General features: G+C 29.0%; 59 protein-coding genes, 1 riboswitch and 1 other annotated feature. Of the genes, 44 read left to right on the top strand and 15 right to left on the bottom strand.

Features of this window, described 5'->3' with window-relative positions:
• The 7 genes from EK368_RS12190 to EK368_RS12160 form a co-directional block, all read left to right on the top strand.
• Positions 1-537 (top strand): transporter substrate-binding domain-containing protein (locus EK368_RS12190; protein WP_129600089.1); only part of this gene is annotated, 537 nt, incomplete at its 5' end.
• 97 nt (positions 538-634) lie between these two features.
• Positions 635-1,297 carry an amino acid ABC transporter permease gene (locus EK368_RS12185; RefSeq protein ID WP_129600096.1) on the top strand — a complete coding sequence of 221 codons (663 nt, stop codon included), beginning with the start codon at positions 635-637 and terminating at the stop codon, positions 1,295-1,297.
• Positions 1,281-2,003: an amino acid ABC transporter ATP-binding protein gene (locus EK368_RS12180; RefSeq protein ID WP_129600087.1), complete on the top strand. Its 723-nt coding sequence runs from the start codon at positions 1,281-1,283 to the stop codon at positions 2,001-2,003. The genes EK368_RS12185 and EK368_RS12180 overlap by 17 nt, the downstream gene beginning before the upstream one ends.
• Before the next feature lie 12 nt (positions 2,004-2,015).
• The gene (locus EK368_RS12175) at positions 2,016-3,170 is read left to right on the top strand and encodes a pyridoxal phosphate-dependent aminotransferase (protein ID WP_129600086.1); all 1,155 of its coding nucleotides are present in this window, start codon (positions 2,016-2,018) and stop codon (positions 3,168-3,170) included.
• 433 nt (positions 3,171-3,603) lie between these two features.
• The gene (sleB, locus tag EK368_RS12170; RefSeq protein ID WP_243109418.1) at positions 3,604-4,491 is read left to right on the top strand and encodes a spore cortex-lytic enzyme; all 888 of its coding nucleotides are present in this window, start codon (positions 3,604-3,606) and stop codon (positions 4,489-4,491) included.
• Between the two features lie 15 nt (positions 4,492-4,506).
• The gene (ypeB, locus tag EK368_RS12165) at positions 4,507-5,856 is read left to right on the top strand and encodes a germination protein YpeB (RefSeq protein WP_165000443.1); all 1,350 of its coding nucleotides are present in this window, start codon (positions 4,507-4,509) and stop codon (positions 5,854-5,856) included.
• 107 nt (positions 5,857-5,963) lie between these two features.
• On the top strand, positions 5,964-6,245 hold the full coding sequence (locus EK368_RS12160; RefSeq protein WP_129600082.1) for a hypothetical protein: 282 nt from the start codon (positions 5,964-5,966) through the stop codon (positions 6,243-6,245).
• A gap of 41 nt (positions 6,246-6,286) precedes the next feature.
• Here the strand turns inward: EK368_RS12160 and EK368_RS12155 are convergent, their stop codons facing one another.
• The gene (locus EK368_RS12155) at positions 6,287-6,484 is read right to left on the bottom strand and encodes a DUF378 domain-containing protein (protein WP_129600080.1); all 198 of its coding nucleotides are present in this window, start codon (positions 6,482-6,484) and stop codon (positions 6,287-6,289) included.
• A gap of 201 nt (positions 6,485-6,685) precedes the next feature.
• On the opposite strand from EK368_RS12155, the gene EK368_RS12150 reads away from it, so the two are divergent.
• The 4 genes from EK368_RS12150 (at position 6,686) to EK368_RS12135 (ending at position 10,262) form a co-directional block, all read left to right on the top strand.
• On the top strand, positions 6,686-6,952 hold the full coding sequence (locus EK368_RS12150; RefSeq protein WP_129600078.1) for a hypothetical protein: 267 nt from the start codon (positions 6,686-6,688) through the stop codon (positions 6,950-6,952).
• A 161-nt stretch (positions 6,953-7,113) separates the two neighbouring features.
• A complete protein-coding gene (gene alr, locus EK368_RS12145) occupies positions 7,114-8,262 on the top strand; it encodes an alanine racemase (protein ID WP_129600076.1) in 1,149 nt (382 codons plus the stop codon).
• 10 nt (positions 8,263-8,272) lie between these two features.
• Complete coding sequence (locus EK368_RS12140) at positions 8,273-9,448, top strand: M20 metallopeptidase family protein (protein WP_129600075.1); 1,176 nt, start codon at positions 8,273-8,275, stop codon at positions 9,446-9,448.
• Between the two features lie 16 nt (positions 9,449-9,464).
• Positions 9,465-10,262 (top strand): M55 family metallopeptidase, encoded by a 798-nt coding sequence (locus EK368_RS12135; RefSeq protein WP_129600073.1) that lies wholly within the window; start codon positions 9,465-9,467, stop codon positions 10,260-10,262.
• A gap of 34 nt (positions 10,263-10,296) precedes the next feature.
• Here EK368_RS12135 and EK368_RS12130 read toward each other — a convergent pair whose 3' ends face one another.
• Positions 10,297-11,148 (bottom strand): serine hydrolase, encoded by an 852-nt coding sequence (locus EK368_RS12130; protein ID WP_129600072.1) that lies wholly within the window; start codon positions 11,146-11,148, stop codon positions 10,297-10,299.
• On the bottom strand, positions 11,145-12,059 hold the full coding sequence (locus EK368_RS12125; RefSeq protein WP_129600070.1) for a S66 peptidase family protein: 915 nt from the start codon (positions 12,057-12,059) through the stop codon (positions 11,145-11,147). Before EK368_RS12125 ends, EK368_RS12130 begins: the two co-directional genes overlap by 4 nt.
• A 213-nt stretch (positions 12,060-12,272) precedes the next feature.
• Here EK368_RS12125 and EK368_RS12120 point away from each other — a divergent pair, with 213 nt between their 5' ends.
• A complete protein-coding gene (locus EK368_RS12120) occupies positions 12,273-12,899 on the top strand; it encodes an MBL fold metallo-hydrolase (RefSeq protein WP_129600069.1) in 627 nt (208 codons plus the stop codon).
• Positions 12,900-12,964: 65 nt separating this feature from the next.
• Complete coding sequence (locus EK368_RS14960; protein ID WP_165000442.1) at positions 12,965-13,141, top strand: hypothetical protein; 177 nt, start codon at positions 12,965-12,967, stop codon at positions 13,139-13,141.
• A 55-nt stretch (positions 13,142-13,196) separates the two neighbouring features.
• Here EK368_RS14960 and EK368_RS12115 read toward each other — a convergent pair whose 3' ends face one another.
• Entirely contained in the window at positions 13,197-14,201 is a 1,005-nt protein-coding gene (locus EK368_RS12115; protein WP_479722769.1) for an ABC transporter substrate-binding protein, read from the bottom strand.
• Between the two features lie 160 nt (positions 14,202-14,361).
• Between EK368_RS12115 and EK368_RS14955 the strand changes: the two genes are divergently transcribed.
• Complete coding sequence (locus EK368_RS14955) at positions 14,362-14,511, top strand: hypothetical protein (RefSeq protein WP_165000441.1); 150 nt, start codon at positions 14,362-14,364, stop codon at positions 14,509-14,511.
• Here EK368_RS14955 and EK368_RS12110 read toward each other — a convergent pair.
• Positions 14,508-14,915: a hypothetical protein gene (locus EK368_RS12110; RefSeq protein WP_129600066.1), complete on the bottom strand. Its 408-nt coding sequence runs from the start codon at positions 14,913-14,915 to the stop codon at positions 14,508-14,510. The genes EK368_RS14955 and EK368_RS12110 overlap by 4 nt on opposite strands.
• 119 nt (positions 14,916-15,034) lie before the next feature.
• Here EK368_RS12110 and EK368_RS12105 point away from each other — a divergent pair, with 119 nt between their 5' ends.
• The 8 genes from EK368_RS12105 to EK368_RS12070 all read left to right on the top strand — a co-directional run bounded on the left by EK368_RS12105 (position 15,035) and on the right by EK368_RS12070 (position 24,670).
• Positions 15,035-15,379, top strand: coding sequence for a hypothetical protein (locus tag EK368_RS12105; RefSeq protein WP_129600064.1), 345 nt, complete (start codon positions 15,035-15,037; stop codon positions 15,377-15,379).
• A gap of 60 nt (positions 15,380-15,439) precedes the next feature.
• Positions 15,440-15,653, top strand: a binding site (T-box leader).
• 49 nt (positions 15,654-15,702) lie between these two features.
• Positions 15,703-18,363: a valine--tRNA ligase gene (locus EK368_RS12100; RefSeq protein ID WP_129600063.1), complete on the top strand. Its 2,661-nt coding sequence runs from the start codon at positions 15,703-15,705 to the stop codon at positions 18,361-18,363.
• A 59-nt stretch (positions 18,364-18,422) separates the two neighbouring features.
• A complete protein-coding gene (locus tag EK368_RS12095) occupies positions 18,423-19,712 on the top strand; it encodes a bifunctional folylpolyglutamate synthase/dihydrofolate synthase (RefSeq protein WP_129600061.1) in 1,290 nt (429 codons plus the stop codon).
• 5 nt (positions 19,713-19,717) lie between these two features.
• A complete protein-coding gene (locus tag EK368_RS12090) occupies positions 19,718-21,592 on the top strand; it encodes a sigma-54 interaction domain-containing protein (protein ID WP_129600060.1) in 1,875 nt (624 codons plus the stop codon).
• 167 nt (positions 21,593-21,759) lie between these two features.
• Positions 21,760-23,043 (top strand): diaminopimelate decarboxylase, encoded by a 1,284-nt coding sequence (gene lysA, locus EK368_RS12085; protein WP_129600058.1) that lies wholly within the window; start codon positions 21,760-21,762, stop codon positions 23,041-23,043.
• A 145-nt stretch (positions 23,044-23,188) separates the two neighbouring features.
• Entirely contained in the window at positions 23,189-23,809 is a 621-nt protein-coding gene (locus tag EK368_RS12080; RefSeq protein WP_129600057.1) for a nucleoside recognition domain-containing protein, read from the top strand.
• A 21-nt stretch (positions 23,810-23,830) separates the two neighbouring features.
• Positions 23,831-24,367, top strand: a complete 537-nt coding sequence (locus EK368_RS12075) for a spore maturation protein (RefSeq protein ID WP_129600055.1) — start codon at positions 23,831-23,833, stop codon at positions 24,365-24,367.
• 96 nt (positions 24,368-24,463) lie between these two features.
• Positions 24,464-24,670, top strand: a complete 207-nt coding sequence (locus EK368_RS12070; RefSeq protein ID WP_129600054.1) for a hypothetical protein — start codon at positions 24,464-24,466, stop codon at positions 24,668-24,670.
• 34 nt (positions 24,671-24,704) lie between these two features.
• Here the strand turns inward: EK368_RS12070 and EK368_RS12065 are convergent, their stop codons facing one another.
• Positions 24,705-24,956: a TIGR03905 family TSCPD domain-containing protein gene (locus EK368_RS12065; RefSeq protein ID WP_129600053.1), complete on the bottom strand. Its 252-nt coding sequence runs from the start codon at positions 24,954-24,956 to the stop codon at positions 24,705-24,707.
• 147 nt (positions 24,957-25,103) lie between these two features.
• Between EK368_RS12065 and EK368_RS12060 the strand changes: the two genes are divergently transcribed.
• A complete protein-coding gene (locus EK368_RS12060) occupies positions 25,104-26,045 on the top strand; it encodes a YncE family protein (RefSeq protein ID WP_129600092.1) in 942 nt (313 codons plus the stop codon).
• 31 nt (positions 26,046-26,076) lie between these two features.
• On the opposite strand, the gene EK368_RS12055 is transcribed toward EK368_RS12060, so the two are convergent.
• Both EK368_RS12055 and EK368_RS12050 read right to left on the bottom strand, forming a co-directional pair.
• Positions 26,077-26,607 (bottom strand): DUF4364 family protein, encoded by a 531-nt coding sequence (locus EK368_RS12055; protein WP_129600051.1) that lies wholly within the window; start codon positions 26,605-26,607, stop codon positions 26,077-26,079.
• A gap of 113 nt (positions 26,608-26,720) precedes the next feature.
• The gene (locus EK368_RS12050; protein ID WP_129600050.1) at positions 26,721-26,924 is read right to left on the bottom strand and encodes an alpha/beta-type small acid-soluble spore protein; all 204 of its coding nucleotides are present in this window, start codon (positions 26,922-26,924) and stop codon (positions 26,721-26,723) included.
• Positions 26,925-27,133: 209 nt separating this feature from the next.
• Here EK368_RS12050 and EK368_RS12045 point away from each other — a divergent pair, with 209 nt between their 5' ends.
• On the top strand, positions 27,134-27,823 hold the full coding sequence (locus EK368_RS12045; RefSeq protein ID WP_129600048.1) for a 4Fe-4S double cluster binding domain-containing protein: 690 nt from the start codon (positions 27,134-27,136) through the stop codon (positions 27,821-27,823).
• A 15-nt stretch (positions 27,824-27,838) separates the two neighbouring features.
• On the opposite strand, the gene EK368_RS12040 is transcribed toward EK368_RS12045, so the two are convergent.
• Positions 27,839-28,027: a hypothetical protein gene (locus EK368_RS12040; protein ID WP_129600047.1), complete on the bottom strand. Its 189-nt coding sequence runs from the start codon at positions 28,025-28,027 to the stop codon at positions 27,839-27,841.
• Positions 28,028-28,183: 156 nt separating this feature from the next.
• On the bottom strand, positions 28,184-29,110 hold the full coding sequence (locus EK368_RS12035) for a Na/Pi cotransporter family protein (protein WP_129600045.1): 927 nt from the start codon (positions 29,108-29,110) through the stop codon (positions 28,184-28,186).
• 151 nt (positions 29,111-29,261) lie between these two features.
• On the opposite strand from EK368_RS12035, the gene pdaB reads away from it, so the two are divergent.
• The 12 genes from pdaB (at position 29,262) to dapF (ending at position 40,755) form a co-directional block, all read left to right on the top strand.
• Complete coding sequence (gene pdaB, locus EK368_RS12030) at positions 29,262-30,035, top strand: polysaccharide deacetylase family sporulation protein PdaB (protein WP_129600044.1); 774 nt, start codon at positions 29,262-29,264, stop codon at positions 30,033-30,035.
• Positions 30,036-30,145: 110 nt separating this feature from the next.
• The gene (locus EK368_RS12025; protein ID WP_129600042.1) at positions 30,146-30,841 is read left to right on the top strand and encodes a Mur ligase family protein; all 696 of its coding nucleotides are present in this window, start codon (positions 30,146-30,148) and stop codon (positions 30,839-30,841) included.
• A gap of 110 nt (positions 30,842-30,951) precedes the next feature.
• Complete coding sequence (locus EK368_RS12020) at positions 30,952-31,602, top strand: single-stranded DNA-binding protein (RefSeq protein ID WP_129600040.1); 651 nt, start codon at positions 30,952-30,954, stop codon at positions 31,600-31,602.
• A gap of 273 nt (positions 31,603-31,875) precedes the next feature.
• A complete protein-coding gene (locus tag EK368_RS12015) occupies positions 31,876-32,346 on the top strand; it encodes a MarR family transcriptional regulator (RefSeq protein WP_129600038.1) in 471 nt (156 codons plus the stop codon).
• Positions 32,336-32,908, top strand: coding sequence for a cyclase family protein (locus EK368_RS12010; RefSeq protein ID WP_129600036.1), 573 nt, complete (start codon positions 32,336-32,338; stop codon positions 32,906-32,908). The genes EK368_RS12015 and EK368_RS12010 overlap by 11 nt, the downstream gene beginning before the upstream one ends.
• Positions 32,909-33,053: 145 nt before the next feature.
• Positions 33,054-33,197: a hypothetical protein gene (locus EK368_RS14950; protein ID WP_165000440.1), complete on the top strand. Its 144-nt coding sequence runs from the start codon at positions 33,054-33,056 to the stop codon at positions 33,195-33,197.
• A gap of 99 nt (positions 33,198-33,296) precedes the next feature.
• Positions 33,297-34,235: a 1-phosphofructokinase gene (gene pfkB, locus EK368_RS12005; RefSeq protein WP_129600034.1), complete on the top strand. Its 939-nt coding sequence runs from the start codon at positions 33,297-33,299 to the stop codon at positions 34,233-34,235.
• A gap of 55 nt (positions 34,236-34,290) precedes the next feature.
• Entirely contained in the window at positions 34,291-36,021 is a 1,731-nt protein-coding gene (locus EK368_RS12000; RefSeq protein ID WP_129600032.1) for an ABC transporter ATP-binding protein, read from the top strand.
• 30 nt (positions 36,022-36,051) lie between these two features.
• Positions 36,052-37,833, top strand: coding sequence for a sigma 54-interacting transcriptional regulator (locus tag EK368_RS11995; protein WP_129600030.1), 1,782 nt, complete (start codon positions 36,052-36,054; stop codon positions 37,831-37,833).
• A gap of 124 nt (positions 37,834-37,957) precedes the next feature.
• Entirely contained in the window at positions 37,958-39,250 is a 1,293-nt protein-coding gene (locus EK368_RS11990; protein ID WP_129600028.1) for an L-cysteine desulfidase family protein, read from the top strand.
• Positions 39,251-39,349: 99 nt separating this feature from the next.
• Positions 39,350-39,877, top strand: a complete 528-nt coding sequence (gene hpt, locus EK368_RS11985) for a hypoxanthine phosphoribosyltransferase (protein ID WP_341472797.1) — start codon at positions 39,350-39,352, stop codon at positions 39,875-39,877.
• 53 nt (positions 39,878-39,930) lie between these two features.
• A complete protein-coding gene (gene dapF / locus EK368_RS11980) occupies positions 39,931-40,755 on the top strand; it encodes a diaminopimelate epimerase (protein WP_129600024.1) in 825 nt (274 codons plus the stop codon).
• A 28-nt stretch (positions 40,756-40,783) separates the two neighbouring features.
• Here dapF and dapD read toward each other — a convergent pair whose 3' ends face one another.
• The 5 genes from dapD to EK368_RS11955 all read right to left on the bottom strand — a co-directional run bounded on the left by dapD (position 40,784) and on the right by EK368_RS11955 (position 45,082).
• On the bottom strand, positions 40,784-41,515 hold the full coding sequence (gene dapD / locus EK368_RS11975; protein WP_129600022.1) for a 2,3,4,5-tetrahydropyridine-2,6-dicarboxylate N-acetyltransferase: 732 nt from the start codon (positions 41,513-41,515) through the stop codon (positions 40,784-40,786).
• Between the two features lie 63 nt (positions 41,516-41,578).
• Positions 41,579-42,334: a 4-hydroxy-tetrahydrodipicolinate reductase gene (dapB, locus tag EK368_RS11970; RefSeq protein ID WP_129600021.1), complete on the bottom strand. Its 756-nt coding sequence runs from the start codon at positions 42,332-42,334 to the stop codon at positions 41,579-41,581.
• 10 nt (positions 42,335-42,344) lie between these two features.
• Positions 42,345-43,226, bottom strand: coding sequence for a 4-hydroxy-tetrahydrodipicolinate synthase (dapA, locus tag EK368_RS11965; RefSeq protein ID WP_129600019.1), 882 nt, complete (start codon positions 43,224-43,226; stop codon positions 42,345-42,347).
• Between the two features lie 52 nt (positions 43,227-43,278).
• Positions 43,279-44,274 carry an aspartate-semialdehyde dehydrogenase gene (locus EK368_RS11960; protein WP_129600016.1) on the bottom strand — a complete coding sequence of 332 codons (996 nt, stop codon included), beginning with the start codon at positions 44,272-44,274 and terminating at the stop codon, positions 43,279-43,281.
• Between the two features lie 52 nt (positions 44,275-44,326).
• A complete protein-coding gene (locus EK368_RS11955) occupies positions 44,327-45,082 on the bottom strand; it encodes a DeoR/GlpR family DNA-binding transcription regulator (RefSeq protein WP_129600014.1) in 756 nt (251 codons plus the stop codon).
• A 255-nt stretch (positions 45,083-45,337) separates the two neighbouring features.
• On the opposite strand from EK368_RS11955, the gene EK368_RS11950 reads away from it, so the two are divergent.
• From EK368_RS11950 to hslO, 8 genes are all read left to right on the top strand, one after another.
• Complete coding sequence (locus EK368_RS11950) at positions 45,338-46,495, top strand: M20 metallopeptidase family protein (RefSeq protein ID WP_129600012.1); 1,158 nt, start codon at positions 45,338-45,340, stop codon at positions 46,493-46,495.
• A gap of 26 nt (positions 46,496-46,521) precedes the next feature.
• Complete coding sequence (locus EK368_RS11945) at positions 46,522-47,463, top strand: type II CAAX endopeptidase family protein (protein ID WP_129600010.1); 942 nt, start codon at positions 46,522-46,524, stop codon at positions 47,461-47,463.
• A 20-nt stretch (positions 47,464-47,483) separates the two neighbouring features.
• Positions 47,484-48,326, top strand: a complete 843-nt coding sequence (locus EK368_RS11940; RefSeq protein WP_129600008.1) for a DegV family protein — start codon at positions 47,484-47,486, stop codon at positions 48,324-48,326.
• A gap of 32 nt (positions 48,327-48,358) precedes the next feature.
• Positions 48,359-48,465: riboswitch (TPP riboswitch) on the top strand.
• 62 nt (positions 48,466-48,527) lie between these two features.
• On the top strand, positions 48,528-49,055 hold the full coding sequence (gene thiT / locus EK368_RS11935) for an energy-coupled thiamine transporter ThiT (RefSeq protein ID WP_129600006.1): 528 nt from the start codon (positions 48,528-48,530) through the stop codon (positions 49,053-49,055).
• A 56-nt stretch (positions 49,056-49,111) separates the two neighbouring features.
• Positions 49,112-49,321: an alpha/beta-type small acid-soluble spore protein gene (locus EK368_RS11930; RefSeq protein ID WP_243109417.1), complete on the top strand. Its 210-nt coding sequence runs from the start codon at positions 49,112-49,114 to the stop codon at positions 49,319-49,321.
• A gap of 74 nt (positions 49,322-49,395) precedes the next feature.
• Positions 49,396-50,136: a class I SAM-dependent DNA methyltransferase gene (locus EK368_RS11925; RefSeq protein ID WP_129600004.1), complete on the top strand. Its 741-nt coding sequence runs from the start codon at positions 49,396-49,398 to the stop codon at positions 50,134-50,136.
• Between the two features lie 115 nt (positions 50,137-50,251).
• Positions 50,252-50,452, top strand: coding sequence for a cold-shock protein (locus EK368_RS11920; protein WP_129600002.1), 201 nt, complete (start codon positions 50,252-50,254; stop codon positions 50,450-50,452).
• A gap of 127 nt (positions 50,453-50,579) precedes the next feature.
• Positions 50,580-51,458: an Hsp33 family molecular chaperone HslO gene (gene hslO, locus EK368_RS11915; RefSeq protein ID WP_129600000.1), complete on the top strand. Its 879-nt coding sequence runs from the start codon at positions 50,580-50,582 to the stop codon at positions 51,456-51,458.
• Positions 51,459-51,602 lie beyond the last annotated feature (144 nt).

Genomic DNA, 51,602 nt, shown 5'->3' with positions numbered 1-51,602 from the left:
AAATTTGATGGGTTATTAGCAGCTTTAGTAGCAAATAAAATAGATTTTATTATAGCAGGTATGACACCAGATCCAGATAGAGCGGAAAGTGTTGATTTTACAAAAGAATATTATTCAGAAGAACAAAGTATACTAATCAATGTAAAAAATAAAGATCAAATAAAATCAAAAGATGATTTAAAAGGATTAAGAATAGGTGTACAAAAGTCAACAGTACAAGAAAAACTTGCAAGAGGTATTGAAGGAGCACAAGTAAAAGGACTAAGTAAAATTACAGATTTAGTATTAGAATTATCAAATGAAAAAATTGATGCAATTATTATTCCAAAGCCAGTAGCTCATTCTTATGTAAATAGTAATAAAAAACTTTTTGCGCCAGGAATTGTTCTACAAAAAGGAGATGGAGCTGCAATTGCAGTGAAAAAAGGAAATAAAGAATTAGTAGATGAATTCAATAAAATATTAGATAAATTGATTGAAGAAGGAAAAATAGATGAGTTTGTAGCACAAGCAGTAGAACTTACAGAAAGTAAATAAAGTATTAGAAAAAGGTTTTAAACCTTTTTCTAATACTTTAAAGAGCATTTAGGAGGTGGCAATATTAATGGCTAATATAATGATGTATTATATAACGATTTATATGGAATTTATTCAAAAATATTATAAATTTTTCATCAATGGAACAAAGATTACCTTATTTCTTTCTTTTTTTGGTGTTATTTTTGGTGTTGCTATAGGTATATTTTTAGCTCTTATGAAAATGTCTAAAAAATCTTTTATAAGAGTACCAGCATCAGCTTATATAGAGGTTGTAAGAGGAACCCCTTTGTTAGTACAATTATTTATGATTTATTATGGATTGCCTATGCTTACAGGAATAGAATTTCCTGATATATTACTTGGAATTATTGCAGTTTCTTTTAATAGTTCAGCTTATGTATCAGAAATCATTCGTGCAGGAATTCAATCTATTGATAAAGGACAGATGGAGGCTGCAAGATCTTTAGGAATGACTCATTCTATGGCTATGAGATATATTGTTATTCCGCAAGCATTTAAAAATATATTGCCTGCATTAGGAAATGAATTTATTGTACTGGTAAAAGAGTCAGCTATTGTATCTGTAGTAGGGATTTATGATTTAATGTATCAAACAGATACAGTAAGAGGAAATTCATATAAACCTTTTGCACCTTTAGTGGTTGCTGCAATTATTTATTTTATTATTACTTTTACTCTTTCTAAATTGGTTGGTAACCTTGAGAGGAGGTTGAGTGCTAGTGATTCACGTAACTAATTTAAATAAAAGCTTTGGCTCATTACATGTACTCAAAGGAATAGACGAACATATTAAAAAAGGAGAAGTAGTAGTCATCATAGGTCCTAGTGGGTCTGGAAAAAGTACCTTTTTAAGATGTTTAAATTTATTAGAGTATCCTACAAGTGGTGAAATTGTATTTGAAGGAGTCTCTATTACAGATTCTAAAAATGATGTAAATAAACAAAGAGAAAAGATGGGAATGGTTTTTCAACAATTTAATTTATTTCCACATATGACAGTTTCAGAAAATATTACACTTTCTCCTATAAAAGTAAAAAAGATGGAAAAAGAAGAAGCTCAAAAAATTGCTATGAATTTATTAAATAGAATTGGATTAGAGGATAAAGCACATGCTTATCCAAATCAATTATCAGGAGGACAAAAACAAAGGATTGCCATTGCTAGAGCACTAGCTATGTCTCCAGATGTAATGTTATTTGATGAACCTACTTCAGCCCTAGATCCAGAGATGGTAGGAGAGGTATTAGATGTAATGAAAGAATTAGCATCAGATGGAATGACTATGGTAGTCGTAACTCATGAAATGGGCTTTGCAAAGGAGGTAGCCTCAAGAGTCGTTTTTATGGATGGAGGACAAATCGTAGAAGAAGGATCTCCAAAAGAGATATTTGAAAATCCAAAGCATCCAAGAACAAAAGACTTTTTAGGAAAAGTGTTGTAGAGGAGGGTTTGCATGAAAAATCAATTTCTTGCTAAGAAATATCACGATAAAATGACTACTCCTATGGGAGTAGTATCGGAACTGGCTTATTTATACGACGATATGATTAATTTAAGTCTAGGCGATCCTGATTTTATTACAGATCGAAGAATTATAGATAAAACTTTTGAAGATATATGCACTGGGCATACAAAATATACAGATGCTTTAGGTGATTTAGAATTAAGAAAAGCTATTTCAAATTTTTATCAAAATACGTATAGTTATAAAGTAGATGAAAAAGAAATGATGATTGTAGTAGGTGCGTGTCATGGTATGCATCTTGTACTAGAAGCTATTCTAGATGAAGGAGATGAGATCATCGTACCAGAGCCTTATTTTACACCTTATAAAAATCAAATTGAATTGGCAAGAGGCAAAATGATTACTTTAGAAACTACGGAAGAAGATCATTTTCAAATCAATATAGAAAAATTAAAAGAAAAAATTACAAATAAAACAAAAGCAATTATTATTAATACTCCTAATAATCCAACTGGGGCTACACTAAATTTTAAAATTTTAAAGAAAATAGCACAAATTGTTCAGGAAAATAATTTGTTGATTATTACAGATGAAGTATATGGAGGCTTTAGCTTTGAAGAAGATTTTACTCCTTTTACTACGATAGAAGAAATGAAGAAGAGAACTATTACTTTGGGTAGTTTTTCAAAAGACTATGCTATGACAGGATGGAGAGTAGGATATGTTTTAGCTTCTGATTATATCATTGATTGTATAAAAGATATCAATGAAGGAATTTGCTATTGTGCTCCATCCATTTCTCAACGAGCAGCCATTTATGCTTTGAATATGAGAGAAGAAATTATTCTACCTATGAAGGAGGAATACAGAAAAAGAGTTTTTTATGCATATGAAAGAATCAATAAGATTCCTAAGTTATCAGTTATGAAACCTCAAGGAGCATTTTATTTATTTGTCAATATAAAAAAGACAGGTCTTACCTCTATGGAATGTAGTGAAAAGCTTTTAAAAGAAGCTCATATTCTGACTATTCCAGGAAATGCTTTTGGAAAAAGTGGAGAAAACTATATAAGAATTGCTACTACAGTAGGAATAGAAACATTAAAAGAAGCATTTGATCGAATAGAAAAAATAAAATGGTAAAAGTCATAGTTTATATGCTATGATTTTTTTATACATTTAAATTGTAGATAAAATAAAGAATTTGTAATGCAATTGTCATTGATTGTATGCGTGTATTTGTGGTATATATATAATGGGCTATAAGAGATATATTATTGGAAAAGGGAGGATGTATAAAAAATTTTAAAATTGCCGATACTTATAATAGCTTTTATACAATAATTGTAAATGTAAGGAGAATATAATATGAATAAAGTAAAAACTTTTATAGTAGCATCAATGTTTATAGTGCTCTTATCAAGTTTTACAATTGGAATTACCAATTTAAGTAAAATGATTACTCAGTAAAATAATGGTCTTTGGACCATTATTTTTTTGACCAATTTTAAATAAAAAGAATAATTTATCCATTTCTAACTCAAAATAAGAAGAGCATATTAGGAGGGAAATGGAAATGAAAACAAAAAAAAGAATATTATTTTTGCTAGTAGTTAGTGTTTTTATAAGTATTTTGTTGATCGATCTAACTTATGCAGCAAGTATCTCTTGGGGAGCTCGTGGAAGTGAAGTAAGACTGATACAAACGAAGTTGAAAAATTGGGGATATTATAAAGGAAATATAGATGGAATTTATGGAAAGCAAATGTATGGAGCTGTTATAAACTTTCAAAGAAAAAATGGACTTACACCAGATGGGAAAATAGGAAATAAAACAAGACAAGCTTTGGGAATCCATAAAAAATCATCTACTACAAAATATAGTAGTATAATACAAGAAGCACAAAAAAAACTAAAGCAATGGGGGTATTATACAGGAGCTGTAGATGGAATTTATGGATCTAGAACCTATAGTGCAGTTACAAAATTTCAAAGGAAAAATGGATTAAAAGTAGATGGAATAATAGGAGCAAATACAAAACGTGCTCTTGGAATACAACAAAAACAAGGAACGAGCACGTATACTGCCACAAGCAGAGGTGTGTCAAAAAATAATGATGTACAATTATTGGCAATGGCTATCCATGGAGAAGCAAGAGGTGAACCTTATGTAGGACAAGTGGCTGTAGCTTCTGTAATATTAAATCGTGTAAAAAATCCATCTTTTCCTAATTCTATTGCAGGTGTTATTTTTCAACCTAGAGCATTTACAGCTGTAGATGATGGTCAAATATATTTAAATCCAAATGAACAATCTTATAAAGCTGCAAGAGATGCTCTTAATGGATGGGATCCTACAGGAGGCGCCATTTATTACTGGAATCCTGCGAAGGCAACGAGTAAATGGATATGGACAAGAGAAGTAACTTTAAAAATAGGAAAACATTGGTTTGCACATCAATAGAAATGGGGGGTTATGATGAAAAAGAGATTTATTACTATGATGGCAATATTTACAGTATTTCTTGTAAGTGTAGGAGCCTGGGGATATGCTCAATATAAGGAAAATAAATCATACAGTATTACTCTTGAAAATCAATTTCAAAGAATGTTTCAAGATATGATAGTAGATATAGAAAATATACAAGTAAATTTATCAAAGATTATGGTTACAGGAGCTCCAAAGCAAAATGTACTTTTGCTTTCTGAAACTTCTTATCTTTGTTATGATGCACAAGAAAAACTTACACAATTACCATTAGATCATAAGAACGTAAGTAAAACTCAAAAATTTTTAAGTCAAGTAGGAGATTTGAGTATTTCTTTAGCAAGAAAAAACTTAGAAGGAAAGCCTCTTAGTATAGATGAAAAAGAGACTTTAGAAGAGTTGCACAATTATTCAAATTATTTATCTCAAGAATTTATTTCATTGCAAGATAATATGTTTAAAAATGGAATGAGAATAGGAGAATTAAGAAAAAAGGCAAATCAAGATCTAAAAAAAGTCAATTCTAATTTAATTAATACAAGTCTTGTAAATATTGAAGAGAGAATGCAAAAATATCCTGAACTTATTTATGATGGACCTTTTTCTGAGCATATAAAAAATAAGAAATTACATAAAAAAGGAAGAACTATAGGAAAAGATGAAGTGATAAAGATAGCAAAAGATTTTTGTAAAGAGTCTATAAAATATGATGCAAAGATCATTAGTGAATCTAATGATACCAAAATTCCAGTTTATGTAGTAGAATTAAAACCTCAAAAAGGACAATATACAATTACTATGGCTATTACTAAAATAGAAGGAAATATTTTATGGATGATAGATACAAGAGAAGTAAAAGCAATAAAAATTTCAGAAAAACAAGCAATAAAAATTGCACAGGATTGTCTCAACAAAATAGGTTATATCAATATGAGCCCTACTTATTTTGAAAAATATGATGGTCAATTGACAATTAACTTTGCATATGAAAAAGATGATATTATATTTTACACTGATTTAATAAAAGTAAAAGTAGGTCTAGATCAAGGTGAAATTTTAGGATTAGAAACAGAAGGATATCTTTTAAATAATCATGAACGTACATTTTCAAAACCAAAGATTTCTATAAATGAAGCAATGGAGAAAATTAGTAGTTATGCACAAGCATCTACACCAAGATTGGTGATTATCCCTACGGAAGGTGGGAAAGAGGTTTTATGCTATGAAATCAAAGCGAAATATAAACAAGATACATTTTTAGTTTATATTAATGCAGACACGGGAGAAGAACAAAAAATTTTACAAGTGATTGTCAAAAAAGATGGAGTATTAATGATGTAAAGGCCTTCTAAATAAGAAGGCTTTTTTCTTATTGCGAATTTTTGGAACGAATTTATAAAATATACATACTATAATATTGCCCAAAGTAGAAAAAGGAGGACAAGTAAATGAGAAGAATGAGAGGAATGAATCAAAGATTAATGGATTTTGCAAAAACTACGAATGCCAGTGAAGAACAATTACAACAACTTTCTCGTTTAGCTAATCAATATGGAAACAAATCTCAATCTGAAATTGAACAAGAGATGAATAAATTAATTGAAGGGTTTTCAAATAAAGAAAAGAAAGAATTGATTTATAAACTTCAAATGCTTAAAGAAATGACAAATCTTTTGGATTCAGATCAAAGAAGAAAAGTAGATATGTTTATTCAAATGTTATCTAAATAAAGGTAATAAAAATAGAGAGTATTTTTTACTCTCTATTTTTATTACCTTGTTCTTTCTCTTTCTTTGAAAAAGAAACTAATTGCATAGATTCCAGCTAATCCAACTAAAGAATATACAATTCTACTTAAAATAGATGCTGATCCTCCAAATAAAGCTGCAACTAAATCAAATCGAAACAAGCCGATTAAACCCCAATTAAGGGCACCAATTATTACTAACAAAAGAGCTAATGTATCCATAAATTCAACTCCTTATTTTATAGTTTCATCTATTAGTATTCCAAGAAGAAAAAGAAAAATACAAAATAAAAAGTAAAGTTTTGAGAAGATATTATGAAAGATGGTTGTAAGTTTTTACAAGTTATATTTATTAAAATAATGTACACAATATTTAATGTAAGCTTAATGCTTATAAAATAAAAAAGTGGAGGAATGCCGATTATGTATAATTCTATGGGAAACGTTCCTAACTTAAAGAACTCAAATGCTATTGATCAGAGTGAAATACAAAAGGTAAAGAACAATATGTCTAACTATAGTCAAGGGTCAAATATGATGTCTAGTGGAATGAATATGACATCAAGCACAATGGGAATGGCATATGGTAATACAACAAGCCTAAGTAATTCAAATAATATCGATCAGCTAGAAGTTCAACAAGCTAGAGAAAAAGTTCAAAATAGCGGCATGCAAAATACCACTTATTAATTTAAATGCCTAGGACATTATGTCCTAGGTATTTGAATTTTTGTATATATTTTAAAATGATGTATACTTAAATTGGTATATTTTATGCATCTAATATAATTTGAAAATATATATAATATCCTACAACAAGAGTTCATGAAAGAAAATGTGGAGGTATAAAAATGGAAGCTATATTAAGAGATACATTTGTTGAGGTGAATTTAGATCATATTATTTTTAATATGAAAAGTATAAAAAAAATGGTTGGAGAAAAGGTAGCTATTGCAGCAGTAGTCAAAGCTAATGGATATGGACATGGAGCTGTGGGGATAGCTAAAGCATTGATTGAAAATGGAGCTAACTATCTAGCAGTTGCTTCTTTAAATGAAGCTTTAGAGCTTAGAAAAAATTTTAAAGATTATAAGATATTTATTATGGGAGCTACAAAAGATTCACATTTAGAATATGTAGTAAAAAATAATATTACACAAACTATATTTTCATATAAACAAGCTAAAATTTTAAATGAGTTAGGTATAAAATATAATAAAAAACCTGTAGTACATATAAAATATGATACAGGGTTTAATCGATTAGGTTTTAAAGATTGTGATTATAGTATTGAAGAAATAGGAAAAATTTGTATGATAGACAATATTTATGTAGAAGGAATTTTTTCTCATTTAGCTCTTGCAGGAAAAGAGGAAGATAATAAGCAATATAATAAATTTATAAATGCAATAGAGAAGTTTCAAGACATGGGAATTAATTTTAAATATAAACATATTGAAGATAGTATATCAGCAGTAGATTACAAAGAGTATAGGCTCAATATGATTCGACCAGGAGCAATTATATACGGTATAAAAGGATTTCATTATGGAAGCTTAGATTTAAAACAAGCACTAACATTTAAAAGTAAAATATCTTATATTAAAAAAATTTCTAAGGGGGAGGGGGTAAGCTATGATTACCTATGGAAAGCAAAAGAAGATAGTATTATAGGAACAGTTCCTTTTGGGTATGCAGATGGTTATCCTAGAAATTTAAGGGGTAAAGGTTATGTAACGGTTTGTGGGAAAAAAGCCCCAATTATTGGAGTGATTTGTATGGATCAATGTATGATTGATCTAACAGGTATACCAGATGTTTGTGAAGGAGATGAAGTCATCATATATGGAGATGGTACAAATAATACATTAGATATTGATACTGCATCTAAGCTTTCAGGAACTAATAAAAATGAAATTCTAAGTAGAATTTCTATACGACCACCACGTATTTATACAAAAAATAATAAAATTGTAAATGTAATCAATTATATTGGGTGAGGAGATTGTTATGAATATAAAAAAAAGAGTAGATGAATTATTTGAAAGTCTTGTAAAAATAAGAAGAGATTTTCATATGTACCCAGAGCTTAGCGAAAAAGAATACAAAACAAGTGATAAAATCTGTGCTTATTTAGATGAATGGGGAATAGAATATGAAAAAGGAATTGCCCAAATAGGAGTAGTAGCAATTATTAGAGGGAAAGAAGGCGGTAAGACAGTAGGTGCTAGAGCAGACATAGATGCACTACCTATTAAAGAACAAAATGATCTTGCGTTTAAATCTGTTTATAATGGAGTCATGCATGCTTGTGGACATGATGTTCATATTACTATACATCTTGGAGTAGCAAAATTATTTAAAGAAATGGAAAATGAATTATTAGGAAATGTAAAAATATTTTTTCAACCAGCAGAAGAAACAATAGGTGGAGCGAACAGAATGATTCAACAAGGGTGTCTTAAAAATCCCAATGTAGACTATGTTACATCTCTACATGTAATGCCATCTATAGATGCAGGTTATGTAGAGATGAAATATGGAAAGTTAAATGCGGCTACCAATGAGTTTTATATAAAAATTATAGGTCAATCAAGTCATGCGGCTTATCCAGAACAATCTATAGATACTATAGTAACAGCAGGATATATTATTACAGCACTTCAAAGCTTTATAAGTAGAAATATTTCACCACTTAACTCAGCAGTAGTAACATTAGGACAAATTCATGGAGGAACAAAAAACAATGTAATTTCAGGGGAAGTAGTCATGTCAGGAACTTTAAGAACCCTTGATCAAGACACGAGAAAATATGCAAAAGAAAAAATAAAAAATATAGTAGAAAATACAGCAAAAGCACATGGAGCAAAAGCAGAAATTAAATTTGAGGAAGGTTACCCAGCACTTATCAATAATGATGAAGTAGTAGATGTTTTAAAGGAAACATCAGAGAGGCTTTTAGGTACAGACAAAGTTTTATTTAAGGAGTTTCCAAGCATGGGAGCCGATGATTTTTCATTTTTTTGTCAAAAAACTAAGGGAGCATATTATAATTTAGGGTGTGGAAATCATGCTAAAGGATGGAATGCACCTATCCATAGTGAGTATTTTATGGTGGATGAGGAATGTATAAAAACAGGTGTAGCTTTACAAGTAGAAGTATTGCTTCAATTATTAAAAAAATAAATGGGAGGTTATAAAAATGAAAATATACATAAGTGTAGATATAGAAGGTATTACAGGTGTAACGCATTGGAATGAAACTATATTAGGAAATAGTGAACATAGATGGGCAGCTGATCAGATGACAAAAGAAACCATAGCAGCATGTGAGGGAGCAATACAAATGGGAGCAAAAGAGATTGCAGTAAAAGATGCTCATGATTCAGGAAGAAATATAGATATTGCAAAATTGCCAAGACAAGCAAATGTAATAAGAGGATGGACAGGATCTCCAGAATCTATGATGGCAGGAGTTGATTCAAGATATGATGCTTGTATCTTTATAGGATATCATTCACCATCATCATGTAATGGAAATCCATTATCTCATACTATGGATGCACAAAAACCAGTATATGTAAAAATTAATGGAGAAATTGCATCAGAATTTACTATGAATACATATATAGCAGCCTATTATGGTGTTCCGGTAGTATTTTTAAGTGGAGATGAAATGCTTTGTAGAAATTCAAAGGATTTGGTGTCAAATATAGAGACAGTAGCAGTAAAAAAAGGTGAGGGAAATGCTACTTTTAATATACATCCAGAATATGCATGTGAATGTATAAAGGAGGGTGTAAAAGAAGGGATTAAAAAAATTCAACAATGCAAAATACAATCTCCAAAAGAATTTGAACTAGAAATAAGATTTCAAAAACATCAAGATGCCAACAAAGCATCTTATTATCCAGGGGTAATTCGTATAGATGATTGTACAGTAAAGTACAAAGCAAAAGATATACAAGAGATGATGACAGCTAGAATGTTTATATTATAACTTAAATAAAGCAAAGTATTATAAATACTTTGCTTTATTTATTAAAGTAATCAAAAATTACTTTTCCTATTTTTTGCTGCATTAAAATACCAAGTTCGTGATCAGTAAGTTTATCTGTAAGACATACGATGATGATTTTTTTATTTTTTATATTTAATATACCTCCATCGTGAATGACTCCATTAATTTCTCCAGTTTTGTGAGCAAAAGGAACAAAAAAAGGATCAAAATTTGACGTATGTTCATTACATTTTAAGCAAGTAGTCTTATGACCTAAGTATTTATGACAATTGCCACATAAAATCAAATCATGAGATATTCTATCGTTATATTGTTGATTGAAAAGTATATCAAGTCCTATATTTGCCATATCTTTATTTAGATTTTTGCATACTAAAAATTCTTCTAATAATAATCCTAAATCTTTAGCAGTCGTATAGCTATGACTATTAGAATCACATATCATAAGCTTTCGTGCAAAAAAAGTATTTTTAAGATTAAGATTTTGAATGGATTTATTAATATGGTCTTTACCTAAAAGATCATGAAGAATATTTGTGGCTACATTATCACTTACATCAATCATAAGAGTTATTAAATCTTTTAATGTAACCTCAAGTCCAATATGCATAAGTTTTAATATACCAGAACCATCAACTTTGTCTGATGCTTTGAGATGATAGGTATCATCTAATGTTAGATTTTTATTTTGTACTTGAAGTAAAGCATCATATAAAATGGGAAGTTTTATGGTACTGGCTGCATGGAATATTCTATTTTCGTTTATACAGATTACTTTATTAGTGGAACAATCCTTAATATATATTCCTTTATGGCCATCTATAGAGTTGATAATATTTTCTATTTTATTTTTTAAAGTTTTCATGCTTCATTCCTTCTTATGATTACTTTTTTATTTGTTGCATCTAATTCACAAATCGTTCCAAGAGGAAGGGTTATCATAGGTTCACAATGGCCAGATTTGAAATTGTATATAGTAGGTTTATTGAGTGGCTTAATAATCATTTTAAGTACCTCTAGTAAAGTAAATCCATTGTTATCTTCACAATCATTAAAATCACCTAATATAATGCCTCTGCATTCTTGTAATTTATTTGCCAAAGAAAGTTGAGTTAACATTCTATCTATTTTAAAAGGTTGCTCCCCTATATCTTCTAGAAAAAGAATTTTCCCTTTTGTTTGAATTTCATAAGGAGTTCCTAGAGTAGATGTTATTAAACATAAATTTCCACCTACTAAAGGACCTTTTACAACTCCATTTACCATTGTCTTGATTTCTTCATTGAGTGGATTTTGTAAATGTATATCATCATCACTATTTATGACTTCAAAAAATGATTTTTTAGTAAATTTATTTAAATCAATCATATTGGAAAAAACCATAGGACCATGATAAGTAACTAAATTTGCTATTTGATTAAATAGAATATGTAAGGCAGTTATATCAGAATATCCAACAAATATTTTAGGATTTTTTTTGATATAGTCTATATTAATTTTATCCATTATACGCATACAACCATATCCACCTCTAATGCATATGATAGCATCTACATCTTGATCCATAAACATATCGTTGATATCTTTTGCTCGAATATGATCTTCTCCTGCTAAATATCTTCCAAAGGATAAAAAACAGCTTTCTCCCATTTTTACTTTAAACCCCATTTCTTCTAAAACACATCTTGCTTGGAGAGCTTTTTCTTTGGGTACTGGCCCTGCTGGAGCGACAACCCCTATAGTATCTCCAATTTTTAATTTCTTTGGAATAATCATAAAAAATCCTCCTAAATTTTTATTTAAAATCAAAATGATTGATTTTTTAAAATTATAACAAACTTATATTATCTATCATACTTAATATAAATGCAAAAGTCATGCCTAATTATAAAAATATGATAAATGTAGTTTAAAAATATATAGCATATATATTGACATGTATTTTGGGTAAAAATATAATAAAATTTAAAAGAAGAAAAGGAGATTTTTATGCAAATAGAAAGGTTAGTAGTAGGAAATTTAGAAACAAATGGATATATTATTTATGATGAAAAGATAAAGGAAGCTTTTATTATTGATCCAGGAGATGAAGCACAAAAATTTTTAAATTATATAGAGGATCATCAATTACATCCAATAGGAATTATTTTAACACATTATCATCATGATCATATAGGTGCTGTGAAGTTTATTAAAAAAAAGTATAATGTACCTATTTTTATACATCAAGATGACGTAGAAGGACTTAAAAATCCATATTTGAATTATTCAAAAGACATGTCTATTACTCCTGATAAAATAGTAAAAGATAAAGATGAAATAAATGGAGGGAATATTACTTTAGAAGTAATTCATACACCTGGCCATACACCAGGAGGTATGTGTTTGAAAGTAAAGAATGAAAAAATTATCTTTACAGGAGACACTCTTTTTAATATAGAAATTGGTAGAACAGATTTAGCAGGATCAGATCCTTATGCTATGCTAGATTCTATGAAAAATACAATATCTAAATGGGAAGATGATATAATTATTTACCCAGGACATGGAGAGAAAGCCAACATGAATTTTGTAAGGAAAAATAATATGGAATATATTTATGCAATAACTAAATAAAAAATTTTATCAGGGTATTTAATTTTATATAAAATTAGGAATACTAAAAAAGAGGAGGGATAGTCATGGACAAAAAATATGTAATTAAAACACATCAATCTATATCTGAGCCCATGAGTAGACAAGAAGCCATAAAAAAAGTAAAAGAATATGATAAAGAAGGAACAACAGCTTATATAGTTTCACAAGAAGAAGGGGAAAGAATTAAAGATTCAAATTTTAATACACCAAAATGGAGTTAAATATAAAAAGGTTCTTTCATATGAAAGAACCTTTTTAAGGAGGATTTAATTTTACTTATTTTAAATTTGTCATAGCTTTTTGTGCAAATTTTGTATTTACAATTTCATCATAAGGAGCTCTTTGATCTAATTCACCAGCTAATTCAATAATATCCATCATATGACTTAAACCTTCTTCAGTTAAAATTAAGTCAGGTTTCCAAGTATCTTGATCTTTATATCTTTTTACGACTTTTGTAAGTATTTCTAAATCTGCATCAGGAAATTGAGAAGCAATAGAATTTGCAATTTCTTCTGGAGAATGATTTTCTACCCACTTCATACCTTTATAGGTAGCGTTTGTAAATTTTTGAATGGTTTCTGGATTTTTTTCTAGAAAGCTTTTTTTTGCACTATAGCAAGTATAAGGAAGGTATCCGGCAGCTTCACCTATAGAAGCTACAATATATCCAATGTTTTGTTCTTCTAAGGAAGATGCAACAGGTTCAAATAAAGTAACAAAATCTCCTTCTCCTCCAGTGAAAGCTCCAGCCATAACGGCGAATTGAATATCTGTTCTTACATTGACATTTTCTTGAGGATACACATTATTTTTTTTGAGAACATATTCTAGTGTCATTTCAGGCATTCCGCCTTTTCTTCCTCCGATGATGGTTTTATCTTTTACATCTTCAAATTTAAAATTAGGCATAGGTTCTCTTGCTACTAAAAAAGAACCATCTCGTTGTGTAAGTTGTGCAAAGTTTACAGCATAATCTTCTTTTCCTTGATTGTACACATAAACAGATGCTTCAGGGCCCATAAATCCTATATCTACTTGATCAGATAATAAAGCAGTCATAGTTTTGTCAGCACCTTGCCCATTAATAAGCACTATTTCAAGTCCTTCTTCTTTGAAGAATCCTTCTGCAATCGATACATATTGAGGTGCATAAAAAACAGAATGAGTTACTTCGGCTACTCTAACTTTTGTTAAAGTTTTGTCACTACAACCAGTAAATACTATTGAAATGAGTAGGATTAGAACAAGAACAAATGCTGTTATTTTAAAAACTTTCATCATAATCCCTCCATGATTCATGATTTTACATAATTTTATTATATGCAGGATAAAAATAATGGTTCATTATTTTTAAAATTACAAAATAAAATGAATAAATTTAGGATATTATGAATATAATGAGAAATAAATAGTAATTCGTATAATGGAGGCGAAAAAAGTGGAAGAAATGCTTGTGAGTATAGTAACAGATTTTATTGATTTGTGTGATGATTTGTTGTTAAAAGAAAAAATTTCACAGGAAACTTATATAAAATGTACAAAAATGAAGCTAGATTTTTTAGAAAAAATGACAGCAAATCAAAGTTAGATATTAGGATAAAAATAATGAATCATTAACAATAAAGAAAATATAAGGATACACAAAAGAAAAGAATATCCTAGGATAGAGTACAAAGAAATTCCTTCATAAAGACAAGCAAACAAAAGAAGCATAATCCATATTAATCCTAAAATATTCATAATAGAATGGATCTGATTATGACTCCAACGTATTAATAAGAAACGAGCTGTATGAAAAAGTAAACTAAAGAATAGTATAAATCCTATAAAACCAAGGACAATCCCTATGATAGAATGATTCGCCATACGATAAATCCATGAAGTTTCATAATAATAAAGGACACAAGTACTTGATATGAGCATTTGTTTTCCTAAACTACATAAAAAAGCCAGTATAAGTGTACATAGATAGAGTGTATATTGTTTTTTCATGAATATCCTCCTTGTATCAATTTGTATATATTATGAGTAAATGTAAAAAAATATTATTAAATGGGTAGACTATAGAATATAACTATAATAGAAAACGTTATAAAAGAGGTGGGGTTTTTATGGATTATAATATCAAGATAGAAGAAGGAAAGCATCGATATGGGTATATGAAAGGAATTGTAGATCATTTTCGATGGTATGCATTAGTGCATAAAGAAGAGACAGAGTATGGAATTGATCCTATGAATTTAGAAAGTGGATGGGGAAGAATTACAAGGCTTTGTATATATAAGGATGTGGTAGAATTTGGAGGAAGTCCTTATGCACCTACTAGAAATATGCGACGATATATTTATGCAAATTACAAAAGAGAATGGGATATATTAAGTAAAAATCATATCCATATGGTTAAAGAACTCATTAATTATTTAGAAAGAATATATTCTCTTAAATTGGTGAAATAAAAACAAAGTACATATTGACTTTTGTCTTAAATAATATATAATTAATGAAAAATACTATATGAGTAGACGTTGAAGAAGAGGAGTAAATAAACACCCCCCTCTAGAGAGAGAAATCCGGAGGCTGTAAGGTTTCTTAGGGGAGTATTATTGAAGGTAGCTTCTGAGTTACTAAGCTGAAAATAAAGTAGGTTTAGTCGGGAAATCCCGTTATAGATACTAAAGAGCCAATTTTTGGAATTAAGGTGGTACCGCGAAAGTCCCTTTCGTCCTTACAAGGATGTTAGGGGTTTTTTTAATGAATATTTTAAAAAAGGAGTGTTTTTATGACAGTAAAAAACCTTGATAAAACATATAATCCACAAGAATTTGAAAAAAGAATTTATGAGAATTGGATGGAAAAAGGATATTTTAAAGCTAATGTAAATAAAGAAAAAGAACCTTTTACAATCGTGCTTCCTCCTCCTAATATTACAGGACAGCTTCATATGGGACATGCTCTAGATCATACACTACAAGATATATTGATTCGTTACAAAAGAATGCAAGGATATGAAGCATTGTGGCTTCCAGGAACAGACCATGCAAGTATTGCAACAGAAGTAAAAGTTGTAGAGAAGATTATGAAAGAAGAGGGAAAAACAAAAGAAGAAATAGGAAGAGAAGAATTTTTAAAAAGAGCATGGAAATGGAAAGAAGAATATGGTGGAAGAATAGTAGAGCAAATGAAAAAAATAGGAAACTCATGTGATTGGTCCAAAGAAAGATTTACCATGGATGAAGGATGTAATGAAGCAGTTACAGAGGTTTTCATAAAACTTTATGAAAAAGGGTATATTTATAGAGGAAATAGATTGATCAACTGGTGTCCAGATTGTAAAACATCTCTTTCAGATGCAGAAGTAGAGCATGAAGAAAAACAAGGACATTTTTGGCATATTAAATATCCTGTGAAAGATTCAGATGAGTATTTAGAAATTGCTACTACAAGACCTGAAACTATGCTTGGAGATACAGCAGTAGCAGTTCATCCAGAAGATGAAAGATATGCTCATTTAGTAGGTAAGACTTTGATTTTACCTATTGTAGGAAGAGAAATTCTAATCATTGCAGATGAATATGTAGACAAAGAGTTTGGTACAGGAGCAGTAAAAATTACACCAGCTCATGATCCTAATGACTTTGAGGTAGGACTTAGACACAATTTAGAACAAATTACAGTGATGGATGATACTGCAAAGATGAATGAATATGCAGGAAAATACCAAGGGATGGATCGTTATGAGTGTAGACGTATTTTAATAAAAGATCTAGAAGAATCAGGACATTTAGTAAAAATAAAAGAACACGATCATAATGTAGGGATTTGTTATAGATGTAGTACAATAGTAGAACCAAGACTTAGTGATCAATGGTTTGTAAAAATGGAAGAACTGGCAAAACCAGCTATAGAAGCAGTAAAATCAGGAAAAACAAAATTTATACCAGAAAGATTTGATAAAACTTATTATCATTGGCTTGAAAATATAAAAGATTGGTGTATTTCAAGACAATTATGGTGGGGACATAGAATACCTGCTTATTATTGTGATGATTGTAAAGAAATTATGGTAGCTAAAGATACTCCACAAAAATGTAGTAAATGTGGAAGTAATCATTTAAGACAAGATGAAGATGTACTAGATACTTGGTTTAGTTCTGCTCTTTGGCCATTTTCTACTTTAGGTTGGCCAAATAATACAGAGGAATTGAAATATTTCTATCCTACAGATGTTTTAGTAACAGGATATGATATTATTTTCTTTTGGGTTATTAGAATGATGTTTTCAGGAATGGAGCAAATGGGAGACATTCCGTTTAAATATGTATTTGTTCATGGACTTGTAAGAGATTCACAAGGAAGGAAAATGAGTAAATCATTAGGAAATGGAATAGATCCATTAGAGATCATCAATGAGTATGGTGCAGATGCACTAAGACTTACTCTAGCTTCTGGAAATAGTCCAGGAAATGATATGCGTTTTTATATAGAAAAAGTAGAAGCAAATAGAAATTTTGCTAATAAACTTTGGAATGCTACAAGATTTGTACTGATGAATTTAGATAAAGATCAATTTAATAAAGAGGAGTGTCAAAAACATTTTACGCTTGCAGATAAATGGATTTTATCTAGAATGAATACAGTAGCAAAAGAAGTAACAGACAATCTTGATAAATTTGAACTAGGAATGGCAGTACAAAAGATTTATGATTTTATTTGGAATGAATATTGTGATTGGTATATTGAAATTGTAAAACCAAGGTTATATGGAGAAGAAAGAAATACAAAGGACGCAGCTTTATATACTCTAACTTTTGTTTTAGAAAATATATTAAAATTATTACATCCATTTATGCCTTTTATTACAGAAGAAATATGGAAGTGTATTCCTACTACTAAAGAAGAAAGTGTAATTATTGCACATTGGCCACAAAACGATACTAATCTTTCTTTTGAACAAGAAGAAAAAGATATGGAGCTTATTATGGATGCAATCAGAAGCATTAGAAATATTCGTGCAGAAATGAATGTAGTACCATCTAAAAAAGCAAAAGTAATCATAGTAGCAACAGATGATGCACATAATGCTATAAATAAAGGAAAAGAGTATTTTAAAACTTTGGCAAGTGCTTCAGATGTCATCATTCAAAAAGAGAAAAAAGATATTCCAGATGATGCTATGTCTTCTGTAGTATTAGGAGCAGAAATATATCTTCCATTGAATGAATTGGTGGATTTTGAAAAAGAAATAGAAAGACTAGAAAAAGAAAAAGAAAAGCTTCAAAAAGAATTAGATAGAGTAAACAAAAAATTATCTAATCAAGGATTTATAGGTAAAGCTCCAGAATCTGTGATAGAAGAAGAAAAACAAAAACAAGACAATTATCAATCTATGATGGAAAAAGTATTAGAAAGATTGAAAACTATGAAAAATAAAATAAAATAAACTAAAATAAAATAAAGCCGGGTGAATGATACCCGGCTTTATATAAAGGAGGGTAAACTATGAACTATCAAGAGGCTTTAGAATATATTCACGGTACATATAAGTTTGGAAGTAAATTGGGGCTTGAAAATATTACTTATTTATTAAGTTTAATGGAAAATCCACAAAAGGATCTAAAAATTATTCATGTAGCAGGAACTAATGGAAAAGGATCTACATGTAATTTTATCCATTCTATTTTAAAAGAAGCAGGATTTAAGGTAGGGCTTTATACATCTCCTTACTTAGAAGAATTTACAGAAAGAGTACAAATAAATGGAATGAATATTCCTAAAAAAGAGCTAGGAGATATTACATCTTTTGTAAAAGAAAAAGTAGATATTATGGTAAGTGAAGGAAAAAATCATCCCACAGAATTTGAGATTGTAACAGCTATAGCTTTTGAATATTTTAAAAGAGAAAGTGTAGATTTTTTAGTTTTAGAGGTTGGAATGGGTGGAAGATTTGATGCAACGAATGTAGTAGTACCTTTAGTATCTGTTATTACTTCTATTGATTATGATCATGTAGATTATTTAGGAGATACTCTAGATAAAATTGCTTATGAAAAGGCAGGAATTATAAAAGAGAATTCTATAGCAGTTGTATATCCTCAAGCTCCTGAGGCGATGAAAGTAATAGAAGAAGCTTGTCACAAAAGAAATACAAAGCTTATCAAAGCTCCTATAAAAGACATAAAGATCATTAATCAAACTCAAGAGGGACAAACATTTGAAGTAGTAATGGAGGATAAGATACAAAAAGTGTTTATATCTATGCTAGGAGATTATCAAATCAAAAATGCTACATTATCATTAAATGTAATAAAAGTTTTAGAAAATGAGTATGATGTGTGTATATCAAAAGAAGCTTTAGATAGAGGTTTTAAAAAAGCAATATGGCCAGGAAGATTTGAAATAATTAGAAAAAATCCTGTAGTTCTTATAGATGGAGCTCATAATATATCTGGTATGAATTCATTAAAACAAGGAATTGAAAAGTTCTTTAAGGGTAAAAATATTATTTTAGGAATAGGAATTTTAGAAGATAAAGATGAAAAAATGTTAGATTTAATAGTTCCATTAGCAAGTAAAGTTGTTGTTACAAAGCCTAATAATCCAAGAGCATTACAAGTAGAAAAACTGGCAAAGAAAATAGAAAAATATAAAAAAGAGATATGGATGAAGGAAAATATAAAAGATGCGGTAGAGACTTCTTTAGCGATAGCAAATAAGAGAGACGTACTTGTTTTTGCAGGATCGTTATATATGATTGGAGAAGTAAGAAGTATCTTAAAAATAAAAGGATGATCCATATGTTTGAAAATGAAAGATATATTAAAGAATTTACAGACTTAATATCAGAGGGATTTATTTTTATTGATAAAGAAGGTAAAATTCGTATTTATAATAAAAAGGCAAAAGAAATTTTTGGGATTTGTCATGAAGGTGGAATAGGACATGCAAAAGGAAAAATAAATGTAGGAGATATAGTAATTATTGCAGACAATGCTTTAGGAAAAGATGACGGAGGTCTTGAATATAAAGATTTAGAGAAAATAGGAATTTATGATAATAAAATAGAATATAAAGATTCATTCATAGGAATAGGTATATACGGAAAAAAGAACTTACCTGTCTATAAATATGAAAAAAATTCTCAAGACATATTATCTATAGATACTCATTTTCAAAATGTAAATATCCGTGTGCAAATTAATTTTTTAAAAAAGTTTATGGATATTACTGTGAAAAATCAAATTTTTAAGCTTTCATATATTCATTTTATGGGGCATATTGTAGTATTAGATCAAGACACAAAAGAAGTTAAATTTTACCAAAAGGAAGGCTATACAGCTAGAAAAGAATCAATTAAAGATTTACTTTTAGGGAAAGAGTTTAGAGAAAAAGGAAAAGATGCAAAAGAATTAGATGTTATAGGAAAAGATATTTTTGAAATCCATGAAGATGGAGATACTATTAAAAAATTTTATCAAGTTGCAAAGGGAATGAATCTTCATTATAAAGATAAATTTACTCAAATTAATGGATTTCCTACTTTATGTACATTAGTTCCTATTACAGTGCAAAATAAAAGAGTAGGAGCAGCTCTAAAAGTAGAAGATATATCTGCTTTAAAAAAATTAATCAAAGAAAGAGATGAAGCCTTATTATCTATACAACATATGGAAATCAAAATGAGAGAAGAAAAAGATAGTAAAGATTTATTTTCAGATATTTTAGGAGAAAGTGAAGTTATCAATAATGTAAAAAAGTTAGCTTATAAGGCGGCAAAATCTAATTCTACTGTATTGCTTTTAGGAGAGAGTGGTACGGGAAAAACACTTTTAGCAAAAGCCATTCATCAAGCTAGTAAGTATAAAAATAAACCTTTTGTTCATGTAAACTGTGCATCTATTCCAAAGGATCTTTTAGAAAGTGAATTGTTTGGATACGAACAGGGAGCTTTTACAGGAGCTAGTACAAAAGGAAAACAAGGGCTTTTTGAAGTTGCATCAGGAGGTACTATTTTTTTAGATGAAATAGGAGAGATTGAATCTTTTATACAAGTAAAATTGTTGAAAGTTCTACAAAATAAGACATTCTATAGAGTAGGAGGAACTTCAGAAAAAACTGTAAATGTAAGAATCATTGCAGCAACAAATAAAAATTTAGAAGAAGAAATGATAAAAGGAAGATTTAGAGAGGATCTTTATTATAGAATTAATGTTTTTCCCATTTGGCTTCCACCTCTTAGAGAAAGAAAACAAGATATTTATTTTTTAGTACAAGCTATTTTGCCTAAAATATGTAAAAGAATGGAATGTGAAGAAAAAATTATATCAGGAGAGGTATTGTATAGATTGATGGAATATGAGTGGCCTGGCAATATAAGAGAACTTGAAAATATATTAGAAAGAGCTGTGAATATTTCAGAAGGAAATAGTATAGATGTAGCTCATTTGTATTTGAATATTTTAAACAATAAAAATGCAAATATAAAACATATAAAATCTTTAAAGGATTCTATACAACAAGCAGAAAAAGAAGCTATTTTAAAAGCACTAAAATATTATGATTATGATCGAAACCAAGTAATGAGAGTTTTAGGAATAGGAAAAACCAGTTTTTATGAAAAATTAAAAAAATATGAAATAAATTCGTTCAAGAAAACGGAAAATAGTTCATAAATACGGACTAATTTTATGCATATATGCAGCTAAAAACTATTTATATAATATAAGAGTGTTCGAAAATACGGAAAAGTATAGCATAATATTTAGAAAAATAAATAAGTTTCAATGGCATGATTTTTGCTCCTTTATTATATAAAATTGAAGCTTGAAAGGAGAAAAACATGAATCATAAAAATACAGAAAATAAACATTTTATATTTGGTGGATGTGATATGGTAAAAATAGCAAAACAATACAAAACTCCTTTGTATGTTGTATCAGAAGAGATAATCCATGAAAAAATAAATGAAATCAAAAAAGACTTTTTACAAAAGTATTCTAATACAAGAGCGGTTTATGCAAGTAAAGCTTTTTTGACTCTTGAAATGTGTAGGATTCTCAAAAAGGAAGGGATAGGAATAGATGTAGTTTCAGGAGGAGAGCTATACACTGCCATAAAAGCAGATTTTCCAATGGAGAATGTGATTTTTCATGGTAATAATAAAACATTAGATGAAATTGAACTAGCAGTAAAAAGTGACGTAGGAAGAATTGTAGTAGACAATTTTTATGAATTAGAACTTATTGAGAAAGTAGCAAAAGATTTAGAAAAAAAAGTAAAAATTCTATTTAGAATTACTCCAGGAGTAGATAGTCATACACATAAATATATTTGTACAGGGCAAATGGATTCTAAGTTTGGAATTCCTTTAGTAGAAGAAATTTTGCATACAGGGATTATTAAAACCCAAAACTCATCTAATATTGAACTTATAGGATTTCATTTTCATGTAGGAAGTCAATTGTTTGAAAATACATCTCATATAAAAGCAGTTGACATATTACTCAAATTAATAAAAGAAGTAAAGGATCAAGTAGGTTTTAAAACAAAAGAATTAAATATTGGAGGAGGGTTTGGAATATATTATACGGAAGGAGATGATCCAAAACCACTAAAATATTTTGTAGATCCTATTATGGAGGATTTACAAAAAAAGTGTAAAGAATTAAATATTTTTGTTCCTAAAATTATTATAGAACCTGGAAGATGGATTATAGGAGAAGCAGGAATTACTCTATATACCATAGGTTCTATAAAAGAGATTCCAGGTGTTAGAACTTATGTAGGAATTGATGGAGGGATGCCTGATAATCCAAGACCTGCATTATATAATGCACAATATGAAGGAGTGATTGCTAATAAAATAGATTTACCTAAAAGTAAAGTGGTAACCATTGCAGGAAAGTGTTGTGAATCAGGAGACATATTGATATGGGACTTAAAAGTACCAAAGCTAGAATCAGGAGATATTTTAGCCATTAAAAGTACAGGAGCATATAATTATTCTATGTCAAGTAATTATAATAAACTTACAAGACCAGCAGTAGTTATAGTAAATAAAGGTGTAGATCGATTAATGGTAAGAAGAGAAACCTATGATGATTTAATTAGCAGAGATATATAATATACTGTATCTATAAGAGAGTAGGGAACGACCCTAGTGTTGCTTTTAAAGAGTGTATCATTTTTAGTATAATAAAATGCAGTATTTATGCTCGTTGTAGAATTCTGTAACGAGCATAAATAAATTTTAATAAGGGGGGAAAAAAATGATCAATATAATCTGGTTGTTGCTAGTAGTTGTAGGTATTGTGGTAGGAGTCATCAATGGTAACATTGAGCAAGTAACAGAAGCTGCAATTAACTCAGCGAATACAGGTGTAGAATTATCTTTGGGAATGATCGGAATTATGGCACTTTGGCTTGGCATTATGAAAATAGCAGAGGAAAGTGGATTGATACAACTATTAGCTAGAGGATTAAAACCAATAACAGTTAAATTATTTCCTGAGGTACCACCAGATCATCCTGCAATGGGAGCTATGATTTTAAATATTGCAGCAAATATATTAGGACTTGGAAATGCAGCTACACCATTAGGATTAAAAGCTATGGATGAACTTCAAAAATTAAATGATCAAAAAGATACAGCTACCAATGCGATGTGTACATTTTTAGCAATTAATACATCCTCAGTTACTTTAATACCTTCTGGAACAATGGCTATTTTAGTGGCTGTAGGAGCAACAGCTGGTCAAGTGACAGGTATTATTGGTCCATCTATTATTGCTACTACGGCATCTACTGTTGTGGCTATTGTTACGAGTAAGCTTTTACAAAATGTAGGACCTTTTAAAATAAAAACAGATAAAGTGAAAAATATTGATTAGTAAAAAGGGGGAGGAGAAGATATGTTTTTAGATATTCTTAATGGAATTTCCAAATATGCAGTACCATTTGTGCTACTAAGTATTCCAGTATATGGTCATTTTAAAAAGGTCAAAGTATATGAAGCATTTACAGATGGAGCAAAGGAAGGTTTTACAACAGCAGTTCGAATTATTCCTTATTTGGTAGCTATGTTAGTTGGAATTGGTATATTTAGAGCATCTGGTGCTATGGATATTCTCACAAAAATATTAAGTCCAGTGACAAATCTTTTAGGAATCCCTGGAGAAGTACTACCTATGGCATTTATGAGGCCATTGTCTGGAGGGGGAGCGCAAGGTATTTTAAGTGATCTTCTTACAACGTATGGACCAGACTCTATGATAGGACATATTGCATCTGTTATGATGGGTTCTACAGAAACTACTTTTTATGTAGTTGCAGTTTATTTTGGAGCAATTGCTATTAAAAATACAAGACATGCCATTCCAGCAGGACTTTTAGCAGATTTAGCAGGGTTTATAACAGCAGTTTTTGTATGTAAAGTTTTCTTTTGGTAATAAAAATAATATAAATTAACAAATTTATAATAATTTACCAAAGAATAAATAGATCTCTTTGTTCATACAAATAAATTATATGAATGGGGGGATTTTATGAAATTATATGTTTTTAGACCTTTTAAAAGATTAAGTAATGAAGAATTAATTTACAAGATGCATGATATTTTTACAAAATTAAAATCAGATGATCGATATTATAAGGAAAAATTTACATTATGTGATGAATTAATAAAAGAAGCAAAAATAAGAAATATTTCTTGTTCTAAAGAAACACTATATAAAAATTGTTTAAATAAATAAAAATTCTCTAAGTAGAGAATTTTTATTTTGAATTTTATACAAGTTGTTCTTTAAGAGCAAGTAATGCTTTAGAGAATTGATCTGGACAAGATGTATTTTTATTTCCACAGGGAATTCCACTAAGTCGATTGATAGCTTCATCTACATCCATTCCTTGTACTAATTTACTAATACCTTGTAAATTACCTGAACATCCACCTAAAAATTGAACCTCTTTTATTTTATTGTTTTCTACTGAAAAATAAATTTCTTTTGCACAGACTCCTGTTGTTTGATAAGAATACATGATTAAACCTCCTATATATAATCTATAAAAGATACTAATACATAAATCATAAAAGGTCAATAGAAATCGTTCACAACAAAAATTTCTATGCATAAGATGATATCAAGTAATTAAATATTTAATGAGGTGGATTTTAGGGGTGAAGGGATGGAGAGAAAATTAGAAAATACTGTTTTTGTTGTGAATATGGGAGAAGACACGATTTCAGTGCTAGATTTATTAAGTAGATCCTTATTATATAAAATTAGGTTGTATGAAGGCTTTTTCTACAAAGGAAAACAGTCGGTTTTTGGATCTCATGATGCTGTTATAGATTACAATAGAAAATATTTATATATAACAAATTCTCATCATGGTAGCATTAGTATTGTGGATTTAATTCAGAATAAACTAAAAGATCAGGTGTATGTAGGAAGTTGTCCAAGTCATATAGCCATATGCAGAAAAAATAAGATGATTTATGTATCGAATACAGACTCTAATTCTATTTCTGCTATTCATCTTGAAAAAAATAGTTTACTCACTCAAATTCCTGTAGGCACCATGCCCCATGATGTAAAGTTAAGTCATGATCAAAGAAAATTATATGTCACAAATGTAGATTCAAATACTGTAACTATGATTGATACTGTGCATAACGATGTAGAAAAGACGGTATCGGTACATGAAAATCCTTATCATATTACTTTAAATAAGGAAGGAAATCTTATATTTGTTGTAAGCACTAGCTTTTCAAGCATAGATCAAGGAATGATTACTATTTTAGATAGTAAAGATATGAAAATATTAGATCAAATGAAAGTAGGAAGAATGCCTGTTGAAGCAATCATTGGAAAAAATGATAATATTTTATACATTACAGATGCAGAACTGAATGTAGTACATGTCTTAAATATTAAAGAACAAAAACTTATAGATAAAATTCATGTAGGAAGAATGCCATCTAATATAAAAAAAGATGGAAGAGATAAATTTTTGTTTGTAGGAAATATACAGGATAATACTCTATCCATTATAGAAATAAAAACTTTAAAAGTCATAGAAAATATTTCAGTAGGAGTAGAGCCTAGTAGTATCTTATGTACATAACCCCCTCGTTTGAATAAAACAACGTAGGGGGTTATGATTTAATCAAAAGGCCGATAATATCTCCGTAGATACTAGGTGCTTCTTTTTTCCATTTCTCACACATTTGCTTAGCGTGTTTATTAGAAACTACATTAACTTTTAAGTCAATGAGCATAATATTATTCTCAATTACTTTTAAATCAACAATATACTCATTTTCTCCATTCTTTGAATAATCGGCTATAACCTGCATTTCTTTTAGCAAAATCTGTTTTTTTTGTTCTATAGATTGATCTAATTGTTGAATTAAATTGTTAGATAACCTATTTTTGAAATATTGTAAAGTCCGTCTTCCTTTTTCTGTTAAAACATAAAAAAAGTTATCTGTATTTTTACTGTATTCAAGCATTCCTGTATTGACTAACTCTCCTAAAAATTGTTGAAGTAAAAAATAATTCATATAATCTTTTTCCATGACAAATTGAGTAATTTGTCCATTGGTTAGGGGCATAGAGAATTTGTCAAATATGTACAATAAAATTAATTTGTGTTCTGCTAATTGTTTTGTGTTGTCATAAAACATATTCTCACCTACTTTATGAAAACATGGACTTTTCTATAATAATTATAGCATATTCTAAAGGAAATTGGGAAAATAAAAGGAGAAATGCTTAAGCACTTCTCCTTTTATTTTATTTATTTTCCAGCCATACTTCTTTCAGCAGCTTCTACAAGACGTTTTGTCATGTAACCACCTACATATCCATTTTGTCTTGAAGTTAAAGTTCCTTTATCCATATTTTCATAATTAGCAAGTCCAAGTTCACTTGCAATTTCAGCTTTCATTTGATTTAATGCCATTCTTGCTTGTGGAACTACAGCTTTATTTCTGTTTGCCATTTGTATTCCCTCCCAAACGGTTTTTTTAGAACATCTTATTAAGATGTTGTACTATTAATTTAACCAATTTTATAAAATATATGTTAGTATATTTTGTAATCACCTATAATTAGTAGATTAAATGGAAATAATAATATACTTTTGAAAAAAGTTCATTTGTATCAATAAAATATAAATCATACAATTAAAGAAATACAAGGAGGAACATTATGAATCAAACAGAAATATTAAGACAAAAAATAAAAGAAATGGGAGCATCTAAAGTAGGCTTTGGATTATTAGAAGATGTATTGCCTAATGATTTAAAACATTTAAAAACAGGAATTTCTATTGCTATTCGATTATCAGATGAAATTATTAGCCACATAAAAGATGAACCTACTCACACATATTTTCATCATTATAGAACTGCCAATGCGTTTATAGATCAATTGACTTTAAGAATTTCAATGGAGCTACAAAGCTTAGGATATTTAGCTATGGCAATACCTGCTTCTCAAAGTGTAAATATAGATGGAAAAGAATATAGAGGTATTTTTCAACATAGAACTGCAGCTACAAGAGCAGGTATTGGATGGATTGGGAAAAATGGTTGTTTGGTAACAGAAGAATTTGGTCCAAGAGTAAGACTTGGAACAGTTCTTACAAATATGGAATTAGATTATGATGATACTATTATCAAGTCTAAGTGTGGAGCATGTACAAAATGCATAAAAGCATGCCCAGCACTCGCATTAAGAGGAGCTTTGTGGCATCCAAACATAGAAAGAAAAGAACTCATAGATGTTAGAGCATGTAGTACTCATATGCATAATCATTATCAACATATTGGAAGAGGGGTAGTTTGTGGTGTATGTATAAAGGTCTGTGAAAAAGGAACTAATATTTTAAAAAGATAGGGTAGTGAAACTACCCTATGTGAGCTTTCTATGCATTTTTATTTTTACATCTTTTCTAGTTCCATGTTGATGAGAACTTTCAAGTTGTGCTTTTTGAGATTTTGCTTCTCTTAAAAAATGTCTTTCTTCTGTTTTAAATGTTCTTCGTCCTAATTCAACACGTTCACCTTTAATATTAGTGTATTGACTTCTTATAGTAGACAAAGAAAATCCTCCTTAAGAAGAAATTTTGAATGAATGATCATTCAAAATTAGTTTTTGTAATTTCATAAGAAATATGAATGTTAGTATTTTTAAAAACATATAATTTAAAGCTTTTTTAGTAAAAAATGAAATAAAAATATTTTATAAAAAAATGGTTTATGGAATGATTTTTTTTGAAAAATCTACTATCTTATTTATAAATGGAAAGAAAATAAATAAGCAAATTAAGTTAAATAAAGTATGTGCATTAGCAATTTGTTTTACAGGATCTAGGGGAGTTATAGAGTAGATGAAATGAGAAAAAGAGTGACAAAAAGGGTAAAATAGAATACTTCCACCTACATTAAATAAAAGATGAATCACAGCAGCTCGTTTTCCGTTTTTATCAGTAATGATGCTTGAAAAAAGAGTGGTACTACAAGTACCTATATTTTGACCAATGATAATTGGAAAAGCTTGGGATATTCCAATGGAATGATTTAATGCAAGTCCCTGTAAAATAGCAATGCCAGTGGAACTACTTTGTATAATTGTAGTAGTAATAGCACCAATAAAAATACCTTTCATTTTTTGATTTTCTATGGAAAGCATCAATTCTTGAAATCCCATAATGTTATTTAGGGGTTTTAAAAAAACAACCATAATTTGAATTCCCATAAAAAGAAAAGAAAATCCTATAAAAAATTTACCTATGTTGTTTGTGAATGAACTAAAATTTAGATAAAAAAGCAAGACTCCTATCATGAGAATATGAGGAATCCAAAAGAAAAAGTTAAAACTAATTAACTGTCCTGTAAAAGTTGTGCCCATATTTGCACCCATCATTACAGAAGCAGCTTGATATAGATTCATCACTTTAGAATTTACTAGACTTACTACAAGTATAGAAGTAGTACTACTACTTTGAAGTATGGCTGTTACAAAGATTCCTACTAAAATCCCTAAAAACGAATTTTTAGTAAGAGAAGCAATGATTTTTTTTAAGTGGTTGTGAGACAAACTTTTCATAGAAGCAGTAATCATCATGATACCTATAAAAAAAATAATAATACCTAAAATAGTTCCTATAAAAATAGAAAGCACATGGATTCTCTCCTTTTGTTAGACTTAACTTTACTAGTTTATATTTATATGGATTTAAGAGAATATATGACTAAAAAGTTTTTAGCATATAAGAATCATTTTAGAATACATTTAATAGTATAAATACATTAGATGATAAGGAGGAGAAGAGATGAGAATATGGATTATTCATAAAAGAATTGTTTTAGGTATTATAATGATAATCCTACTGCTTTTTATATCATTTTTATATCTTGGAGATTTTGGAAATGCAATTGTAGGGGTTATGAATAAAGATAAAATTCTTCCTATATATTGTGTAGATACTTCAGAAAAAAAATTATCTATAAGTTTTGATGCAGCTTGGGGGGATCAATATACAGAAGGAATTTTAGATATTTTAGATCAATATAATGTAAAAGCTACATTTTTTTTAGTTGGATTTTGGGTAGATAAATATCCAGATCAAGTTAAAAGAATTTATGAGAGAGGGCATAATATAGGTAATCATTCTAGTACTCATCCTCATATGTCAAAGTTATCATCACAACAAATTGAAAAAGAGTTGAATGAAACAGGAGAAAAGATTGAAAAAATTACAGGACAAAAGCCAAATTTATTTAGGCCTCCTTTTGGAGATTATAACAATATTTTGATCAAAACAGCTAAAGAAAATGGTTATGATACAATTCAATGGGATGTAGATTCTCTTGACTGGAAAGAATTAGGGGATCAACCTGTAGTAGATCGAGTGACTCGAAATGTAAAAAAAGGTTCTATTGTATTGTTTCACAATAATGCAAAATATATATTGAAATATCTTCCTGCTGTCATTGAAAAATTACAAAAGGAAGGATATGAAATTGTACCTATATCAGAGCTTATTTTAAATGAAGACTATTATGTTGATCATACAGGAATGCAGAAAAAAAATGACAAAGAATAAGTTCTCATTATTTGCATGAGAACTTATTCTTTTGTTTTTGAAATACATATTCTTATGAATATGAGGAAAAATATAAGGAATATGAGAATGCTAAAAAGGAGAGAAAATCCGTGTATATTCAAAAGGAAAATTCAATAAAAATTATTGGAATTGTAGAAGGAGATGAACAAATAATAATAGCAAAATGGATGACTTATTTATTTGAAAAGCATGGATTAAGGATAGCTAATATTTCTTCAAAAGGTATGTATATAGGAGAAGAAATTATAAACCAAAAAGATCATTTATTAGATGAAATGATAAAAAGAAAAGTAGATATTCTTATTGTAGAGATGGATTGTAATGGTTTATATGAGTTTTGTCAAGATTTTTACTTAGATACTATAATTTATACCTATATCAATGAAAATTATACACAAGAAGATTTAAAGATACATAAAATGATACTCAATAGATTAAATGAAAATAGTATAATTATATGGAATGCAGACGATCAAAAAAATATAAAAATTTTAGAGCATGCAAAAAATAAGATGATGATTACGTATGGTTTTTGCTCAAAAGCTACTATTACTGCATCAAGTATAGGTGAAGCTTCATTTATAAAGTTTTGCTGTTGTATTCAAAGAGGACTCACTACAGATGATCATATTGAAATAGATCCTATGGAATTTCCTGTAGAGATTAGGATGTTAGATAGAAATCATATATATTCTATATTAGCAATAATTACAGGAGTACTAATGTATGGCATACTTCCTGAATATATTTGTAAATATTTAAATTTGTTAAAAGAGAAAAGTTAATTTCTCTTTTTTTTTTTTCTCATTCATAATCTCGTCCTATGATGAATAAATATAGTTTTAGATTCATCAAAAAAAGTACACAAGAATGAAGGAAGGAGTGTGAGAGTTACATGTCTGATAAGGTGATTGATACGAATAAGGTAACAGTTATAGGAGAGATACATAGTCCTTTGGCATTTAGCCATGAAATGTATGGAGAAGGATTTTATATCTTTAAGATGAAGGTTGCGAGGTTAAGTGACCATAATGATGTACTTCCTATTACCATTTCAGAACGTATCATTATGGATGAAAATTTAGAAATAGGAAAAATTGTAAAAGTAGAAGGACAACTAAGATCATACAATAAATATGTAGATGGAAAAAACAAATTAATTTTGACTATTTTTGCAAGGGAAATCGCTCTATATGATGAAAAGGATGAAATAAAAAACCCAAACCAAATTTATTTAGATGGTTATATATGTAAAGACCCTGTTTATCGGTCTACCCCCTTTGGAAGAGAGATTACTGATTTATTAATTGCAGTGAATAGGCCTTATAACAAATCTGATTATATCCCTTGTATTGCATGGGGAAGAAATGCAAGATTTTCAGAAAAATTAAAAGTTGGAGATCATTTAAAAATTTGGGGAAGAATTCAAAGTAGACAATATCAAAAAAAATTAGGAGAAGACCAAGTCATTACAAAAATGGCTTATGAAGTTTCTATATCTAAAATGGAAGTAGCTCAAGAAGAAAACAATCAAGAAGAAAACTAAAAACATTAAATCAGTATAAAAGATACTATTTTTCAATGTTTTAAAAGAATCACACTTTTCTATGTATGTTGTTAGATAACAAAAATACAGGAGGAGTGTGTTTTTTATGTTTACAAATGAAATTATGCAAAAATATTTGTCTGATGGAGCTACGTGCTGTAAAGTCAAAATAACCGTATAATATAAAAATAACTCAATATTATTGTTGACATGGAAACAATAATATTGTATTCTTATATTGTATCCTAGGAAACAATATAAGGAGGTACTACCTTGAGTAATTTAAATAAATTATTATTAAATTTTAAAAGTTTAACAGAGAATATAGATTACTTAGGGGTTCCAGAACATAATCGTGGAATATTCAAAGAATATAATCTATCGCAAGTGCACTGTATAGATTGTATTGGTAATCTAGAAAATGTCAATGTTACTAAGATATCAGAAGAATTAAGTATGACCAGAGGTGCCATAAGCAAAATAACTAAGAAATTACTTTCTGAAGGGCTTATAAAACAATATAAAAAACCTCATAACAAAAAAGAGACTTTATTTGAGCTTACAAATAGTGGCTGGGAAGTATACCATGCACATAGAGAATTGCATGATATATCTGAGCTGGAATATATTAATATCTTCAAGAAATTTAATGATAATGAAATAGAAATAATTATAAGTTTTTTAAAAGAAATGAATAATTATTTTAAAGAACAAATAGAGGAGATAGATAAAAATGAAAATTGATTTAAGTATAAGTATTCAAAGAGAACTCTTTAATGACCTTTTAGAGAAGTCTTTTAAAACTAAAAGAGATATTATAGGGCATATTGGAACACATTTTGATGTGATGAACAAAGAGTTTTCCTTAGAAAACACTACTAGAAATGGGAGATTATTTGATGTTAGAAATATTAGAGCTAGAGAAATTAACATTACAGATATAGATTTAAATAAAATAAAAGAAAATGATTTTGTGATATTCTATACTGGCTATCTTGGTGAAGAACCATATGGAACAGAAAAGTATTTTACAGATTATCCTGTTCTTTCAAAAGATTTAATAGATAATCTAATTTCTAAAAAAGTGAATCTTATTGGAATAGATACAGCCAGTATTGTAAAACCTGACATTCATATCGAAACAGACCAATATTGCGCGGATAATGGAATTTTTATAATTGAAAACCTTAATAATCTAGAACTACTTTTTAATAAGGTAAAAGATAAAAGTTTTAAAGTATATACATTTCCAATTAATATAAAAAATATAAGTGGATTGCCGTGTAGGGTAATTGCTGAAATATAAAAGGGCAATAACTTAAAAAATCTTTGGTACTAGATAGTAATTTAAAGACTTAATTTATTAGAAAATACTGTATTTAAAATGGAATTACTATATTTTACTTTGAAAAATTGGGTTTATGTAAAAATTAAATGTAGGAGGGATAAATTTGAATTATTGGATTGTAGGAGGAATCATATTTTTTATTATACTGATAAGCATACAATATTCTATTAATAAAATGATTGTACTATTAAAAGAAATAAGAGATATATTATATAGATTAGATACAAAGGATAGAGTAAAACAGTAGTGTGGTAAAAAACTCTTTGCAAAATTATACTTTTGTGTTTATAATAGATTTGTATCTTTTAATATTTTAGTAAATTGTAAAGAATAAGAAGGGGATTATATGATTACTACAGTTACCTTGAATCCTGCTATAGATCGAGCTTATGTGATTCATGACTTTAAACCTAATCAAAAATATCATCTACATACGAATGATGTAAAAATTACTGCTGGCGGAAAAGGATTGAATGTAGCTCGGGTAGCTTCTATATTAGGAGAAAAAGTAAATGCCACAGGGTTTTTAGGGGGATATTCTGGAAAATTTATACAAGAAGAATTGGGCAAGCTAGGGATCTATACTTCTTTTGTACAAATTAATGAATCGTCTAGAATATTTACTGCCATTTTAGATCCTGCAAATAATACAGAAACCATTTTGGCAGAGAAAGGACCTGTAGTAACAAAAGAAGAATTGAATTCTTTTGTCAAAGAATTTGTTAAGATATTAAAATATAGTGAAATTATTGTAGCAGCAGGTACGGTTCCTAAGGGATTGCCAAAGACGATTTATGGAGATATGGTAAAGATTGCAAAAGACAATAATGTAAAAATGATTATTGATGCAAGTGGTAGTTACTTAGAAGAAGCGATTAAAGCTAAGCCTTTTATGATCAAGCCTAATCTTGAGGAACTAGAGGAATTAGTAGGATACAAATTAGATGATGAACATAAAATTATTTTTGAATGTAAACATATTTGTAAACAGGGAATTGAGGTAGTAGGAATTTCTTTAGGAGAAAAAGGAGCAATTTTTATTACAAAAGAAGGTGTTTACAAAGTATGTGCTCCAAAGGTCACCTCTATTAATGATGTAGGCTGTGGAGATGCTTTTGTAGCAGGATTTGCTGTTGCTTTATATAAAAAAAAGAGCGTAGAAGAAGCATTTAAATTAGCAGTGGCTACAGGTACTGCTAATGCTATAGATAAAGGAATAGGATATGTAGATATAGATCATGTAAAAAAATTTTATGAGGAAATAGAAATGTTGAGGTTGGAATGATATTCCAACTTTTTTTAACATGGTTTTGTAATAACTTAAGGAAGGGGTATAAAAAATGAATAGTATTAAAAAATTTATAGCTTATTATAAGCCGTACAAAAATTTATTTTTTGCAGATATGTTTTGTGCATGCATATTATCTTTTGTTGATCTTTTATTTCCATTAGTTGTAAGATATCTTCTAAATGATGTATACGTACTAGGAGATAAAAATATCATTATGCACACTGTATTGTATATAGGAATAGGGTTATTTTTATTATATATCATAAGATTTTTTTGTCAGTATTTTATTACTTCTTGGGGACATATTATGGGAGCTAGAATGGAAGCGGATATGAGATACGATATTTTTGATCATTTACAGAAATTATCTTTTTCTTATTATGATGAAAAAAACACAGGTAAGCTTATGTCAAGAATCGTTACAGACCTTTTTGATATATCAGAACTAGCTCATCACGGACCAGAAGATTTATTTATTTCTATATTAAAAATAACTGGATCTTTTATTATTTTACTAAGTATTAATGTTAAGATGAGTTTGACTCTTTTATTTTTCACCTTTATCATGTTGTACTTTTCATATTTTTACAATAAAAGAATGCGAAAAATATTTAGAAAGAATAGAGAAAAAATAGCAAATGTGAATGCACAGATACAAGATAGTCTATCAGGTATAAGAGTAGTAAAATCCTTTGCGAATGAGGAGATGGAAAAACATAAATTTAGCAAAGGAAATGAAGCTTTTTTAGGAACAAAAGAGGAAAGCTATTTTATTTTGGGAAGATTTTTTAGCGGCAATCAATTCTTTCAAGGCTTATTATATCTTAGTGTGATCCTATTAGGAGGAATATTTATATCTTTAGGGTCATTAGAAACTTCTGATCTGATTGTTTATATTTTATACATTAATATCTTTTTAAATCCATTAGAAAAACTTATTAATTTTACAGAACAATTCCAAAAAGGTATAACTGGTTTTGAAAGATTTTTAGAAGTTATTAACACCAAACCAGATATAAAGGACAAGGAAGATGCAGTGGATATTATAAACCCTAAAGGGAATATTTTATTTGAGGATGTATCTTTTAGCTATAATGAGAAACATGATGTTTTAAAAAATATTCATATAAGCATTCCTGCTGGAAAAACTGTAGCATTAGTAGGCCCTTCTGGAGGCGGAAAAACTACCCTTTGTAGTCTTATTCCTAGATTTTATGAAATCAATGGAGGAATCATTACCATAGATGGGATAGATATAAGGAATATTAAACTAAAAAGCTTAAGAACATGTATTGGAATCGTTCAGCAAGATGTTTACATATTTTCTGGTACTATAAAAGAAAATATTGCCTATGGAAAAAGACAAGCGTTAGATGAAGAGATTATTGATGCTTCGAAAAAAGCCAATATCCATGACTTTATCATGAGCCTTGAGGATGGATATGATACTTATGTAGGAGAAAGAGGTGTTAAACTATCAGGAGGACAAAAACAAAGAATTTCTATTGCAAGGGTATTTCTAAAAAACCCTCCTATACTCATTTTAGATGAAGCTACATCTGCTTTAGACAATGAAAGTGAAAAGTTTATACAAAAGTCTTTAGAAGATTTATCAAAGAATAGAACTACATTAGTTATTGCTCATAGACTTAGTACTATAAAAAATGCAGATGAAATCATTGTGCTTACAGATGAAGGTATCAATGAAATAGGTACTCATGAGGAGCTTATAAGCAAAAATGGAGTGTATGCGCATCTTTATAATATGCAATTTGAATGATAAATGTAAAAAATAAAAAGGATGGTTAATATGAATTTGATTGACATTGCACAAAGTGTTCAAAAGATTGCACAAGCTATTGCTAGTGTTATAAAAGTAGATGTAACCATCATAGATCATAGACGAAATAGAATTGCTGCAACTGGAAGATATGAAAATATGGTAGGACAAAAGGTCAATGCACATTCAGTTTTTGACTTCGCCCTACATAAGGGAGAAAGTTTTATTATTGAAAACCCAAGAAATCATATAGTTTGTTTAAAATGCGAAAAAATAAAAAGCTGTAAGGAGTTTGCTGAGGTATGTTGTCCTATTAAAATGGGAGAAAAAATTATAGGAGTAATAGGACTTATTGCATTTGAAGAAAAGCAAAAAAAAGCTATTTTAGAAAACCAAACAAATCTTATGGAATTTCTTTATAGAATGGCAGATTTAATTGCAACGAAACTTTTAGAACAACAAAAAACTGAAAAAATCAAAAGAATGGCAAAAGAAATAGAGACAGTACTTCATTCAGTAGATCGAGGAATTATTGCAGTAAATGAAGAGGGAATGATTATACATTATAATAAAAAAGCAGAAGAATTATTTCATATAGATAAAAAAAGTAAAACAAATGATTATATTCATCAATTGTTAAATATAGATGTAAATGATAAGATTATCAAAAATATTTCTATTAAAAATAGATCTTTTCATTATAAAAAAGGGGAGTATGATTGCAGAGGAGTATTTGATGCCAATCCTATTATGATGGAAGATGAAAGTATTGGCGTAGTTTTTATATTTAGCAATATTTCAGAAATATTAAATGTAGTCAATGACATCACTACAGGTACTATGGTTACTACTTTTGAAAATATTATTGGAAATAGTTCTGCTTTAGAAAAAGTAAAAATACAAGGGAAAAAAGCTTCTCAAAGTACATCTACTGTCTTAATTCAAGGAGAAAGTGGTACAGGAAAGGAGTTGTTTGCTAGAGCCATTCATTTTCATAGCAAAAGAGCAAAGGGACCATTTATTCCTATTAATTGTGCAGCTATTCCAGAACAATTATTAGAAAGCGAATTGTTTGGATATGAAGAAGGTGCTTTTACAGGATCTAAAAAAGGAGGTAAATCTGGAAAATTTGAGTTAGCGCATAAAGGAACTATATTCTTAGATGAAATTGGAGATATGGCTATTCATTTACAAACAAAGCTGTTACGAGTATTACAAGAGTATGTCATTGAAAAAGTAGGAGGAAAAGAATTGATTCCTATTGATGTACGAATTATTGCAGCTACCAATCAAGATTTAGAGAAAAAGGTTTTAGAAGGAGAATTTAGAGAAGATTTATTTTATAGACTTAATGTGATTCCAATTATGATTCCTCCTTTGAGACAAAGAAAAGAAGATATCTCTATTTTAGTAAAGTATTTTCTTGAAAAATGTAATAAAAAACTTGATAAACATATTGAAAGAATAAATGAAAAAGTATTTGAAAGATTTTTATCATATGAATGGCCTGGAAATGTACGAGAACTTGAAAATACTATAGAATATGCAGTCAATATGTGTAGTCATAAGATTGTTGAGGAGATAGATCTTCCACATCGTCTAAAAGATCAAAACCATATATTAAAAAAAGTAGAAGATAGAATTATTCCTATTGAAGAACTTGAAAAAAGAGAAATACAAAAAGCTTTGCTTTATTTTGAAAAAGACAAACAATCTATTGCAAAGGCTGCAAAATCATTAGGTATAAGTCGTGCAACTTTATATAGAAAATTAAAACTATATCATATAAAAGAGTCTCAAAGTGAGAATTAATTCTCACTTTGAGACTCTTTTATAGAGTGTATATCTCAAAATGAGAAAATCATATAAAAAAGCTTCTTTTTTATTGGCATGATTATTGCCATATAAATAGATATAAAAGAGAGGATGATTGAATATGGAATTGCAAAAATTGATTATAGAAACTTTAAAAAAAGAAGTAGTGCCTGCTGTTGGATGTACAGAACCTGTTGCAGTAGCATTAGCTTGTGCCAAAGCTAAAGAAATGACAGCTGAAGAAATAAAAGAAGTACACATTTTAGTAAGTCCTAATATTTATAAAAATGGATTGGGAGTAGGAATTCCCAATACAAATGAAGTTGGATTATATATAGCAGCTGCTTTAGGAGTGGTAGGAGGAAAAAGTGAAAAAAAATTAGAAGTTTTACAAGACATTACTCCTATACATGTAAAAAAATCAAAAGATTTAATAGCAAATAAAAGAATTTTTATAGGTATCAAAGATACGAAAGAGAAAATTTATATTGAAGCATTAGTAAAAACAAATACAGATAGCATAAAAGTAATAATAGAAAGAAAGCATGATAGAATTGTATATATAAGCAAAAATGAACAAATCATTTTAGATGAAATAAAAAAATATGAAAATCATAAGGATGAAGATATTGCTTTGTATGATTTAAAAGTTTTAGATCTTATTGAAGAAATAGAAAAAATACCTTATGAGAAGTTATCTTTTTTATTAGAAGGACTTTATATGAATGAAAAAGTAGCATTAGAAGGATTAAAAAAGAAAGTAGGAATGGGAGTAGGAATGAGTTTGTATGAAAATATACAAAAGGGAATTTTATCTGATGACTTAATGAATCAAGCCATGATGCTAACTGCTGCTGCTTCTGATGTAAGAATGTCTGGAGAGAATATGTCTGTTATGAGTAGCAATGGAAGTGGAAATAATGGACTTACAGCTATTTTACCTATTGTAGCTTATAAAAATAAATTTTCTGTAAAAGAAGAGGATTTGGTAAAAGCATTAGCCATTAGTCATATCATAAATAGTTACATTAAGTTTTATATAGGAAGGCTTTCTGCATTATGTGGATGTGGGGTTGCAGCAGCTACAGGAGCTAGTGTAGCTATTGTGTGGCTTATGGGAGGAAATAAAAAACAAATAGATGGTACCATTCAAAATATGTTAGGAAATATAAGTGGAATGATTTGTGATGGTGCAAAAGTAGGATGTGCCCTTAAATTGTCTACAGCAGCTTCTACAGCTATACAATCAGCTCTTTTAGCTTTAAATGGACATGTAATTCCAAATCAAAATGGAATCATAGGAAAGAGTGCTGAGGATACCATTAAAAATTTAGGAAAGCTTTCTATAGAGGGAATGGAAAATATGGATCAAGTCATTTTAAAAGTTATGAAAAGTATGCAATGTATCGCATAATCTATACAATTGACAAAGAATAGCTTATAGATTAGAATATTTAATAATGTATAAAGGAGATACTATAGTTGTATAGTTGGAGGGAATTGAATAATGGATATAGAAAAGAAAAAAAAGGAAGTACTATTTTCTAGAGAAGATCTTCAAAAAAGAATAGAGGAATTAGGACGACAAATTAAAAAAGATTATGAAGGAAAAAAAATATTAGCTGTATCTCTTTTAAAGGGTAGTTTTATATTTGCAGCAGACTTAGTTAGAGAGATTGATGCTCCTGTTCGTATAGAATTTATGGCAACATCTAGTTATGGTCATGGTGAAGAATCTTCTGGAAAGGTAAATATATTGTATGACTTATCAGTAGATTTAGAAGATTATGATGTTTTAATTGTAGATGATATTGCAGATACAGGACTTACGATGAAATTTGTTTTAGAGCATTTGAAGAAAAAAAATCCAGCTAGTATTAAATGTTGCGTATTATTAGACAAACCTTCAAGAAGAAAAACACAATTAGAAGCAGACTATGTAGGATTTACTATACCTGATAAATTTATTGTAGGATACGGACTCAATTATGGTGACTATTATAGAAATGTACCTTATGTATTTGCTTTTGTGGATAAGTAAAGTCAGTAGCTTTTTATGCTATTGACTTTTTTGTATAAAGAAGGAGGATAAATATGGAGTTTACTAAAATGCATGGAGCAGGAAATGATTTTATATTATTTGATGGTACAAATGAAAAAATAAAAGATTATGGACAACTTGCAAAAGAAGTATGCAACAGGCACTTTGGAATTGGAGCAGATGGAATGATGGTAGCAAAAAATTCTGAGAAGAATGATATCAAAATGGTTTATTACAATTCAGATGGTTCAATTGCACAAATGTGTGGAAATGGAATTCGTTGTTTTTCAAAGTTTGTATATGAAAAAGGTTTAGTAAAAAAAGAAGAAATAGAAGTTGAGACTTTAGCAGGAGTAAAGAAAGTATATCTAGAAGTAAAAAATAATGATGTAAAATTTATAACAGTAAATATGGGAAAACCTATTTTTTGTCCAAAAGATATTCCTATGTTGTGTGAGGAAGAGGATGTATTAGAAAAATCTTTATCTATAGATGGAGAAAACATTATATTCTCTAGTGTATTAGTTGGAGTACCTCATACGGTTATATTTGTAGAGGATATTAAAAAGATAGATATTAATAGATTAGGAAAAAAAATAGAAAAACATTCTATTTTTCCTAAAAAAACAAATGTAAATTTTGTAGAGATCAAAGATAAGGATTTTATTCATGTATATACTTGGGAAAGAGGAGCAGGAAGAACACTAGCTTGCGGAACGGGATGTTGTTCAAGTGTGGTGATAGGTCATGTTTTAGGAAAATTAAATAAAAAGGTAAAGGTGCAAGCAGAAGGAGGTTTAATAGAAATTGAACTAAATAATAATCTTGATATTTTTATGAAGGGAGAAGCTAAAAAAATCTGTACAGGAAATTTCTAAAAATAAAAGCTGAGGATATCCTCAGCTTTTAACCTCTCAAATCTTCTAATAATTTTGTTTTATCCATAGTTTTCTCATCTTTTTGTTTGATTATTTTTGCGGGAGAGCCTGCTACTACACACTCACTAGGAACATCTTTTGTTACGATAGAGCCTGCTGCAACTACAGCACCTTTTCCTACTATGACACCTTCTAAGATCACTGCATTTGCTCCAATCATTACATCATCTTCTATGATGACAGGAGTAGCACTAGGAGGTTCTAATACTCCAGCTAAGACAGCTCCAGCACCTACGTGTACATTTTTACCTACTGTTGCTCTAGCTCCTAATACAGCATTCATATCAATCATGGTGCCTTCTCCAATTTCAGATCCTATATTAATGACTGCGCCCATCATGACTACAGCATTTTTACCTATTTGCACTCGATCTCTTATAATAGCACCAGGTTCAATTCTTGCATCTATATTTTTTATATCTAGAATAGGGATGGCAGAATTTCTTCTATTATTTTCTATAAAATAATCTCTGATATTTTCTTTATGAATAGATAAGAAATTTTGAATTTCCTCATGTTCTCCAAATAAAATCCAGAAGTTTTCATTTCCAAATTTTTTTATAGAATCACAAGCAATATCTTGTAAAGATCCATCCACATAAACTTTTACAGGAGTAGATTTTTTAGCTTTTTTAATAAATTTAGCTATTGCATAAGGGTTTGTTAGATCTATATTTTCATTAGTGTTTTCTATATTCATTAGTGAAATCAATCCTTTCTTTATATGAAGATGTAACTTATTTATTGGATAAAATTATACATTTTATGATTCAATTAAGTCGTTCATATTATAAAAGCCAGGTTTTTTATTTGTTAAAAACTTTGTTGCATGAATAGCTCCTAATCCAAATATATCTTTAGAAAGGGCTGTGTGCTTTATTTCTATGATTTCATCAGGACCTGCAAATAAAATAGTATGTTCTCCTACGATGCTTCCTCCACGAATGGTATGAATTCCTATATCTGTATTTTTTCTTTTTTCATTTCTTCCATATCTTCCATATATAAAATTCTTTTTATTACCTAATGCTTTATTAATATTTTCTGCTATTAAATAAGCAGTTCCACTAGGAGCATCAACCTTTTTATTGTGATGTTTTTCAATAATTTCTATATCAAAGTTATCTCCAAGTGCTAAAGCTGCCATTTGTGAAATATTTTTTGTAACCTGAATGCCTAATGACGTATTTCCTGTTTGAAAAATAGGGATGTGATTGGATGCATCCATTATATTTTTTAAATGATTGCCATCAAGTCCCGTAGTAGCTATTACCAAAGGTAGTTTATTATCTACACAATATTTTAATAAATCATTTAAAGCACTATGGTGAGAAAAATCAATTACTATATCTGCTTTTTCCTTACATAAAGAAGGAGTGTTATATACAGGAAAGCTATTTTCACATTGTGTTGTATTAGGATCAATTCCTGCAATGATGTTTAAATCTGTTTCTTGTTTTATGAGTCTTACTAAAACTTGACCCATAGCTCCATTACAACCACTAAGTATTACGTTCATAAAATCCTCCTTATTTGAGTAAATGATATTCTTGCATTCTTTGTTTTAATATACATAGATGATCCTCATCCATATCTACAAGAGGTAATCTTAAAGGGCCGACTTCAAAATTCATAAGATTCATAGCTGTTTTTATAGGAATAGGATTTACTTCTATAAATAGAGAATCTATGAAAGGCTTCATTTCAAGTTGAAGGTTACGAGCTTTTTCTAGATCTTTTTTCATGAAATAATCGACCATAAGGTGTGTTTTTTTAGGAAGAATATTTGCTACTACAGAAATGACTCCATGACCTCCTAAAGAAAGGAGTGGGACTACCATATCATCATTTCCTGAATAAACATAAAAGTCATCAGGTACAAGACGAATCATTTCTGCAACTTGAGAAATATCTCCACTTGCTTCTTTGATTCCTTTTATATTTGGGTGTTTACTAAGTGTTTCTAATGTTTTAGGTGATATATTTACACCAGTTCTTCCGGGAACATTATATAAAATAATAGGGATAGAAACTACATCAGCAATTGCATTAAAATGAGCGATGAGTCCTTTTTGTGTAGTTTTATTATAATAAGGAGTAATTAGTAGCAGTCCATCTGCGCCTACTTTTTGTGCATACTGGCTCATTTCTATGGCATGAGAAGTACAGTTGCTTCCTGTTCCTGCTATAACTGGTATTCTTTTGTTTATTTTTTCTACAGTAAATTTTATAACAGACTTTTGTTCGTCATCTGTGAGAGTAGAAGATTCTCCTGTAGTTCCTGTAATGATAATTGCATCTGTATGTTCTTCTAGGTGCCAATTTAGAAGTTGTTCTAATTTTTCATAGTTTACACTTCCATCTTTAAATGGTGTTACAAGAGCAACGCCAGAACCAGTAAATAAATTCATTTTAAAATCATCCTTTCATGAAAATGTACTATATATTATTATATGCTTAATATTAAAGAGTAGGAACTAATAATTCTGCAATTTGAACTGTATTTGTTGCGGCTCCTTTTCTAATATTATCTGCAACTACCCATAAATTGAGTCCATTCTCAACACTGAAATCTTTTCTAATTCTTCCTACATAAACCATATCCTGTCCAGCAACTTCACGAGCTAGAGGATAAATATTATTAGTAGGATCATCTTGAAGAATAATACCAGGTGCATTTTTAAATATATTTTTGATTTCTTCTATATCAAAACTATTTTCAAACTCTATATTAATAGATTCGCTATGACTATCTTTTACAGGAACTCTTACAGTGGTAGCAGTAATTTTTAAATTTTCATCATGTAGAATTTTCTTTGTCTCATCAATCATTTTCATTTCTTCTTTGGTATATCCATTTTCTAAAAATGTATCAATGTGAGGAAGGCAATTTCCAGCAATAGGGTGAGGATAAGGTGTTAAAATATCATTTCCTTTTAAGCCTTCTTCTAAAGCTACTACCCCTGATACTCCAGAGCCTGATACAGCTTGATAAGTAGAATATATAATTCTTTTTATTTTAAATTTGTCGTGAATAGGTTTTAATGCAACCATAGCTTGGATGGTAGAGCAATTTGGATTTGCAATAATTCCTTTATGATTTTTTATATCTTCAGGATTTACTTCAGGAACTACTAAAGGAACATCTTTTTCCATTCTCCAAGCACTACTATTATCTACTACAATAATTCCCTTTGAAGCTGCAATAGGAGCAAATTTTTTACTAATATCTCCTCCTGCCGAAAATAAAGCAATTTGAATATCTTTATCAAAAGATTTTTCTGTTAATTCTTCAACTACAAATTCTTTTCCTTTGCAAGTTACTGTTATACCTGCTGATTTAGCAGAAGCAAATGGATATAGATTTTCAAAAGGAAAATCCCTTTCTTCTAATACTTTTAAAAATGTTCTTCCTACCATTCCAGTAGCTCCTACTAAAGCAATATTTACTTTTTTCATATAAATTCCCTCCTAAATATTATGAGTAAATGATTGATAAAATAATGAATTGTTATACTATTTCTACTTGAACACCTTTTTTTCTTATTTTATTTAATTCTTGCTCATTAGATTTGTCATCTGTAATAAGCATATGAATAGATTCAATACTACATACATGAGCAAAAGTAATTCTTCCTATTTTTCTATAGTCTGATACTAAAATTTTTTTTCTACTACAATGGATTACTTCTTTTAAAAAATCACTACTATCTAGGGTAGAGGTAGTGACACCAGGATCATCTTTAATACCTGCACAAGGAATAAAAGCTTTATCAAAGTGATAGTTTTTAAGATCTGATATGGCTCTAGATCCTAGAATGTTTCTTTTATAATTAATTGTTCCACCTATTATGATGGTTTCTATATTTGAAATATTAGACAATTCTTTTGCAATATCTAAAGAATTTGTAACAATGGTGATATTCTTATTTTCGATAAAAGGGATCATCAAAAGACTAATCATACTGCCCATAAGCATAATTGTATCTTCATCTTCAATAAGGGTTGCTGCTAGTTTTGCAATTTTCTTTTTTTCTTCTAAAGCTTCTAATTTACCTTCTTCCATAGATGAAATCCATTTGGATTTTTCAATACGTACAGCTCCGCCATGAGTTTTTTTAAGAAAGCCATCTTTTTCTAAAGCTGTTAAATCTCGTCTTATAGTATAGATAGATACATGAAAAGTATCTGTTAATTGTTGAAGATTGATAACCCCTTCTTCTTCAACAAGTTCGATAATTTTTTTTCTTCTTGCTTCAGTAATCAATGTAGCTGCCCCCTATATCCTTGAATGATCAATTTATGATCATATTATTGCAATGTATTTATCATGATGTGATTATATTTTATCATATTATATGATAAAATATTTGTAAATGATTTATTCAAAAGTTTATTATATATGTTGTTAAGCATATTAACAAAAAGATATATAGTTGTCAACAAAATTTTTGTACTTTTCTAAAAATAAAAAACAAGATACAATATTTTATATGTAAATAAATGAAAAGAGGTGTAGCATATGATTCATATAGAAGAAAAAATATTAAGCATGAAAGAAGAGATCATTCAAATAAGAAGAGAACTTCATAAAATTCCAGAGATAGGATTTGATGAATACAAAACAAGTGAATTTATTATTCAAAAGCTTGAAGAATATGGTGTAGAGGTATATAAAAATATAGCAAAGACAGGAATTATTGGGTTCATAAAAGGAAAAAGCGAAAGATCTATTGCTTTTCGTGCAGATATGGACGCACTTACGATCCAAGAAGAAACAAATGTTTCTTATCAATCTCAAAATAAAGGGATGATGCATGCTTGTGGACATGATGCACATATGTCTATTTTATTAGGTTTTGCAAAATATATATCTATATATAAAGAAGAATTACCTTATTCTTTGGTATTTGTATTTCAACCTGCTGAGGAAGGACCAGGAGGAGCATTACCTATGATAAAAGAGAGGATCATAGAAAAATTTCATATTCAGAAAATTGTAGGGCTTCATGTATATCCTCAAATTGAAGAAGGCAAAATTGGATGCAGAGTAGGTCCTATGATGGCTCAAACTGGAGAATTTGATATTGTCATTTCAGGATGTGGAGGACATGGAGCAATTCCACAAAAGGCAATAGATAGTATTGTCATTGCTTCAAATCTTATCTCTTCTTTTCAAACGATTATTAGCAGAAATATTAATCCTATAGAAGGAGCTGTTCTTACTATTGGAAAAATGTGGGCAGGAGAAAGAAGAAATATTATAGCAGAAAAAACTTATTTAGAAGGAACCATCAGAGCTTTTGAAGAAGAAGTATATGAAAAAATAAAAAAAAGAATGAAGGAGATGAGCAAAGGAATAGAGAAGATGTATAATTGTTCTATAGAAGTGATATTTAGAGATATGTATCCAGCAGTAGTAAATGATAAAGAAATGGTCAGAATTCTTCAAAAAGCTGTTGGAGATGAAAATATAGAGTGGATAGCTCCTCAAATGATTGCAGAAGACTTTTCTTATTATCAAAAGAAAGTAGCAGGACTATTTTTCTTTTTAGGAGTGAATAATAAAGATCAAGGACATATATACCCTCTTCATCATAGTAAATTTTCTTTTAATGAAGAAATACTTTTGATTGGGATTCAAATCTATAAAAATTTATTACAGTCTATAGAAGCATAAAAATATAAAAAAAAGGAGGAAAACATTTGGGAAATAGCGAAAAAATAAAAATTGTAGAAGTGAACATATTGTATTTTATTACAGCTATTTTTCTTGTAACGATAGGGTATTATGTCCAACAAAAAAATTTGAAAACAGGGTTGTTGATTACAGAATATGGGATTATTTTGCTACCTGCGCTTTTGTACATAACAATAAAAAGAGATTCTTTAAAAAATGTATTAAAATTAAATCCTTTATCTTTTAAGCATGGAATAATGATTTTTTTTATAACTATTTGTATGTATCCTGTAGCTCTTTTTTTCAACTTGATTGCTATGATTGTATTAAGTATTTTTGTAAATATAAAACCACAAGCTATTCCAACTGCTACGAATCTTTCAGAGTATTTTGTGCTTTTATTTATTATTTCTATATCTGCAGGAATTTGTGAAGAAGTTTTTTTCAGAGGATTATTATTAAAAACTTATGAAAAAATAGGCAAAAAAAAGGCTATATGGATATCTGCTTTATTGTTTGGGTTATTTCATTTTAATCTTCAAAATTTCTTGGGACCTACTGTATTAGGAATTTTATTTGGATATTTAGTATGTCAAACTAATTCTTTATTTGCAGGAATCATTGGACATATGACCAATAATGGGTTAGCTGTAACATTAGGATATATGATTCATCTATATAGTAAAAAAACAAAACCAATGGTTGAAGATGTAGTACATTTAGAAATTTTTCAAATTATAATATTTGCTGCTTTTTTCGGAATAATATCTATTTTTACAGCTACATTGGGGTATTCATTGTATAAAAGAATCATAAAAGATATAAAAACGAATCAAAGATCATGTTATTTTATTGAAGAGAAAGGAAAAACTAACAAAATACCTAGATTTGTGTTTACACCTATTGGGTTAACGGTTATTATATTTATATATATGGGTTATTTACAAATTAAATATATGATGCTTTAAGTATAGTTAGGAGAGTGCATATGGAAAAAATAGCAGTAATTACAGATTCTTCTTGTGATTTACCACAAGAATGGATTCAAAAATATAATATTGAGGTACTTCCTCTTCGTGTGATCTATTCACAACAAGAATTTAGAGATCGTGTAGAAATTTCTCCACAAGAAGTATATGAAAATTTGGAAATAGAGACTCCAAAAACTTCTTTGCCTTCTCCAGAGGATGCGAAAAATCTTTTTCACAAATTACAAGAACAAGAATATACTCATGTATTAGGAATATTTATTTCATCAGGATTAAGTGGTACATACAATATGGTTAAAAATGTAGCAGATGAGTTTGAAAAATTGACTATAGAATTAGTGGATTCTAAAACACTATCTATGGGACTAGGTTTTTTAGTTTTAGAAGCAGCAAAGGAAGTTTATAAAAATTCTAATTTTGCACAAATCATAGAAAAAATAAAAAAAATACTTCATAAATCAGAGCTTTTTTATGTATTAAAAACTTTAGAATATTTACGTAAAGGCGGAAGAATTGGTTTGGTAGAAGGAACTGTAGGAGAAATTTTAGGAATAAAACCTATTATTTCTATAGATGAGGATGGTAAATATTATACTTATAAAAAAGTAAGAGGAAGAAAAAAATCTATAGATGATATTTATTCTATTGTAAAAGAAAAAATAAAAGATAAAAGAATAGATATTGCGATTATGCATGGAAATGCAGAAGAAGAAGCTAAAAAACTTTTAGAAAGAATAAAAGATATAGGAAATATTAATGAAACATTATTTTCACAAATTAGTCCAGTTTTAGGAGTTCATACAGGACCAGGACTCATTGGAGTTGTTACTTTTGAAGTTTGACTTATTTATTTTTTGGTAATATAATGATTATAATTAAATACAAGGGGAGCTAAAAAAATTGGCTGAGAGGAAACTTCTTTGTTTCGACCCATAACCTGATCTGGATAATGCCAGCGTAGGAACATAAGTAAGAAAATGAGCTGCATTCTTTCAGAATGCAGTTTTTGTATGTTTAAAATTAAGTATGAAAAGGGTGAAAAGATGAGAAAGTTTACTACAAAAATGATCGTAGAAGCAGGGATTATGATTGCATTAGCACAAATTTTAAGCTATATCAAGATATTTGAAGCGCCTTATGGAGGATCTATTACAGCAGGAAGTATGGTACCTATATTTATCTATTCTATAATATGGGGGTGTAGACCTGGAATTTTGGCAGGAGTTGTATACGGTATTTTACAATTTTTGTTAGGAAAATCATGGTCGCTACATATTCTATCTATAGTTTTTGATTATATAGCTGCTTTTGGAGTTTTAGGACTTGCAGGGCTTTTGAATAAAAATTTAAAAAGAGTGAATATTAGTGTATGTATAGCTACTATAGGAAGATTTATTTCTCATGTTATATCTGGAGCAATTGTGTTTAAAGCTTATGCACCAGCAGGTGAAAATCCTTGGATTTATTCTATAAAGTATAATGCAAGCTATTTAGTACCAGAATTGATTATATCTATTTTTATAATTGGTATTTTATATAGACCTTTAAAATATCAATTATCAAAAAATTAAAGTAGGTATAAAAAATGTACCCCTTACCAATAATAAAAAATAGGGGAGGGGTATGAATGTCTAAAAAAAATAGTATGAAGAATAAAAAAAATAAAATAGAAACTATTGAAGACAAATGGAAATATGAAATTGCTCAGGAATTAGGATTGTTAGAAAAAGTAGAAAGCTTAGGATGGGGAGGACTTACAGCGAAGGAAACTGGAAGAATTGGAGGACTCATTACTGTAAGAAAAAAGAAATTGAATAAGAAAAATACAGAGGGATAGAAAATCTATCTCTTTTTGTTTTGGAAATATATTATAATAAAAAAAGTAGAAATATAAGATAAGGGAGAGATGGGATGAAAAGCTATAGCGCGTTTGCTTATGTATATGATCAATTGATGGAAGATGTAGACTATGATGAGTGGACTATGTATATTGAAGCTATATTTAAACGATATAATATAAATCCTTTAAATATAGCAGAACTAGCTTGTGGAACAGGTAATGTTACGAATAGACTTGCTAAAAGAGGATACAATATGATTGGAGTAGATATAGCAGAAGATATGCTCTATGTTGCTTCTCAAAAAGCTAAAGATCTGAAGATCGATGTAGTTTATCTAAATCAAGATATAACTGATCTTTTGTTACCTACTCATTTAGATACTATTTTATGTATTTGCGATGGAATCAATTATATCATTGATGAAAAAAATTTATTTAAAGTATTTCAAGGAGTACATAACCATTTAAAAGAGAATGGATTATTTATTTTTGATATTAGTAGTTATTATAAATTATCGCAAATACTAGGGAATCATACTTATGCAGAAAACTTAGAACAAGTTTCTTATATATGGGAAAATTATTTTAATGAAGAAGAGCGTATATGTAATTTAGATTTGACTCTTTTTATAAAAGAAGGTGATATTTATAAAAAATATGAAGAAGATCATATACAAAGGGCTTATAAAGAAAAAGAAATAATAAAAATGTTAAAAAAAGTAGGATTTAAAAAAATTGAATCTTTTGATGCTTTAAATTTTTTATCTCCTAAAGAAACAAGTGAAAGAGTTTATTTTGTTTGTCAAAAATAAAATTTGAGCTTATAAACTTAAAGTCAATTTCCATTGACACTAAAAATGACCTGTGATAAACTCTAGTTGTAGCAATGATTTGCTACGTATGATATTGGTTAGGAGGATTGTTTAAATGGAAAAAGGTACAGTAAAATGGTTTAATGGAGAAAAAGGTTATGGATTTATTTCGAGAGAAAATGGAGAAGATGTTTTCGTACATTTCTCTGCAATCGACATGGATGGTTACAAAACTTTAGAAGAAGGTCAATCTGTTGAATTTGAAGTAGTTCAAGGAGAAAAAGGACCTCAAGCTACAAACGTTACAAGAGGATAATAAAACGTGTAGCCATTAATAGCCCTGATAGATCAATCAGGGCTTTTATTACTATAGATGATCAAGTTATAAATTTTTCAAAGAATAGTTTATTCTGATATAAAAACAAGTGAAAAGGATGGAGCAGATGAAAAATTATGTACTAAGAGGAGTTGCAGCAAATAAAAGTATAAGAGTTTTTTTAGGAGTTACAACAAATTTAGTAGAAGAAGCAAGAGTGATTCATAATACTACACCTGTTGCTACTGCTGCTTTGGGAAGAACTCTTACAGGGACTGTAATGATGGGCCTTATGCTAAAAGGAGAAAAAAATAAATTGTCTATACAAATTAAAGGAGATGGACCTTTAAAGCAGATTTTATCTGTTACTGATTCAAAAGGAAATGTAAAGGGATATATATCAAATCCTAATGTAGAGCTTCCATTAAGAGAAGATAAAAAATTAGATGTAGGAAGAGCTGTTGGAAAAGGAAAAATGATTGTGATTAAAGATTTGGGATTAAAAGACCCATATGTAGGACAGTCTGATTTAGTATCTGGAGAAATAGCAGAAGATTTTACAGCTTATTTTGCATACTCAGAGCAACAACCTTCTGCAGTAGGATTAGGAGTATTAGTAGATAGAGATTATTCTGTAAAAGAAGCAGGAGGATTTATTATACAAGTACTTCCAGATGCATCAGAGGATGTGATTATAAAGCTTGAAAATAGAATAAGTGAACTTCCATCTGTTACTCAATTAATGGAAGAGAGTAAAGATGGAGAAGAAATGCTAAGTAGAATATTAGAAGGTTTTGATTTTGAAATTCTAGATAAGAAAGAAGTATTTTTAAATTGTGATTGTTCAGAAGAAAAGCTTGAGAAAGCTTTAATTAGCATTGGGGAAAAGGATTTAAAACAAATTATTGAAGAAGATGAACAAGCAGAACTTACATGTCATTTTTGTAATAGAAAATATCATTTTAACAAAGAACATTTACAAAAGCTTTATGAAGAAGCACAGTAGTTGAATGAATTCACTACTGTGCTATGAAGAAGTATTGACAAAATAACTACTTGTGTGTATAATATCATTGGTAAGTTATTAAGGGCGCATAGCTCAGCTGGGAGAGCACCTGCCTTACAAGCAGGGGGTCATAGGTTCGATCCC

The organism is Anaerophilus nitritigenes, from assembly GCF_004138215.1.
In the GTDB taxonomy this organism is placed as follows: Bacteria; Bacillota; Clostridia; order Peptostreptococcales; family Thermotaleaceae; genus Anaerophilus; species Anaerophilus nitritogenes.
The sequence above is the reverse complement of the archived record's forward strand: the minus strand, read 5'-3'. Positions and strand labels throughout refer to the sequence as shown.

Coding starts and splice junctions, on each gene's coding strand:
- EK368_RS12140 (WP_129600075.1), top strand. CDS start 8,273: ATGAATATAAAAAAAAGAGTAGATGAATTATTTGAAAGTCTTGTAAAA.
- EK368_RS11950 (WP_129600012.1), top strand. CDS start 45,338: ATGATTCATATAGAAGAAAAAATATTAAGCATGAAAGAAGAGATCATT.
- EK368_RS12075 (WP_129600055.1), top strand. CDS start 23,831: ATGTTTTTAGATATTCTTAATGGAATTTCCAAATATGCAGTACCATTT.
- EK368_RS12080 (WP_129600057.1), top strand. CDS start 23,189: ATGATCAATATAATCTGGTTGTTGCTAGTAGTTGTAGGTATTGTGGTA.
- thiT (WP_129600006.1), top strand. CDS start 48,528: ATGAGAAAGTTTACTACAAAAATGATCGTAGAAGCAGGGATTATGATT.
- EK368_RS12065 (WP_129600053.1), bottom strand. CDS start 24,956: ATGTATTCTTATCAAACAACAGGAGTCTGTGCAAAAGAAATTTATTTT.
- EK368_RS11930 (WP_243109417.1), top strand. CDS start 49,112: ATGTCTAAAAAAAATAGTATGAAGAATAAAAAAAATAAAATAGAAACT.
- EK368_RS12060 (WP_129600092.1), top strand. CDS start 25,104: ATGGAGAGAAAATTAGAAAATACTGTTTTTGTTGTGAATATGGGAGAA.
- EK368_RS11940 (WP_129600008.1), top strand. CDS start 47,484: ATGGAAAAAATAGCAGTAATTACAGATTCTTCTTGTGATTTACCACAA.
- EK368_RS12120 (WP_129600069.1), top strand. CDS start 12,273: ATGCAAATAGAAAGGTTAGTAGTAGGAAATTTAGAAACAAATGGATAT.
- EK368_RS12010 (WP_129600036.1), top strand. CDS start 32,336: ATGAAAATTGATTTAAGTATAAGTATTCAAAGAGAACTCTTTAATGAC.
- EK368_RS14960 (WP_165000442.1), top strand. CDS start 12,965: ATGGACAAAAAATATGTAATTAAAACACATCAATCTATATCTGAGCCC.
- EK368_RS12125 (WP_129600070.1), bottom strand. CDS start 12,059: ATGATTATTCCAAAGAAATTAAAAATTGGAGATACTATAGGGGTTGTC.
- EK368_RS12130 (WP_129600072.1), bottom strand. CDS start 11,148: ATGAAAACTTTAAAAAATAAAATAGAAAATATTATCAACTCTATAGAT.
- lysA (WP_129600058.1), top strand. CDS start 21,760: ATGAATCATAAAAATACAGAAAATAAACATTTTATATTTGGTGGATGT.
- sleB (WP_243109418.1), top strand. CDS start 3,604: ATGAAAACAAAAAAAAGAATATTATTTTTGCTAGTAGTTAGTGTTTTT.
- EK368_RS11925 (WP_129600004.1), top strand. CDS start 49,396: ATGAAAAGCTATAGCGCGTTTGCTTATGTATATGATCAATTGATGGAA.
- pfkB (WP_129600034.1), top strand. CDS start 33,297: ATGATTACTACAGTTACCTTGAATCCTGCTATAGATCGAGCTTATGTG.
- EK368_RS12020 (WP_129600040.1), top strand. CDS start 30,952: ATGTCTGATAAGGTGATTGATACGAATAAGGTAACAGTTATAGGAGAG.
- EK368_RS12070 (WP_129600054.1), top strand. CDS start 24,464: ATGAAATTATATGTTTTTAGACCTTTTAAAAGATTAAGTAATGAAGAA.
- dapD (WP_129600022.1), bottom strand. CDS start 41,515: ATGAATATAGAAAACACTAATGAAAATATAGATCTAACAAACCCTTAT.
- EK368_RS12095 (WP_129600061.1), top strand. CDS start 18,423: ATGAACTATCAAGAGGCTTTAGAATATATTCACGGTACATATAAGTTT.
- EK368_RS12135 (WP_129600073.1), top strand. CDS start 9,465: ATGAAAATATACATAAGTGTAGATATAGAAGGTATTACAGGTGTAACG.
- dapA (WP_129600019.1), bottom strand. CDS start 43,226: ATGAATTTATTTACTGGTTCTGGCGTTGCTCTTGTAACACCATTTAAA.
- alr (WP_129600076.1), top strand. CDS start 7,114: ATGGAAGCTATATTAAGAGATACATTTGTTGAGGTGAATTTAGATCAT.
- dapF (WP_129600024.1), top strand. CDS start 39,931: ATGGAGTTTACTAAAATGCATGGAGCAGGAAATGATTTTATATTATTT.
- EK368_RS12000 (WP_129600032.1), top strand. CDS start 34,291: ATGAATAGTATTAAAAAATTTATAGCTTATTATAAGCCGTACAAAAAT.
- EK368_RS12110 (WP_129600066.1), bottom strand. CDS start 14,915: ATGAAAAAACAATATACACTCTATCTATGTACACTTATACTGGCTTTT.
- EK368_RS12150 (WP_129600078.1), top strand. CDS start 6,686: ATGTATAATTCTATGGGAAACGTTCCTAACTTAAAGAACTCAAATGCT.
- EK368_RS12160 (WP_129600082.1), top strand. CDS start 5,964: ATGAGAAGAATGAGAGGAATGAATCAAAGATTAATGGATTTTGCAAAA.
- EK368_RS11990 (WP_129600028.1), top strand. CDS start 37,958: ATGGAATTGCAAAAATTGATTATAGAAACTTTAAAAAAAGAAGTAGTG.
- ypeB (WP_165000443.1), top strand. CDS start 4,507: ATGAAAAAGAGATTTATTACTATGATGGCAATATTTACAGTATTTCTT.
- EK368_RS12115 (WP_479722769.1), bottom strand. CDS start 14,201: ATGAAAGTTTTTAAAATAACAGCATTTGTTCTTGTTCTAATCCTACTC.
- EK368_RS11960 (WP_129600016.1), bottom strand. CDS start 44,274: ATGAAAAAAGTAAATATTGCTTTAGTAGGAGCTACTGGAATGGTAGGA.
- EK368_RS12050 (WP_129600050.1), bottom strand. CDS start 26,924: ATGGCAAACAGAAATAAAGCTGTAGTTCCACAAGCAAGAATGGCATTA.
- dapB (WP_129600021.1), bottom strand. CDS start 42,334: ATGAACGTAATACTTAGTGGTTGTAATGGAGCTATGGGTCAAGTTTTA.
- hslO (WP_129600000.1), top strand. CDS start 50,580: ATGAAAAATTATGTACTAAGAGGAGTTGCAGCAAATAAAAGTATAAGA.
- EK368_RS12175 (WP_129600086.1), top strand. CDS start 2,016: ATGAAAAATCAATTTCTTGCTAAGAAATATCACGATAAAATGACTACT.
- EK368_RS12090 (WP_129600060.1), top strand. CDS start 19,718: ATGTTTGAAAATGAAAGATATATTAAAGAATTTACAGACTTAATATCA.
- EK368_RS11995 (WP_129600030.1), top strand. CDS start 36,052: ATGAATTTGATTGACATTGCACAAAGTGTTCAAAAGATTGCACAAGCT.
- EK368_RS11920 (WP_129600002.1), top strand. CDS start 50,252: ATGGAAAAAGGTACAGTAAAATGGTTTAATGGAGAAAAAGGTTATGGA.
- EK368_RS12105 (WP_129600064.1), top strand. CDS start 15,035: ATGGATTATAATATCAAGATAGAAGAAGGAAAGCATCGATATGGGTAT.
- EK368_RS12155 (WP_129600080.1), bottom strand. CDS start 6,484: ATGGATACATTAGCTCTTTTGTTAGTAATAATTGGTGCCCTTAATTGG.
- pdaB (WP_129600044.1), top strand. CDS start 29,262: ATGAGAATATGGATTATTCATAAAAGAATTGTTTTAGGTATTATAATG.
- EK368_RS12100 (WP_129600063.1), top strand. CDS start 15,703: ATGACAGTAAAAAACCTTGATAAAACATATAATCCACAAGAATTTGAA.
- EK368_RS12055 (WP_129600051.1), bottom strand. CDS start 26,607: ATGTTTTATGACAACACAAAACAATTAGCAGAACACAAATTAATTTTA.
- EK368_RS12045 (WP_129600048.1), top strand. CDS start 27,134: ATGAATCAAACAGAAATATTAAGACAAAAAATAAAAGAAATGGGAGCA.